Below are 55212 nucleotides of genomic sequence, written 5' to 3' on the forward strand. Positions count from 1 at the left end.
CCCTGGCGCAGCGACAGGCCCCGGTCGCCCAGGTAACCATTGATCACCGCCAGAATCCCAGCCGCCAACTCGTGCTTCTCCAGCAGGCGACGGAAGTTGAGGATGGTGGTTTCGTCCGGGATACGCTCCAAGCTCAGCCCGGCAAACTGGCGCAGGATCGTGGTCTCGTACAGCGCCTCCTCCATCGCTGGATCGCTGTAGCCGAACCAGTTTTGCATCAGATACACGCGCAGCATGGCCATCAACGGATAGGCCGGACGACCGCCTTCACCCTTCGGGTAGTGCGGCTCGATCAGGGCAACCAAGCCCTTCCACGGCACCACCTGATCCATCTCGATCAGGAACAGTTCCTTGCGGGTCTGCTTGCGCTTGCCGGCGTACTCGGCGTCGGCGAAGGTCATCTGTTTCATCGGGAAACTCGAGCAACGGGATCGGCGTATTTCACCAGAAACAGGAAGTCTTCTTCAGGATTTCCCTAAACGATTGAAATAGTATGAATGCCGATGCCTTCAACTCTTTAACAATCCAGTTTTCATTGCACAATAAATAGCTTCAGCACGCGATGAAACATTCAGCTTTCTTCGAATGCGAGAAAAATGAAAATTAACATTTGCCTCCGAGCACCCCAAAATCTTAGATATCTCCCAAGAGGTCTTCCCTTGAGCTCCCCAGTGCAGAATCTCCAACTCTCGCTTTGTAAGGCGTATACGAGCATCACATAAGCAACACTCGAAAAATCTCAAAGCCCCCCCAGAGCAAAATCACGAAGCATAGAAGCCGAGGAGAATGATTCCACCAAATTAGAGCGCGCCTTATCTAAAGAAAGGCACAGCACACCCACTTCGCCCCTGGCGCCACGAAGTGGAAGAACTATCCCCCATTCCAAGCCCACAACCTTTACTAGTTCAAAAAACTCGCGATCGTAACGAAGATACTCTTTCCGCCCCCACGAAGACATGGGAACGTTCGAATCACACACCAACTCAATCAACGAATCTACGCACTTATCCTTATCCTCATTCAGTCTTGACCACTCATCTTCGAAATTTACATATACCTTATTCCTTCCCCCGCCCGGCCTTTCAGCCTTTATCTTAAATATAAACTTCAAAAATCCCAACTCAACAGATATCCGATTCATCCTAACAAGCCATTCAGATTCACTTTCCGAGTCCGAAAGCTGCTTAAAGTCATCCATTGACAACACAGAAACCCCCTCGAAAGAAGAAAACCATTAGACGTCAAACTATCTACAGTCGACTACTCAACACCTTAACCATCCCTAACAAAAACAGTCTAAAGCTCCTATCAGAAGTTTCCTACTTAACCAAAAAACTTCACCTACAGCACTCAATGGCAACAGCTATCAAATCTAATAGTTATCATCGCAGGAGGGCAAAAAAAATTGATCACCCCCAAAAAAACAAATAAAAAACACCTGTCGACCAAAATCGACAAAACCAATAACTGAGGAAACAAAAATGATCAAGACAATTTATGAAAGCAAGCAACTGGCCAATTGGACTGCCATCTCTACGCCTACTAAAGGCTAAGTAATAGAACCTAGGAGGCCTCGCGCCTCCTAGATTCTCAAGCACTTCAAGAATGAACACTCATGAACATAAACCCAAACATCTTCATATATTTCGACAATCAAAATATAGTTCTCTGGGACTACCTTAACCACAGGCAGTTCCATATAGACATGGCGCATCTTGAAAAAATAATTGAATATCTCACCACACAAATAGACCCGGACGACTCAATACAAACCAACAACCTAATACAGAACGATGTAATTTCAAAGGAGCCATACTCCAAAAACAAATGGTCATGGGACATTCTCGCCAGAATATTCCACACAGGGACAAGCAATTTAAGCTTCGATATCACACCAAAGAACAGAAAAGAATGGGCGGATGTATATCTAAAAAGTTGCAAGCTGACCTTATCCAAGCCCTCCCCGAAGCTTAGATTCGAAGAGGAAGATCTTTCCAATCCAATTCACGTCCCCTATCCCTCCCAAGAAAGCATCGAACTACATGAAGCTTTCACTTCACGAAAGACTGTCAGAGAGTTCGAAGACAGGGGACTAGAAAAACTCAAGCTTGGAACAATCCTTTATTACGGACTTGGCTATCTCCGCGAACGAGAAGCCTCCTTAGATGAACACATACCGTCAGATATGCGACACAGAAGAAGTAGCCCGTCTGGAGGGGGGCTAAACAGCATAGAGGGATACTTGTACATCAGAAATGTGGATGGCATAGACCCCAGAATTTATTACTACAACCCTCTCAACCATACATTACACAAACTGGGTACCACCCCTCCTAGCCTAGGAGACTTAATGTCAGGCCAACATTTCATAGACAATATTGCATTTGGGGTATTTCTAACATGTAGATTTGATCGCATGTGGTGGAAGTACTATCACTCGCGAGCATACAGGGTTGCGCTGATGGAGGCGGGGCACATATCCCAGTCCTTGCAATTGCTCGCCACAAACGAGGGCCTTCAGACTTGGATTTCTGGTGCGTTTTCTGACGATCTTGTTTCCAAGGCAATAGATCTAAGAAATGAATTTGAAAACCCACTCCTTTTCGTAGGAGCCGGATATAGCCAAGGAAATACGTTCAGCAAAGAACTCGACGAACTACTAAACAACCATCAGGACAAAAGAAATGGACTTAAAGAGCAATACTGACACCCATCAAATTGAGAAATCCATTTCAGAATCGCTTCTAAACTGGGATAAGGCCTCATCGGTACGCACCAAACAGAACACTTACGACCTCAGCCATCCGGAGACCTATCTTAACGAAGAAAAATTCTGGTTCATTCCAAACGCGCTCCCTTGCATTCAGAAACCAGAATTCAAAGCTCTAGGAGAAAACGCAGGTAACACGCTGCTGGCGCGATATTTGGTGTTTTTCCTAGATTACACTTCCGCACTTGAAACAGAAATTGTTAATAGATCAATTAAAACAATTAGCACAGACTCGCTGAACCTCGATCTAAATGGCGACATTAAATTGACAGCACTGCGACTTTATGCAGATGAGGCATACCACGCTGTAATATCCACCGAGGTAGCCAATCAAGTCAGCAGCATCCATGGAATCCAGTCCAGAGCCGCCGCAAACGACAAAATACGTAGAGCGATAACTCTAACTGATGAGGCCTCTGAAAGTCATATGGAACTTGCATGGTTCCTTATGGGGTTCGTATCCGAGACTGTAATCACAAAAGAATATTTAGAATTCACAAAGAACACCATTTACAAACCTGTATTCCAAATGATGCGCGACCACTTGGAAGACGAATTCAAGCATGTATCTTTCTTTTCAAGAATGTTCTCATTAGTCTGGAGCAAGGCTGACGAAGCAGATAGAAAGTTTATACGCAACTTCACACCAAAAATCATAAAAGAGTTTTTCAAACCGCACGACTCCTGGCTTCACAAAAATCTCATAGATCTTGGAGTAAGCACAGTTACAGCATCTAGTATTTCAGACGACCTCAACAGCGAGAGAACACATATCGCCAGAACAAAAGCAGGATGCACAACAACTATTCTTGCGATGCGAAAGGCTGGATTTTTTAACGACCCTAGGAATTCCCTACACTTCATCAAGGAGGAAGTAATCGATGGATAACCCTAATCACACCCCCTTGACATACAGCCTTCAAAAATCAGCGTCAGTAGCTTTCCTTATCAGTATCGTCTTGCTTAGCGCATTCCCATTAGACGTAATACTTCCCTCCTTCCCATCGATAGCTAATAGTTTCAATGTAGCACCAGAAAATGCCATAACTACCATCACGGCTTTTGCATTGGGCTTCTCGTTATCTCAAATTTTCGCTGGACCTTTCTCGGACATCTACGGAAGAAAGATAGTACTTATTATAGGACTCGCAATTTCTTCAGTCTCCAGCATAGCTTGCACGCTCACTGAAGATTTTCACTTACTACTATTTTCAAGATTTATCCAGGGAATAGGCTGTGGCAGCTTCGTGCTTGCGCAAGCAATAGTTCAAGATACATTTTCAGACTCTGAGCGACTAAAGATAAGAACCTTATTGGTAACTGCAAGCGGCGTTTTCATCTCCTTATCCCCCTTGGCCGGCATATTCATACAGGAGCACTTAGACTGGAAAGGAAGCTTCTACATATTCTCGTGGCTGGCAATTTTAGTCTCCGCCTGCTCCGCGTTTATCTACATGAAAACGGTACCAGGAAAGACCCCTTGCAGCCCTTTAAAGCATTTCACCGAAGCTTATATAAAGATATTTTCAAACACAAAATTTACATCCTCCTGGCTAATTTCAGCACTTGCATTTTCCTGCCATTTTAGCTTTGTAGCCCTCTCTCCAATAATCTTCAATGAAGTCCTAACCGAGAACCCTATAAATTTTGGCTTTATACTCTTATTTTACGGATTCTCATATTTGGTCGCCGGCATTCTGGCCACACGGATATTCAAAAGGTCTTCCTTAGAAAAGCAGATAACATGTGGAATAACCTTGATTCTCCTATCTGGGATAACCATGGCAATTTCCCATACCGTATTTCCGGCCCTATCAATCACTCTCATCTGCATGATCACGTGCACTATAGGGACAACATTTGTCAGACCTGCTGCTGCATCTCGCGCAATGGACATTTTTCACGATCTTTCTGGAACCGCATCAGCCGCCGGGAGCACGTTAATGTTCATAACAGCCGGACTGATAAGTTTTTTGGTCTCTCAAACAAACTTTGACAAGGAATTCGCACTGTCGACAGCAATCATTTTGGCCGCGATCATTAGCACCTTGCTGAACATAAAAGCAAAGGAATAGAAATGATCTTAGACATAGAGAAGATGACAGCATTAGTATTTTCAGAGTACAAAAATATCGCAATAAAACTGCACGCCATTGAGCAGTCAGAAGCGCAAGACCAGTCAAAAGAGTCATCAGAGGCCAGCGCACTCTCGGCTTTCAATAGACTGTTGCCAGATGGCATAAACACGAAAGATCATTTTTTCTACTCAATAAAAATTCACACAACCAAATCAATCGCTGGTTACATATGGACATATCACCACGAGACAGCCACTGGAATGGAGGCTTATTTATACGACATATTGATATTAGAAGAATACAAGAGAATGGGAATCGGAAAGAAATCCCTTGGCCAAATATTAGAAAATCTCAAACTTGCAGGATTTCGCAGGGTAGTACTTCATGCCTTTTCAAGAAACCAAGCTGCGATAAACCTCTATCGAAGCCTTGGATTTAGGGAAACCAGTATCTACATGGCTAAGAATCTAAAATAAACGCCAACTTATCGCGTATTCCTGAACTTCAGTTTCAAAGGCGGTAGCGCCATGCGCCGGGTGTAGATCCATGCGCCCAGCACCAGCACACTTTCGCCTATGGAGAGCAGTCGCGTCGCAAGCGGGATTTCGGTTTCGAGTCCGCTGCCGAGCAGTATCAGATCCAGCCCAAGCAAGTCGGTCATGAAGAGCAGGCCGGCGAGATATACCATCGCCGTAAGCAGAAGCCACAGACCTTTCATCCGGCGTCTTGTCGGGGCGCGTTGCCCTTCGGGTGTTTCCATCACAGCCTCGCTTCCTTGCATGCGCGAATACCGGCCAATAGCCGCTTGCCACACCACGGCATTCCGCCGTAATGCTCGGGTTAGAATGCCGCCCCGTTTTCCGTGAACTCCCGCCATGAACCACGACGCCATCGCCACCCTCGAACAGCAACTGATCGCCGCCCTGGAGCATCTGCCGGACGAGATCCGTCGCATCTTCCATGGCCGTGGACGGCGGTGGGCGGGATTGGAGCAAGTGACGGTCGACTGGCTGCAGGGCGTGGTGCTGGTGTCGTTGTTCCGCGAGGTGGGTGAAGACGAACTCGCTGTGCTGCGGGCCATGTTGCTGCGCCTCACGGAATCGCCAGCGTGGCAGCGCAGTGGCGCTTGCACGCTGCTGTTGCAGCATCGCTACCTGCTGGAAAGCACGGTCGAGTTGCTCTGGGGCGAGGCGGTAGAAGAATGCGCGGTCAGCGAAGGCGGCCTGCGCTTCAAGCTGGACCTGGGGAAGAAGCAGAACAACGGTCTGTTCCTCGACATGCGCTACGGCCGCGACTGGGTTCGGGCCAATGCTCAGGGCAAGCGGGTGCTGAACCTCTTCGCTTACACCTGCGGCTTCTCGGTGGCGGGCATCGAGGGCGGTGCGGAGCATGTGGTGAACCTGGATATGGCCAGCTCGGCCTTGAGCCGGGGGCGGGACAATCACCGACTGAATGGCCATGACCTCAGCCGCGTGAGTTTCCTTGGTCATGAGCTGTTCAAGTCCTGGGGCAAGGTGAAGAAGCTCGGTCCCTATGACCTGGTGATCATCGACCCGCCGTCCTTCCAGAAAGGCAGCTTCGCCCTGACCCGCGACTACCAGAAGATCCTGCGCCGCCTGCCGGAGTTGCTGACCGAGAACGGGGTGGTGCTGGCTTGCGTGAATGATCCGGGGATTGGCCCGGAGTTCCTCATTCAGGGGATGGCGGCGGAAGCGCCGGAACTGCGGTTTGTGGAGCGGCTGGAGAATCCGCCGGAGTTCGAGGATATTGATGCGGATGCGGGGTTGAAGGCGTTGGTGTTTCAGCGGGGGTAATTGCTGGGGCCAAGCGGGGCTCCGCCTCCCTCTCCCCCGGCCCCCGCTCTGCGCCCCGGCCTGATCGCTTCGCGCTCCGGCGTTCATCGGCACCGGAAGCAATGCTTCCGAGAGCGTGCCTCTTCACCCCTGAAGAAGAGAGGGGTGACTCACGCCGGCATGGCCCTGCCCAAGACACACGCCCTGTAGGGTTGAATTCATTCGCGAAGCAGGACGCAGTCCTGCCATGACACGTGGCCCAATACCGAATGGGGGCTTCGCAGCCCTCACCCCAACCCTCTCCCGGAGGGAGAGGGGCTGTCCGTGCCACGGAACGTGCAACCTGTAGGGACGGCAGGCCGCAGGCCTGCCCACGTGAACAGGCGCTAGAACGGCACCGTCAGCTTCAGCCAATAGGCATCGCCTTCCGCGCGGTTGCGCACCTGCATCTCCTGCTCCCATTTGGCGGTGAGGAACCAGCCGTCCTTGTTGCTGTACATGATCGATGGGCCGATTGAGAAGGCACGGCCCTTGTTGTCGTCGATGCGCTCGCCGTCCTGGCGGTCGTCGGTGGTCTGGCGGTAGTAGTAGCCGCCCACGCCCAGTACCCAGCCGTTGCCCAGGCCCCAGCCAACGGCATAGTCGAAGTGGAATTCCTGGCCGGAGCGGTAGTCGGTGGCCGGGTTTTCCTGGTTGAAGTCATACATCAGCTTGATGCTGGCGTTGAGTCCGGCGGGGTCGACATAGGAGATCGCCCACACCGGTTCGACGGTCCAGTAGTTACGCCCGATGTTGGCAAGATCGCCACGGTCGTATTCGCCCGAGGGTGCGATGAAGTCGAGGGCGAAGATGCTGTGCAATTTGTCGCTGTGATGAAAGCCCAAGGCCGGGCCGAAGATGATGTCCCCCAGCCCTTTCTTGCTCTGGGACTGGCCGTTCACTTCAACCTTGAGGTCGACGAAGGGGAACAACGCGGCGAAGGCCAGGTTGCCGCCGAACAGCTGCTGCTCGCTCACCCAGATCAGGCGCGGCGCGATGACGTTGGCGCGCACGCGGAAGTCCACCGGCAGGCTGCGGCCATCGTTGCCGCGCAGGGTGTCGGCTTCGTAATGAGTGGAGAACACCTGCCCGTAAAAGCCCGGTGGCGGCATGGCGCCGGACATGTAGTTCTCGGCACCCACGGGGTAGGTGGAGCCGCCGCCTTCGGTGGCATAGGCGACATGGCCGAGGGTGGCGAGGATGCAGCAGGACAGGACACGCAGTTTGGCGCTCATCAGCAATACCTTGTTGTTTTTATGGGCGTGAGCCGCCGTCCGTACGCGCGGCACGGAGCGGCGGATGAAGCGGGTCAGATGCGCTTGAACAGGGCTGAGCGGGTGCTCTCGCCGGCACCATCGGCGGCGGTCAGGAAGCGCTCCATGAAGATGTCGCGTTCGAACAACCGCCCCTGCATCAGCGCCGTGATGGCAGCGTCGATCATCGGCGGCGGCCCGCAGAGGTAGGCCTTGTTGCCGGTGAAGCGACCGTCGAAGTGCTTCTTTGCCGCGTCATGCACGTAGCCGCGAAAGCCGGTCCACTCAGTGTCTTCCGCCGCCTGACTGAGAGACGGCACGTAGGTGAAGTTCTCGTGCTCTTCGGCCAGTCGCTCGAAGAGCTCACGGTTGTAGAGTTCGGCACGGGTGCGAGCGCCCTGGAACAGGGTCATGCGCCGCGTGTCCCCCTGCTCCAGCAGGTCGAGGATCATCGATTGCGGGCTGGACAGCCCCGAGCCGCCGGCGATGAAGATCAGGTCGCCGGCCTGGGAGCCGCGCACGAAGAACTGGCCATAGGGGCCGGAGAGTTCGAGCGCATCGCCCACCTTCAGGCCGTCATGGATGAAACCCGTCGCCTGACCGCCCTCGACAAGGCGCACGTGCAACTCCACCTCGTCGGCACGGCTCGGTGGGTTGGCCAGGGAGAAGGCACGGGTGCCTTCGATGCCGGGTATCTGCAGGTTGATGTACTGCCCGGCCTGGAAGTCCATCGGCCGATCCAGTTTCAGGCGCAGCCCCTTGATGGTGGGCGAGAGGTCGTCCAGGGCGACCACCGTCGCCTGGAAGTCCTGCACGGCGTGGCCGGCGAAATCCGGGTCGACATCGATGTCGGCCTCGATCACCAGGTCGCTCTGCGGGATGGCGCAGCAGGCCAGCACCTTGCCCTCGTCGCGCTCCATGTCCATGAGGGCGAAGGGCGAGGCGGCGCCGACGTCAACCTCCCCTTCCAGCACCTGCAGCTTGCAGGTGGCGCAGGTGCCGTGGCCGCAGGCGAAGGGTAGCCAGACGCCCTGGCGCAGCGCCGCCTGGAGGATGGTCTGGCCCTCCTCCACTTCGATCTGTTCGCCGGTGGGTTCGATGGTGACCTGGTAACTCATGGCGACCTCCTCAGTTGAAGCTGCCGTTGAGGCCATCCAGGCCAGGGGTGGAAAGGTGCAGCAGGCTCTTGTGGCCGATGCCGTTGCTGGCCAGCCCCGCCGTCAGGTCGGGCTGGAAGTCGGCATCGTCCAGGCGCCAGAGGGCCTTCTTGAAATCCACTTTCGCGGCATCGGGGTGCGGTGCGATGGCTGGCTTGACCACATTCTCGATGAAGTCACCGAAGGGCATTTCCGGTGGCAACGGCAGGGTGAATGGGGCGCAGAACATCAGGTGGCGTTCCCAGCAGAGGTACACCAGTTGCAGGCCGTTGAAGTTTTCCTGGCGGTCCAGGGATTGCGCCTCGTAGGCGCCGATGGCAGTCACGGGCATGACACTGTCCTTCTTGTAATGAGGTGGAAGGCGGGCGCGTGGCGCCCGCCACAGGAGTCAGCCGGCCCTGGAGAGGTCGGCGGGCTTGTCGCCCTGCCACTCGCGCCAGCGCTGGTGCTCGGGTGAGTCCTGGTAGTCGAAGTTGTCCTGGCCAAAGGCGATGTTGTAGTAGTCGCGCACGACCGCCTCGACGTCGGCGCCACCGCAGTTGCCCTGGAGAATCTGGTGCACAGGCAGCCAGGCCTGGACGTACTTGTCCGGCTCGTACTGGAAGATGTCGCAGCAGCCGTCGGAGCAGAAATGGAAGCGCTCGCCGCCATGTTCCGTACTGCGGTGGCTGAGGGTGGTGTCCGCGTCCGGCTCGGTGAAGCCCAGCGGGATCTGGCAGACCTGGCAGAGCATCGGCAAGGTGTTGTTGTAGAAGCGCTCGCCACGGGCCTGCATCTCGCGCCAGCGCTCGTAACGCGGGCGGTAGATACGGTCGAAGGTGTCCGGGTACTTGGCCGAGAGCCAGTCCAGTTCTTCGTCCGTGGGTATCCAGGTGTGGAAGTTGGTGGCCTGGCTGTACTGGTAAAAGATCGACCAGGCCTGGTGGCTGATGTGTTCCTTGCCGATGGTGGTCTGCTCGACGTACTTGGGCGGACGGATGCCGTAGCGCTCCAGGTCCTTGAACAGCGCGCCGCCGGCTTGCTCGTAGTACACCTCCCAGGCCTCGGCCCAGGACATGACTTTGTTCGGCAGCATGTAGTCCATCATCATCCCCACCAGCGTCAGCAGGCGGTAACCGCGCCAGAACCACTTGTCGATCCAGCGCTGGATGATCGGCACGTTGTCTTCGTGCTGCTCCAGCAGGAACTTGATCACCTCCAGGCCGAGCGTCATGTGCCGGGCCTCGTCGGACTGTGCCGAGAAGCCGAAGGTGACGGTGGCCATGTCGCCGTTGTAGGCGGCACCGGACATGAAGGGCACGAACAGCAGGTTGGTCAGCACGTACTCGAAGCTGAAGGAGATCGCCGTGAGGAACTCGAACGGCCCGGCGGTCCGCGCGTCTTCGAAGAAGGACTTGGGCACCGAGAGGAACCACACCCGGTCGTGCATGTGGGCGAAGTCATGCAGGCCGTTGAAGTGCTTGTTGTAGTGACTCATGGCGTGGATCTGGGTCTGCACATGGCGCAGCTCGTCGATCGCCTGCATCTGGCAGGCGACCCGTGCGCCGGCGCCGCCGAAGTGCCGGCCGACACGGGCAAACCCCTGGTAGGCCTGGTACTCCAGCGGTGTCACACCACTGAGGAAGAGTTTCAGCGCGTTGACGTAGCGCGCGTCGGAGAGGTTGGTGTGGCCGTTGTTCTGGGAGAAGGCATCGAAGATGGCGTAGAGCTTCTTCTCCTTCTCGGCCTGGTATTTCCAGTAGGCGTCCATGGTCAGGCGGAAGGGGTCCTCCCACTTGTCCCAATCTGTGATCTTGATGCCCTCGAAGCGCTCATAGGGGTAGATATCGTCCTTGCTCTGGTAGCTCGGCTCCCAGGCCAGGTCGCGGGTCAGGCAGCGGTACTTGTCTTTCTGGTTCAGGCGTTTGGCGGCCATGGTGGCTCTCCCGATTCTTGTCGTTATGCGCGGGTTCAGTTCCAGTGCAGGGCAAAGCGGTCTTCGTCTTCCTCGACGTTGCCGCCGAGGGTGATGACGTCGATGAGCATTTCCTGCACGTCCCATTCGCGACCGAGCTTTTCCTCGACTGTGGCGCGGTGGATTTCCAGGCGCCCTTCGGCCTGGATGCGGATCATGGCCGGCTGATGCTGGATCTCGGCGTGGGGGTTGTCCTGGACGATGGCTTCGACGATGTAGCGGGCGTTGTCGTTGTCCTGGAAGGCGATGTAGACGAGGGAAGTCATTGCGCGGCTCCTGCAAGGCCGAGTTTCTTCAGGCGGGCGGCGAACTCGCCGGCCACGGTGTCGAGGGCGGCGGCGCCGGGACCGATTTCGGCCAGCGGCGCCAGGGCTTCCAGGGCACGGGCCTGCCACTGGGTGACCCAGCCGTCGACGAGCTGACGGTTTTCAGCGTTTTCGCTAGCGACGGTTTTCACCAGGGCATCGACCCAGCGCTGGGTCTCAGCGAACCAGAGGCGCATGAACTCGGTGAGCATGCCCACCTGGCCGGCCCCCTGGGCGCAGAGTTGCTCGTCGAACTTGTGGAACATGAGCGGGTAGAGCAGGCCATCGCTGACCAGGTTCTGTGCCAGGGTCAGCTCGAACCAGTCGCGTACCACCAGCGTGTCTTCGACATAGCGGCGCAGACCCTGCCAGGCCGGATCTTCCAGCCACTGGCGCTTGGCCTCGGCGAGCAGGTCGGTGCCGCCGTCATCGAGCATCAGGCCGATGCGCGACAGGTACTGGGCAATGCCCAGGCGGTCCATGGCGTGGAACATGTGCAGCTGGGTCAGGCTGGTACCGAAGCCGTCGGCGGCGATACCGCTGTTGTTCATGTTCGCGCCCAGCTCGGCGTGGCGCAGGGGCAGCAGCAGGCGGGTGATCTGTTCGCGGCTGGCGGCATCCAGCCCGGCCAGCAGGTTGCGCTTCTCGCAGAAGGCGTAGTCGTGCTCGGCGTTCTCCTGCATCTTGGCGCGGGTCTGCACGTAGGCGCCGTAGTAGAACTGGCGCGGGTCGCTGACGCTGTACCAGTCGGCCATGCGCACGGCGGTGCGGGTGGGGTCGTTGAGCAACTTGTCCGGCTGCCAGAGCGGGCGGTAATGGAAGTTGGTGGCCGCCTCGATGTCGAAACTGGCTTCCTGGTAGCGGCTGGCAGGCTTGTCGCCGAAGCGTCGGCGGGTATGGCTGAAGGTCTGGCGGATCGGCTCGGCCGTTGCCGTCTTGATTTCGATGCTCATGCAGGGCGTCCTGTACTTGTTGTTGTGGGGAGTCGACGCGTCGCGGTCCGGCCGTCAGGCGGGCTGGCCACGACTTTCGCCGTAGCGCCACTTCTCCATGTCGGCATCGATGGCTTCGGCCATCGCCGCATCCATGTGTTGAACCCGGTTCTGCTCGCAGAAGCTGGCGAAGGCCGCGCGGGGCAGGACCAGTTCGACGAAGAGGTCCGGATAGCCGATGGCGAAATCGAACTCGACGAAGGTGGCGTCAGGCTCGCTGCGCACCCGGACGTAACGCGGCAGTTGATCGAAGCTGGTCTGTGGCTGGCTCATGCAAGTCGGCTCCATGGGCGGGTTGCCAGGGACAGAGCAACGCCTGTGCCAGCACTCGCATGGGCAGCCAATTCTCTTTTCAAGACGTTGTTTTAATTGGGCTTTCCGTCCCAATGAGGCAAAAGCAACGGGCGCTAAAGGTCGTTGTCAGGCCGGTGGCTTTTCACCATTTGCTCAACATTCGAGAACGCTTTGAGCAAATCGCCAATCAGCAGCGGCGATTGACTTTTCACCGGCTTTCAGGCCGCTTAGAAAAAAGAGAGCGGTCCTTCCTTGCGTCTTCCGGCCGCCCGGTCGAACCCTTGCAACCGTCTGCCTGAACGGTGGTTCGCCTACCTCCCCGTACAAGAACAATCTGGGGTGCAACACGATGAAAGTTGACTACAAGGCGTCGGAGCACAGCCCGACCCTGAAGGACCTGACCGATCAGGTCCACTTCCTCGGTAACGAGGGCAAGATCTGGCTCAACGAGCAGCGCATGCTTCTGCTCCAGGCCTCGGCCATGGGTTCTTTCCGTCGCGAATTGATCGAGATGCTCGGCGTCGAGCGCGCCAAGGGGCTGTTCCTGCGCCTGGGTTACCAGTCCGGCCTGAAGGATGCCGAACTGGCGCGCAAACTGCGTCCGGATGCCGACGCCGTGGAGATGTTTCTCACCGGTCCGCAGCTGCATTCGCTCAAGGGCATGGTCAAGGTCCATCCACTGGAGATGAACATCGACATCGAGAATGGCCAGTTCTACGCCGACCTCGAATGGCAGAACTCCTACGAGGTGGAAAACTGCCAGGCTGAAGGGCTGCACGCCGACCAGCCGGTGTGCTGGACCCTGCTCGGGTATGCCATCAGCTATTCGTCCTTCTTCCTCGGTCGCCAGGTGCTCTACAAGGAGGTCAGTTGCCGCGGCTGTGGCGACTCGCGCTGCCGCATCATCGGCAAACCCGTGGAGGAATGGGAGGACGCCGAGGAGTTCCTCCGTTACTTCCAGAGCGACCCCATCATCGACGAACTCCAGGCCCTGCAAGTGCAGGTGGCGAACATGCGCCAGCGCCTGCAGCACGACGCTGGACAGTTTTACGGCATTGGCCAGGCGCCGCTCTACCGCAAGGCCTGCACCCTGATCGACAAAGCCGCACCGGGCAAGGCCTCGGTGCTGCTACTGGGTGAGACCGGGGTGGGCAAGGAGGTCATGGCGCGCAGCCTGCACCTGCGCAGCGAGCGGGCTGGCGGGCCTTTCGTGGCACTGAACTGCGCGGCCATTCCACCGGACCTGATCGAAGCCGAGCTGTTCGGCGTGGAGCGCGGCGCCTACACCGGCGCCCAGCAGTCGCGCATGGGCCGCTTCGAGCGCGCCAACGGTGGCACGCTGTTCCTCGACGAAGTGGTGGAGCTCACGCCCCGCGCCCAGGCCAGCCTGCTGCGGGTGCTGCAGGAAGAAGAACTGGAGCGGGTCGGCGACTCGCAGACCCGCAAAGTGGACGTCCGAGTGGTGGCCGCCACCCATGAAGACCTTGCCCAGGCGGTAAAGGCGGGGCGCTTTCGCGCCGACCTTTACTACCGGCTCAACGTCTACCCGGTGTTCATCCCCTCGCTACGGGAACGCAGGGAAGACATTCCACTGCTGGTGGAGCATTTCCTGTCGCGCCTTCACGCCAGTTACGGCAAGACCACCCTCGGGCTTTCCGACCGCGCACTGGAAGCCTGCCTGCGCTACGACTGGCCGGGCAACATCCGCGAGCTGGAGAACCTGATCGAGCGTGGCGTGATCATTACCGACGCCAACCAGAGCATCAGCGCCGACGCGCTGTTCCCGCATCTCTCGCATGAGGCCGACAGCATCGGCCTGTCCAGTGAAGGCGAGCTGGTGGCCCGCACGGCCAGCGTCGAGCCCGACTGGGTGGAGCGCCTGATCGACAGCGGCCTCAGCCTGGATGCGGTGGAAGAAGCGCTGATGCAGGGGGCGATGAAGCGTACCCAGCAAAACGTCTCGGAAGCCGCACGCCTGCTGGGCATGACCCGCCCCGCCCTGGCCTACCGGTTGAAAAAGCTGCCAGCGGAAGATGCCGCCGGCCGGCACTGAGGCAACCACCCGGGCTTTTCCATGGCAAAGCCCGGGGCTTCCACTAGAGTTCCAGCATTGCCCGATGTTCGCTCCGCCCAAGGAGGGCTCCATGCGTCTGACCTGTGTTGCTGTCTCTCTGCTTCTGCTCGCCGGCTGCTCGTCCTATCGAACCGACCCGACGCAAATCACGCACGTACCCGCCGACCGTCTGCTGGCGTTTCAGGAGCCGGTGGAAGGCGGCGGCCAGATCGTGGTCAACCGCGACATGGGGGGGCTGGGTAGCGGCTGCTACATCGCCGTGCACGTGGACCGTCAGTTGGCGGCACGCATCGGCATCGGGGAGGTTGCGAGCTTCCAGGTGCCGCCGGGAGACCGCATCGTCGGTATCGGCATCGACGAGACGGACGACACCCTCTGCTCCATGGGCCGCCTGCGCCGCGAAAAGGCTGCGCATGTGGAGCCCGGCCAGAGCGAACAATTCCGTATCGTCAGTGATAACCGCGAAGGTTTTGCCCTGTTGGTGGACGATCCGAAGGCACAATGAAAGAGGCCGGAACCAGGTACTGCTGAGCCCGGTTCCGGCCTGACGCTAACGTGTGGTTCTTTGCCTTGTCGCCTTTCGCTGATACTGCCTGGAAAGGCCTGTGGAGTGGGCTTCCCTTCGCTTTACCGCCCCCGCCCCATACGAGTTGATGAAAGCATACTGCTACTGGCGAACGACGCGTTCCCATTCGGGCGGCGATTCGGCTCACTGGTCGGCATGCCATTGGGCTGTCTACCGTTCGCGGGGTCTTTGCGACCGTCCATTCCCGAAGGTAACCTGCGGGCTTTTGCGCGCCCGACCATGAGCCTCCATGACGTTTTCCTGCTGCTGCTCGCCGGCTTCGCCGCCGGGGGCATGAACGCCCTTGCTGGCGGCGGCACCTTCTTCTCCTTCCCCGCCCTGCTAGCCACCGGGCTGCCGCCGGTAACCGCCAACGCCACCAACGCGGTAGCCCTGTGGCCGGCCAGCCTGGCTGCCAGTTGGGCTGCACGCGATCAACTGCGTCCGTTGGGGCGCTACGTGGTCCCGCTGGTGCTGCTGTCCCTGCTGGGAGGCCTGGGCGGCGGTTTGCTGTTACTTGCGGGTGGCGACGAAACCTTTCGCCGCCTGATCCCCTGGCTGCTGCTTGCGGCCACCCTGCTGTTCGCGGCCAGTCCCTGGCTGAGCAAGCTGGTCAATCGCCAACAGCAAGCCGGTGGACTGCCGGCTCATGGACTGGGCAGCAACCTGAGCCATACGCTGGTCGCCATCTACGGCGGTTACTTCGGTGCCGGCATGGGCATCCTGCAACTGGCAGCCCTCTCCATCGAAGGCCATCCCCTGCTGCGGGCCAATGCCCTGAAGAACCTGCTGTCGAGCACCATCTACAGCGTGGCTGTGGTCACCTTCGTCGTAGCCGGCCGGGTGAGCTGGAGTGAACTGGCGGTGCTTCTCGCGGCAGCCAGCTGCGGCGGCTATGCAGGCGGTGCGCTGGCCAGGCGCTTGCCGAGTCGCTGGCTGCGGTGGCTGGTGATCGCGGTGGGGACGGGGATGACGGTCTACTACTTCGTCACGACCTGAGACCGGTAAAGATGGGTTGCCAATTGTTGTAGCGGCCCCGTCTGAAACCTTCCTTACACAGCGACCATCCGCCCCCTTCATTTGCCCACGGGTGGCGGCTCTGCTAGTGTCGCGACCGATTTGACCTCCGCGAGACAGCATCATGGCCCGCAAGAAAGCCTCCCCCGATTTCGAACAGTCCCTCGCCGATCTGCAGTCCCTGGTGGAACGCCTGGAGAGTGGTGAACTGTCGCTGGAGGACTCCCTCAGCGCCTTCGAGCAGGGCATCCGCCTGACCCGTGAGTGCCAGGCCGCGCTGAATCAGGCCGAGCAGAAAGTGCAGATCCTGCTGGAACGCGACGGCCAGCTGGAAGAGGCGCCCTTCGACGCGGACGAGCAGGCATGATTTCCAGCTACCAGGCGCGCTGCCAGCAACGGGTGGATGCGGCCCTCGACGCGTTGTTCATCGCACCGCTCGCGCCGCTTGAACGCCTCTACCAGGCCATGCGCTACAGCGTGGTGAACGGTGGCAAGCGGGTTCGCCCATTGCTGGTCTACGCCGCCTGTGAAGCCTTGGGCGGAGATGTGGCCCGTGCCGATGGCGCCGCCTGCGCCGTGGAGTTGATCCACGCCTATTCGCTGGTCCATGACGACCTGCCGGCCATGGACGATGACGACCTGCGTCGCGGCCAGCCCACCACCCATATCGCCTTCGACGAAGCCAGTGCCATCCTCGCCGGCGACGCCCTGCAGGCGCTGGCCTTCGAGGTGCTGGCCGATGCCCAGCGCAACCCCCACGATGCCGAAACCCGCCTGGCGATGATCGCCAGCCTTGGCCACGCAGCGGGCCCCGCCGGGATGGTCGGCGGCCAGGCCATCGACCTCGGCTCGGTGGGCATCAGGCTCGATCAGACCGCGCTGGAAACCATGCACCGGCACAAGACGGGCGCCCTGATCGAAGCCAGCGTGCGCCTCGGCGCCCTGGCCAGCGGTCGTGCCGACCCGGCCGCCCTGGCCGCACTGCGGATCTACGCCCGCGCCATCGGCCTGGCCTTCCAGGTGCAGGACGATATCCTGGACGTGGAGAGCGATACCGCAACCCTGGGCAAGACCCAGGGCAAGGACCAGGCCCACGACAAACCCACCTACCCCTCCCTGCTCGGCCTGGACGAAGCCAAGGCCTACGCGCTGAAACTGCGCGATCAGGCCCTGCTCGCCATCGCCAACCTCGGGGAATCGGCCGAACCGCTGCGCGCCCTGGCCCGCTATATCGTCGAACGGCGTAGCTGACCGCACCGGGCCTGTGCCGATTTCGTCACGCGCCCGGCAGAAATCCCTCAAGCCGCCAACACACCCGCAGCGCCACCCTTGCCAGGACTATTCCACAGCAGGGGCTGGCGTCCATGAAGAGCATCCGCGTCATCGATTCGCACACCGGCGGCGAACCCACCCGCCTGGTAATCGAGGGTTTCCCGAGCCTTGGCGAGGGCAGCATGGCCGAACGCCGACGCCTCCTCGCCGAGCGTTTCGACGCCTGGCGTGCCGCCGCCGTACTCGAGCCGCGCGGCAGTGACGTGCTGGTGGGCGCCCTGCTCTGCGAGCCGCAAGACCCGCAAGCCTGTGCCGGAGTCATCTTTTTCAACAACACCGGTTACCTCGGCATGTGTGGCCACGGGACCATCGGCCTGATTGCATCGCTGGCCCACCTGGGACGCATCCAGCCCGGCGTTCACCGCATCGAAACACCGGTCGGCACGGTGGAGGCGACGCTTCATGAGGATCGCTCGGTCAGCGTGCGCAACGTGCCGGCCTACCGCTACCGCAAGGACGTTCGCCTGGAGGTGCCGGGCCTCGGCCAGGTCGTCGGTGACATCGCCTGGGGCGGCAACTGGTTCTTCCTGATCGGCGATCACGGCCAGCGGGTAGCCGGCGACAACCTCGACGCCCTCACCGCCTACACCCGCGCGGTGAAGCAGGCCCTGGAGGACCAGGGAGTACGCGGCGAAGACGGTGGCGAAATCGACCATATCGAGCTGTTCGCCGAAGACGCCAATGCCGACAGCCGCAATTTCGTGCTCTGCCCCGGCGCAGCCTACGACCGCTCCCCATGCGGTACCGGCACCAGCGCCAAACTGGCCTGCCTGGCGGCGGACGGCAAGCTGGCCGCCGGCGAAGCCTGGTACCAGGCGAGCGTCATCGGCAGCCAGTTCGAGGGGCGCTTCGAGTGGCTGGAAGGCGGCCGGATCGTGCCGACCATTCGCGGCCGTGCCCATCTGAGCGCGGAAGCCACGCTGCTGCTGGAAGAGGACGATCCCTTCGCCTGGGGCATCCGCCTGTGACAGCGGATGCCATCGTCATAGGCGCCGGCATCATCGGCAGCGCCTGCGCCCATGAGCTGGCCCAACGCGGCCTGGAGGTGCTGGTCCTGGACAGCGGCCAGGGTGGCGCCACCGCTGCCGGCATGGGCCACCTGGTGGCCATGGACGACAGCCCGGCGGAACTGGCGCTGTGCAACTACTCCCTGGGCATCTGGCGGCAGTGGGCGCCTCAGCTCGACGACGCCTGCGCCTACCGCAACTGCGGCACGCTATGGCTGGCCGCCAACGAAGGGGAGATGCACGAAGCGGAACGCAAGGCCGCCACCCTCCACGCGCAGGGCATCGCCTGCGAGTTACTGGGCGCAAGCCGGCTCCAGGCGATAGAGCCGCTGCTGCAGCCAGGCCTCAAGGGTGCCTTGCGCGTCATCGGCGACGGCATTGTCTACGCACCGAACAGCGCCCAGTGGCTGCTCCGCCGGGGTGGCAGCGCCATCACCCGCGAGCGCGCCCGCGTCCGCGCCATCAATGGCACCCGGGTACAACTCGACGACGGTCGCCGCCTGGATGCCGGTGCGGTGATTCTGGCCAACGGCATCCAGGCGCCCGCGCTGTGCCCGGGCCTGCCAATAGAGCCAAAGAAGGGCCACCTGCTGATAACCGACCGCTACCCCGGCCAGATCCATCACCAACTGGTGGAGCTGGGATACGCCAGCAGCGCCCATGCCAGCAGCGGGACCTCAGTGGCCTTCAATGCGCAGCCGCGGCCGACCGGCCAGATTCTGCTGGGCTCGTCGCGCCAGTTCGACACGCTCGACCCACGAATCGAAGGCCCGGTCCTGGGCCGCATGCTGGCCCGAGCGCGGACGTACTTGCCCGGGTTGGGCGATCTCAACGCCATTCGCTGCTGGACCGGCTTTCGCGCCGCCACCCCGGATGGCCTTCCGATTATCGGCCAGCACCCCGACCAGCCTGGCCTCTGGCTCGCCGTCGGGCATGAAGGGCTGGGCGTCACCACCGCGCCAGGTACGGCACGGCTCCTGGCGGCCAAGCTGTTCGGGGAAAGCCTGCCGATTTCCGGCGCTGCCTACAGTCCAGGGCGCTTTTCCAGCGCCCACGCAACAGGAGCAGAAGGATGATCGAACTCAGCCTGGATGGCCGCGCCCTGATCGTGGCGGCGGGCACCACCGTGGCTGCCGCGCTCGCCCGATGCGGCGATGGCTGTAGCCGCACCTCGGTCAACGGCATGCGTCGCGCGCCCTTTTGCGGCATGGGCATCTGCCAGGAATGCCGGGTGACCATCGACGGCCGGCGCCGCCTGGCCTGCCAGACCCTGTGCCAGCCGGGCATGCAGGTGGAGACACAAGCATGAAGGTCGACCTGCTGATCATCGGCGCCGGCCCTGCCGGCATGGCCGCAGCCCTGGCAGCCGCCCCCAGTGGCGCGCGCATCGCGATCATCGATGACAACCCTGCCCCCGGCGGCCAGATATGGCGGGACGGACCCCAGGCGCATCTGCCCGAGAAGGCCCGCCGACTGCGCGAGGTACTGACGGAAGGACACGACATCCAGGTGTTCAGCGGCACCCGTGTGGTTGCCACGGCCGGCGCCGGGCGACTGTTGCTGGAAGATGCCGAGCGCGGATGGACGCTGGCCTACGACACACTCATTCTCTGCACCGGTGCTCGCGAACAGTTGCTGCCGTTTCCGGGCTGGACCCTCCCCGGCGTCACCGGTGCCGGTGGCCTGCAAGCGCTGATCAAGGGCGGCCTGCCGGTAGCGGGAGAGCGCATCGTCATTGCCGGCAGCGGGCCGCTGCTGCTGGCCAGTGCGGCGACCGCCCGTCGCGCGGGCGCCACGGTGCTACGCATAGCCGAGCAGGCATCACTGGCAGCCATGGCAGGGTTCTCCGCCCGACTGCTGCGCTGGCCGGGCAAGGTCATGCAAGCGGTCGGCCTGCTGGACGCGGGCTATCGGACGTCCAGCCATGTGCTCGCCGCCCTGGGGCGCGACCGCCTCGAGGCGGTGCGGCTGCAACAGGGCGAGAAGGTGGTGGAAGTCCCTTGCGATCGCCTCGCCTGCGGTTTCGGCCTGATCCCCAATACCCAACTTGGCGAGCTGCTCGGCTGCCGCCTGGAGCAACAGGCCATCGCCGTGGACGAGTGGCAGGCGTGCAGTCTGGAGCACCATTTCGCCGCCGGCGAATGCACCGGTTTCGGTGGCAGCGAACTGGCCCTGGTCGAAGGGGCCATCGCCGGTCACGCCGCCGTCGGCAGGCAAGACCTGGCCCGCGCACTCTGGCCCAGGCGGCGCCATTGGCAAGGCTTTGCCGACGCGCTGGCGCACAGCTTCACGCTCGCCCCGGCGCTCAAGACGCTGGCGCAGCCGGATACCCTGGTCTGCCGCTGCGAAGACGTGCCCTTCGCCGAACTGGCCAACTGCCGCGACTGGACCGACGCCAAGCTGCACAGCCGCTGCGGCATGGGTGCCTGCCAGGGCCGTGTGTGTGGCGCTGCCGGCCAGTTCCTGTTCGGCTGGACGCCACCCGCTCCGCGTCCGCCATTGACGCCAGCGCGAATCGAAACACTGGCCTGCCTGGAACATGAAGATGCCTGACCTTGTAGGATGGCGACATCGACGGAGGCACATCGCGTCATGAAGCTCGAACACCTTCCCACTGCCCGCAACCTACCCACGCTGCTCGACTGCATGGAGCAGATCGCCCCGCTGCTGGATGCCATGCCCGATGTGGTGTTCTTCATCAAGGACCCGCAGGCGCGCTATGTACTGGTCAACCAGACCCTGGCCCGACGCTGCGGCCTCAAGAGCAAGGAAGCCCTGCTCGGGCGCACGGCCGAAGATGTGTTTCCAACCCGCTTCGGGCCGCATTACACCGAACAGGACCGCCGCGTCCTGGAGCAGGGCGAGCCGCTCAGCGACCAGTTGGAACTGCACCTCTATCCCGGCCGGCAACCCGGCTGGTGCCTGACCCACAAGCTGGCCCTGCGCGACGCGCAACAACAGGTGATCGGCATGGCGGGTATTTCCTACGACCTGCAAGCCCCGCAATCCAGCCACCCCGCCTATCAGCGGCTGGCGGCGGTGGACGCTCACATTCGTGAGCATTACGCCGCCCCCCTCAGCCTGGAGCAGTTGACCGTCATTGCGGGGCTCTCGGTCGCCCAGCTCGAACGCCTGTGCAAGCGTATCTTCCAGCTCACCCCGCGCCAGATGATCCACAAAGCGCGCCTCAGCGCCGCCACCCAACTGCTCGCCAGCGACCTGCCCATCACTGAGATTGCCCTCAGCTGCGGTTACACCGACCACAGCGCTTTCAGCCGCCAGTTCAGGGCCCTCACCGGCCTGTCTCCCAGCCAGTACCGCGACACCTGCCGCGACTGATTCGCCCCCCCCTAGGTTCCTCTCGCCACCGGCATGGCCGCCCAGCGCGCCGTGCCGGTTCGTGCTCGTCCGCGAAAACCTCCGTTGTGCTGATTTCGTCATCGCCCCAACGGAAAACCATCAAGCGGCAAACGGCCTTCAAAGGCGACGCTTGAGCTGTCGAATCGACTTCAGGAGTCCAGCCGCAAAACGCCGTACCGGGAGAAAGCGACACCCTTTCCAACCACCCGTAGCACTTACATCCATGACTTTCGAGGCCCACGATGAAGAATAAAAAAGCCCTTGTCCTGACACTCAGCGCTGCACTTGGCTCGACCCTGGCGCTCAGTGCCCAGGCCGACAAACTCGACGACATCATCGAATCCGGAAAGCTGCGCTGTGCGGTCACGCTCGACTTTCCACCCATGGGTTTCCGCGACCAGAACAACGCCCCGGCAGGCTTCGACGTCGACTATTGCAGGGACCTCGCGAAAACCCTGGGCGTGGAAGCCGAAGTGGTCGAAACCCCCTTCCCCGACCGCATTCCCGCGCTGGTTTCCGGCCGCGCCGACGTCATCGTCGCCTCGACCTCCGACACCCTGGAACGGGCCAAGACCGTCGGCCTGACCATTCCCTACTTCGCCTTCCAGATGGTGGTGCTGACCCGTGAAAACGCCAGCATCAAGGGCTACGACGACCTCAAAGGACGCTCCGTTGGCGGGCCTGCAGGCACCTATGAAGCCATCGCCCTGGAGAAAGACGTCAAGCAGTGGGGTGACGCCAAGGGCGCCTTCCATGCCTACCAGTCCCTCGCCGACGCCGTGCTCGCCCTGAGCCAGGGCCAGATCGACGCCACCACCGTGACCTCCACCGTCGCCTCCTCGCTGATCAAGTCCGGCAAGTACCAGGGCCTGACCATCGCCGGCACCGCACCGTACGACATCGACTACGTCTCCCTGGGCGCCAAGCGCAGCGAGTACGGCCTGCTCAACTACCTCAACTTGTTCGTCAACCACCAGGTGCGGTCCGGCCGCTACCAGGAACTCTTCACCCAATGGGTCGGCGGCGATGCTCCGGTGCTGACCGCCAGCGGCGTTTACCGCTGACAGGTACCTGAAAAGCGCTAGGAACCGCCCGGGGGCCAAGCCTCCGGCGCGGTTCCAGAGAGGAGTTTCGGATGTTCGACTACACCTTCCACTGGCGATCCGCCTTCCTCGCCCTACCGGAAATGCTCGGTGGTGCGCTGGTCACCCTGGAGATCGCCGTCGTGTCGATGCTGCTCGGTACGGCGATCGCCATCGGCCTTGCCCTTGGCCAGCAGTCCGGCAACCGCACGGTCAAGGCGGTCGCCATGGCCTGGGTCTCCATTGCGCGCAACACCCCGGCGCTGTTCCAGGTTTACATGCTGTATTTCGGGCTGGGCGCCTTCGGCCTGCACATGGGGTCCTGGACGGCGTTGCTGGCGGGCATCACCTTCAACAACGCCGGCTACCTGGCCGAGACCTTCCGTGGCGGGCTCAACGCCGTGCCCCAGACGCAAATGCGTGCGGCCCGATCGCTGGGCATGGGCGCTTTCCAGGCCTATCGCCTGGTGGTGATTCCGCAGCTCTTGCGCGTGGTGTTCTACCCGCTGACCAACCAGATGGTCTGGGCGCTGCTGATGACCTCGCTGGGCGTGGTGGTGGGCATGACCAGCGACCTCACCGGAGTGACCCAGGCGCTGAACGTGAAGACCTTCCGCACCTTCGAGTACTTCGCCCTGGCGGCCGTCCTCTACTTCGTCCTCGCCAAGCTGATCGTCCTCGGGGCGCGGCTGATGGCCTGGCGCCTGTTCCGCTACTGAGGAGCCCGGCATGTATACCTCGAGCTTTACCTGGAACGACATGCAGTTCCTTCTCCAGGGTGCCTGGACGACCCTGACGCTGACCGCCTGGGCCATGCTCATCGGCACGCTGCTGGGCATCCTCTGTGGCCTGGTCCGTGCCCTGCTGCCGCGCGCCAGCCTGCCACTGGCCTGGGTGCTGGATGTGTTCCGCAGCGTGCCGCTGCTGATCCAGTTCGTCCTGTTCAATGCCTTCAAGACCATCATCGGGCTGGACTGGTCCGCCTTCACCGTGGCCTGCGTGGTGCTTGGCACTTACGCCACCGCCTACTGCGCGGAGATCGTCCGGGGCGGCGTCCTGGCGGTGCCGCAGTCCACCCGTCGCGCGGCCCGCTCACTGGGCATGAGCCATACCCAGGACCTGCTGCACATCGTTCTGCCCATGGCCACGCGCGTCGCCTTCCCCGGCTGGATCAACCTGACACTGGCAGTCATGAAGGACACCTCGCTGGTGCTCTGGATCGGCATCGTCGAGTTGCTGCGCGCCTCGCAGACCATCGTCACCCGGCTGCAGGAGCCGCTGTTCGTGCTCGGCATCGCCGGCCTCATCTACTTCGTCATGAGCCTGGTAATCGCCCGACTGGGCGCCCAGATGGAAAAAAGGTGGCAGGAAAATGATTGAGATCGACAACGTGCACAAATCCTTCGGCGCGCTCGATGTGGTCAAGGGTGTCAGCCTGACCGTGAACAAGGGCGAGGTGGTTTCGATCATCGGCGGCTCCGGTTCCGGCAAGTCGACCCTGCTGATGTGCATCAACGGCCTGGAGCCGATCCAGGGTGGGCAGATCCGTGTCGACGGCACGGAGGTCCACGCACCGGGCACCGACCTGAACAAGCTGCGGCAGAAGATCGGCATCGTTTTCCAGCAGTGGAACGCCTTCCCTCACCTGACCGTCCTGGAGAACGTGATGCTGGCCCCGCGCAAGGTGCTCGGGAAAAGCCGCGAGGAGGCCGAGGAAGTCGCCGTGCGCCAGCTCACCCACGTGGGCCTCGGCGACAAGCTCAAGGTCTTCCCCAACAAGCTCTCCGGCGGCCAGCAGCAGCGGATGGCGATTGCCCGCGCGTTGGCCATGTCGCCGGACTACATGCTGTTCGACGAGGCCACCTCGGCGCTGGACCCGCAACTGGTCGGCGAAGTGCTGGACACCATGCGCATGCTCGCCGCCGAAGGCATGACCATGGTGCTGGTGACCCACGAAATCCGTTTCGCCCGCGATGTATCGGACCGCGTGGCGTTCTTCCGCAACGGACGCATCCATGAGATCGGTCCACCGGAACAGGTGATCGGCGCACCGCAGCTTCCCGAAACCGCAGACTTCCTGAAATCGGTGAACTGATATGCGTACCTCGAAGCTCATTCATGTAGTCAGCTGCCACGCCGAAGGCGAAGTGGGCGACGTGATCGTTGGCGGTGTCGCGCCGCCACCGGGCGCAACCCTGTGGGAGCAGTCACGCTGGATCGCCAGCGATGGAACCCTGCGCAACTTCGTCCTCAACGAACCACGCGGCGGCGTGTTCCGCCACGTCAACCTGCTGGTGCCGGCCAAGGACCCACGGGCGCAGATGGCCTGGATCATCATGGAACCGGCGGACACTCCGCCCATGTCCGGCTCCAACTCGCTGTGCGTCTCCACCGTGTTGCTGGACAGCGGCATCCTGCCGATGACGGAACCGCAGACCCGATTGGTGCTGGAGGCCCCGGGCGGGCTGATCGAAGTCACCGCCGACTGCCGCGATGGCAAGGCCGAGCGGGTGACGGTACGCAACGTGCCCGCCTTCGCCGACAGGCTGGATGCCTGGATCGAAGTGGACGGCATCGGCTCGCTGCAGGTGGATACCGCCTATGGCGGCGACAGTTTCGTCATCGCCGATGCGAGGCGACTGGGCTTTTCCCTGACGGCCGACGAGGCCGCCGACCTGGCGGCCACCGGCTTGAAAATCACTCGCGCGGCGAATGAGCAGTTGGGCTTTGTCCACCCGCTCAACCCGGACTGGGACCACATCTCCTTCTGCCAGATCGCCGCGCCTGTCGATCGCCAGCAGGGCGTTGTGGGCGCAGCCAACGCCGTGGTGATCCGCCCGGGCAAGATCGACCGCTCGCCCTGTGGCACCGGTTGCTCGGCACGCATGGCGGTGCTCCACGCCAAGGGCCAGCTGGAACTGGGCGAAGCCTTCATCGGCCGCTCCATCATCGGCTCGCAATTCCATTGCCGGATCGAAGCGCTGACCGATGTCGCCGGCCGCGTGGCGATCATTCCCAGCATCAGCGGCCGCGCCTGGATCACTGGTACTCACCAACACATGCTCGACCCCGACGATCCCTGGCCAGGCGGCTATCGGCTGTCCGATACCTGGCCCACGGAGCCGGAGGGTAGTGCCATGAGCTGATAGCGCACCCGCCCCGACAACCCGAGCGAACCCGGTACGCCCACACAACCAGTCTCCTAGAGCGGGACTGCCGGGCAGGTTTCGCCCACTCATAGCCCCAAGATGGAGTTACCCCATGAGCAAGAGCGTCAACTGGAGCGGTGTTTTCCCCGCCGTCACCACCCAATTCAACAGCGATTTCTCGGTGAACCTGGAGGAAACCCACAAGGTCATTTCCAACCTGGTGCGCGACGGCGTATCCGGGCTGGTGGTGTGCGGCAGCGTCGGCGAAAACACCTCGCTGACCATCGAGGAGAAGATGGCCGTCACCGAGGTCGCCAAGGATGCCTCCGGCGGCCGCGTGCCGGTGATCTGCGGGATTGCCGAATTCACCAGCGCCGGGGCCTGCAAGGTCGCCCAAGCGGTGGAGCGGGTCGGCGTCGACGGCATCATGGTGATGCCGGCGCTGGTCTACTCCTCCAAGCCCCATGAAACCGCCGAGCACTTCCGTACCGTGGCCAAGAGCACCGACCTGCCGGTGATGGTCTACAACAACCCACCCATCTACAAGAACGACGTCACCCCGGACATCCTCATCTCCCTGGCCGACTGCGAGAACGTCGTCTGCTTCAAGGACAGCTCCGGCGACACCCGCCGCTTCATCGACGTACGCAATGAAGTGGGCGACCGCTTCATCCTCTTCGCCGGCCTGGATGACGTGGTGCTGGAAAGCATCGCGGTCGGGGCCCAGGGCTGGATCTCCGGCATGTCCAACGTGTTCCCCCAGGAAGGCGAAACCATCTTCCGCCTGGCCAAGGCCGGCCGCTTCGCCGAAGCCATGCCCATCTACGAATGGCTGATGCCGATCCTCCACCTCGACGCCCGCCCGGACCTGGTTCAGTGCATCAAGCTCTGCGAAGAGATCGCCGGCCGCGGCAGCGCGCTGACCCGACCGCCGCGCCTGGCCCTGCAGGGTGAGGACCGCCGCCACGTCGAGGCGATCATGGCCAAGGCGATGGCCAATCGGCCGCACCTGCCGGACGTCGGCCTCTAAGCCACCCGCTGGCGGCCCCTGCCAGGGCCGTCAGCCTGGTAGCCCGGATGCCATCCGGGAAAGCGATCCACAGGTAGAACCCGGATTTCATCCGGGCTACGGACCACCTCCGGGATACGAATGACCATGACATCGCAATCCGGCTTCAACTACATCGGCGGCACCCGCAGCGGCGCGGGCGAGGTGCTGTTGCACAGTGTCGACGCGACGACGGGCGAGGCGCTGCCCGGCGCCTTTCGCCAGGCCACCGCTGCCGAGGTGGACACCGCCGCACGCGCCGCTGAGTCGGCCTATCCGATTTACCGGCAGCTCTCGGCCCTGCGCCGCGCCGAGTTTCTCGACGCCATCGCCGCTGAGCTGGACGCGCTGGGCGAGGACTTCATTGCCACCGTCTGCCGTGAAACCGCGCTGCCGGCCGCTCGCATCCAGGGCGAGCGCGGCCGCACCAGTGGCCAGCTACGACTATTCGCCCAGGTACTGCTCCGGGGCGATTTCCACGGGGCACGCATCGATCGCGCGCAACCCCAGCGCCAGCCGCTGCCGCGTCCGGACCTGCGCCAGTGCCAGCTGGGTATCGGCCCTGTGGCGGTATTCGGCGCCAGCAACTTCCCATTGGCCTTCTCCACCGCCGGCGGCGATACCGCTGCGGCCCTCGCCGCCGGCTGCCCGGTGGTGTTCAAGGCTCATAGCGGCCACATGGCCACCTCCGAATGGGTGGCCGACGCCATCCTCCGCGCGGCAGCGAAGTCCGGCATGCCGGCCGGGGTATTCAACCTGATCTTCGGCGGCGGTGTGGGCGAGTGGCTGGTCAAGCATCCGGCAATCCAGGCGGTGGGCTTCACCGGCTCGCTGAAAGGCGGTCGTGCCCTCTGCGACCTGGCTGCCGCACGGCCGCAGCCGATTCCGGTGTTCGCCGAGATGAGCAGCATCAATCCGGTGATCCTGCTGCCCGAGGCGCTGAAGTGCCGGGGCGCGCAAGTGGCCGACGAGCTGGCAGCCTCGGTAGTGCTCGGCTGCGGGCAGTTCTGCACCAACCCCGGCTTGGTCATCGGGCTCCGCTCGCCGCAATTCAGCGCTTTCGTCGAAAGGCTCGCCGAGCGCATGGCCGACCTGGCACCGCAAACCATGCTCAACACCGGCACCCTGAAAAGCTATACGCAGGGCCTGGCTCGACTACACGCCCACTCCGGCATCCGCCACCTGGCGGGGCAGCCGCAGCAGGGTAATCAGGCCTGGCCGCAGCTGTTCCAGGCCGATGTCAGCCGGCTACTGGACGGCGACGAACTGCTGCAGGAAGAGATCTTCGGCCCGACTACCGTACTGGTGGAGGTGGCCGACTTGGCGCAACTGGAGCAGGCCCTCGCCGCACTGCAGGGCCAACTCACCGCCACCCTGATCGCCGAGCCGAGCGACCAGGAGACAGCCGCACGGCTGGTGCCGCTGCTGGAACGCAAGGCCGGGCGTCTGCTGCTCAACGGTTACCCAACCGGGGTGGAGGTCTGTGACGCCATGGTCCACGGCGGCCCCTACCCAGCCACTTCGGACGCCCGTGGAACCTCCGTCGGCAGCCTGGCGATCACCCGCTTCCTGCGCCCGGTGTGCTACCAGAACTATCCCGATGCGCTGTTGCCGGATGTACTCAAGAACGCCAACCCGCTGGGCATCGCCCGCCTGGTGGACGGCATGACCACGCGGGAGGCCCTGGGCTAAGGGTGTCGGCAAGCCCCAGGGAGTCCCGATTCGCCCCGGCTTCGGCCGGGGCTTTTTTTGCAGCATCGGGAAGGGGGAGACGCGACCGGGATACCGAGAGCAGCGCGTACCCCGGAGGTGATACCCGCCTCCGGGAACAGCGAAATCAGGCTAAGCCTCCAAGCGCCTGGATCTCCTCGTACAACGGCCGAGGGATGCTGACGCCTTCCACCGCGCTGCGCGCCCGTGCCTCGTAGCGGCGCTGCGACGGCAGGCGCGCGCCCTGCGCCAGGATGCCGTCGAATATCGCCTCGGCCCGCTGCAGGTGCAGCTCGGCTTCAGCGCCGAGCAAGCGCTGCGGATCGATGGCGATGATCAGTTCACCGCCATAGGGCGACGACCGGGTGCCCTCATCGAAGGCCAGGGATTCGGCGCTGGTGAGGTCGCCGATCATGGGGCCGGCGATCAGCTCGACCATGGCCGCCAGGGCCGATCCCTTGTGACCGCCAAAGGTCAGCATGGCGCCGTTCAGTGCGGTCAGCGGGTCGGTGGTGGGCTGGCCATCCTGATCGATGCCCCAGCCTGGCGGGATCGGCTTGCCGGCGCGGCGGTGCAGGTCGATCTCGCCACGGGCGGCGGCGCTGGTGGCGAAGTCGAAGATGAAAGGCGGCTTGCCCGGACGCGGCCAGCCGAAGGCGATGGGGTTGGTGCCGAACAGCGGACGGGTGCCGCCGGCCGGCGCAACCCAGGCATGGCTGGGCGTAAAGGCCAACGCAACCAGGCCCGCTTCGGTAAGGGGCTCGACTTCTGGCCAGAGGGCGGAAAAGTGAACGCAACGGTTGATAGCCAGAAGGGCAATGCCCTGGCTGCGAGCCTTCTCCACCAGCAATGGCATTCCCGCATGGAAGGCACACTGGGCGAAGGCGCCGTGGGCATCGACCCGCACTAAGGCCGGCGCGCTGTCGAAGACCTCGGGTTCGGCATCGGGGGAGACCTTGCCCGCGCGCAGTGTGCTGATGCAACCCGGCAGACGGTACACCCCGTGGGAGGTGCAGCCGTCCCGCTCGCCGGCAACGATGGTGGCTGACACCGCCTGCACATGGGCTTCGCTGAAGCCGTGCCGGCGCAGTACCGTATCCACCAGTTGGCGGACTTCTTCCAGGGTCATTCGGATCATGGGGACATCTCCTCTATAGCGAATCGCTACAGTGGCCTGTATGCCCCACGCCCGCTTGGCGCTATTCCCCCGTTCCGATGCTTAATTCAGCACAGCGCACCTCAAGCGGCGTTACCGGCCAATGACTCGGGGACCGGCTCACGCTGAACGGCCAGGAGGCCGAGACGTATGAGCAGCCACGGCATCGCCGCCGCCACGAACAGGCCCATGACCAGCCCGCGCAGCCCTTGCCAGAGTTGCGGGTCCAGCGGCCACGCTGCGCCTGCCAGCTTCAGCACCTTCTGCAACAGGATGAACATCCCCGCACCAATGACGGCGGCCAGCAGGCGGCGCCAGGTCGCGACCTCGGCGGAAAACACCAGTTGGCGATAGCCGAACAGCACGCCGAGCATCAGCCCCGCCAGCAGGGGTACGTAGCTCGGTGCCACGCCCGGCCAGGTCAGCCAGGCTGCCAGGAACGCCAACAGGATCAACCCCAGATGCCAGAGTCCGTGGGCCTCGCGCCACCAGCTCCAGTGCCGCACCTGGGCGAATAGCAGCAGCGTGGCGATGCCCAGCAGCGAGCCGCCCACCACGTCTTCCACATCGTGGGCGCCGAGGTAGAGACGGCTGAAGATGATCCCCGTGACCACTACGCCGCTGACTACCCAGGCCCAGGCGCGGCGCAGCTCGAAGGCCAGCCAGAACCAGATGACCACGGCTATCTGCGCATGCCCGCTGGGCAGGCCGAAGGTGTCGCCGACCTCGTGGTCCATGCGCAGGGCGATGTCCGGGCGCGGGTCCTGCCAGTAGTCCTTGAGCCAGGCATTGAGCAGCGCCGTAACGGCCACCAGCACCAGCAGGCGCAGGAATACGCCACGGTTCCAGGCCCAGTACCCCAGCGGCAGGAAGAAGAGGATGAACTTCTCGTAGCCCAACAGGGTGAAGAAGCGCATCACCGGCGTTACTAGATCGCTGCGCAGGGGCAGCACCCAGTCCAGGCTGTGCAGCAGCTCGTTCATGGACGGTCCTTGTGGAAGAGATGAGGGCGCCACAGATACTGCAGCGTGCGGGGCGGCGACAAGGGCCGATTCGGACAATCCATGTCACCGGATCATCAACGGCCCTGAGTGGCGGGTATTCGTCACGACACAGTTGGCTGTGGCGAACGACCCACGCTGCCTAATATCTCTGGATCCCACGCCCAGGACCCTCGCCGTGAACACTGCCATCCAGTCCCTGCTGATCGCCAACCGTGGCGAGATTGCCATCCGCATCGCCCGCGCCGCCGCCGAACTGGGGATTCGCAGCGTCGCGGTGTACGCCGAGGACGACGACCTGTCCCTGCACCGGCGCAAGGCCGACCTCGCGGTCCCCCTGAAGGGCCGAGGTGCCGCGGCCTATCTGGACGCTGCGCAACTGGTCGAGATCGCTCGCCAGCACGGCTGCGACGCGGTGCATCCCGGTTACGGATTTCTCAGCGAGAACGCCGACTTCGCGCGGCGGTGCGAGGCGGCTGGCGTTCGCTTCGTCGGCCCTTCAGCCGAGGCCTTGGCGCTGTTCGGTGACAAGGCCCGCGCCCGTGAACTGGCGGCCCGCTGCGGCCTGCCGCTGGCAGCGGGCAGCAACCAGGCCACCACCCTCGAGGAAGCCCGAGCCCTGCTGGAAAGTGGCCCCATCATGCTCAAGGCACTGGCCGGTGGGGGCGGGCGCGGCATGCGTGCGGTACGCGACGTGGTCGAACTGGAGCAGGCCTTCGAGCGCTGCCAGTCCGAGGCCCGCACAGCATTCGGCAACGGCGAGCTGTACGTCGAGCGGTTGATCGAGAACGCCCGCCACATCGAGGTCCAGGTACTGGGCGACGGCGAGCGGGTGAGCCACCTCTGGGAACGCGATTGCAGCCTGCAGCGGCGCCACCAAAAAGTGATCGAGATCGCCCCGGCACCCGACCTGAACGCAAACCTGCGCCAGCGCATCCTGGACGCTGCGCTGACCCTGGCAGCCGCCGTTGCCTATCGCGGCATCGGCACCTTCGAGTTTCTGGTGGACGGCGAACGCGGCGACTTCGTGTTCATGGAAGCCAACCCGCGCGTGCAAGTGGAGCATTGCATCACCGAAGCGGTCACCGGCATCGATCTCGTCCAGACGCAACTGCGCCTCGCCGCCGGCGCCCGCCTGGCCGACCTGGGCCTGGCGGAGCCCGTGCCTGCGCGCGGATTCGCCGTGCAGTTGCGGATCAACCTGGAAAGCATGCAGAGCGACGGCAGCGCCCGCCCCGCCGGCGGCCTGATCAGCGCCTACGAACCGCCCAGTGGTCCGGGTATTCGCGTCGACGGCTACGGCTATGCCGGCTACCCCACCAGTCCGAGCTACGACTCGCTGCTGGCCAAGCTGATCGTCCAGGGTGATGACCTTCCCATGGCCCTGCGCCGCGCCTATCGCGCGCTCTGCGAGTTCCGCCTGGAAGGCGTGGCGAGCAACATCCACTTCCTGCAGAACCTGCTGCGCCGCCCGGAACTGGCAGGTGGCGTGGACACCCGCTTCATCGAGCGAGAGATTGGCCAACTCCTGACGCCGCAGCAGGAAGCCCACCCTCACCTGTTCATCAGCGCTGCGAGTAACGCAGGCGGCAACCCTGGCGACCAGATCGAGGCACCGGCCGGGTGCGTGCCGCTGAATGCCCCCAGCCAGGGCGTGCTGGTCAGCCTGGACGTGCAGGTCGGCGATGCTGTCGCCGCCGGCCAGCCGGTGGCCGTGCTGGAAGCGATGAAAATGGAGTTCGTGGTCAAGGCGACCCAAGGCGGTATCGTCCGCGCGTTGGCTGTGACGCCCGGTGGCAGCCTGTTCGAAGGCGCGCCGCTGCTATTCCTGGAACCGGCCGAGGTGAACGGCGACACCGCACAATCGGAAGAAAGCCATGACCTCGAGCATATCCGCGCCGACCTCGCCGAGGTGCTCGAACGCCACGCCATCACCCGCGATGAGCGCCGCCCGCAGGCAGTGGCCAAGCGCCGCAAGACCGGCCAGCGCACCACCCGCGAGAACCTCGATGCGCTGCTGGATGACGGCAGCTTCATCGAATACGGCGCCTTGGCCCTGGCCGCCCAGCGCCGGCGTCGTTCGCTGGAAGAGCTGATCGAGCAGAGCCCGGCCGATGGACTGGTGGCCGGCATCGGCACCGTAAATGCCGGGCAGTTCGGCAGCGACGCAGCACGCTGCATGACCATCGCCTACGACTACACCGTGTTCGCCGGCACCCAGGGGGTGATGAACCACAAGAAGACCGACCGCATGCTGGGGCTCGCAGAGCAGTGGCGACTGCCGCTGGTGCTCTTTGCCGAGGGGGGCGGTGGGCGACCGGGCGACTCGGATTTCGTCGGCGTGGCCGGGCTGGACTGTCACACCTTTGTCGGCATGGCGAGGCTGTCCGGGCTGGTGCCGCTGGTGGGGGTGGTTTCCGGTCGTTGCTTCGCCGGCAACGCCGCGCTGCTCGGCTGCTGCGACGTGATCATCGCGACGAAGAACGCCAGTATCGGCATGGCCGGTCCGGCGATGATCGAAGGCGGCGGCCTGGGCAGTTTCGCCCCGGAGGAGGTCGGCCCCACTAGCGTCCAGGGCCCCAACGGCGTGATCGACGTGCTGGTGGACGATGAAACCGAGGCGGTGCGGGTGGCGCAGAAATACCTGTCCTACTTCCAGGGCGGCCTCGCCGATTGGCAGTGCGCCGACCAGCGCCTGCTGCGTCACGCCATCCCGGAGAACCGCCTGCGGGTTTACGACATCCGCGCGCTGATCGAAACCATTGCCGACCAGGACTCGGTGCTGGAGCTGCGCCGTCAGTTCGCACCGGGGCTGATCACCGCTTTCATTCGCATCGAAGGCAAGGCCTTCGGCCTGCTGGCCAACAACCCCATGCACCTGGGCGGCGCCATCGACGCCCAGGCCGGCGACAAGGCTGCGCGTTTCATGCAGCTCTGCGATGCCTTCGACATCCCCATGCTCTCGCTCTGCGATACCCCCGGTTTCATGGTGGGGCCGGAGTCGGAAAAGCAGGCCACGGTGCGCCATGTCTCGCGGATGTTCGTCGCCGCAGCCAGCCTCGCGGTTCCCTTCTTCACCGTGGTGCTGCGCAAGGGCTACGGCCTGGGCGCCCAGGCCATGGCGGCGGGCAGCTTCCATTCGCCGCTGTTCACCATCGCCTGGCCCAGCGGCGAATTCGGCGCCATGGGCCTGGAGGGCGCGGTGCGCCTGGGCTATGCCAAGGAGCTGGCTGCCGTGGACGACCCAGCCGAGCGACAGAAGCTATTCGACAAAATGGTGGCCAAGGCCTACCAGAACGGTAAGGCGATCAACATGGCGAGCTTCCTCGAGATCGACGCCGTGATCGATCCAGAAGAAACCCGCGCCTGGTTGCTACGAGGCCTGACCGCTGCGGGTCGACCGGCCAGGCGCGACGGCAAGAAACGTCCCTTCGTCGATACCTGGTAAGCCACCGGAGCCTGTCATGCCCCCTCTCGAACACCGCCTGCTGCAGGTCAACGGCATCACCCTGAGCCTCTACATGGCCGGCCCGAGCGATGGCCGTCCCGTCTGGCTGCTGCATGGGTTTCCCGAGTGCTGGTACTCCTGGCGCCAGCAGATCGGACCGCTGGTCGCATCCGGCTACCGCGTCCTGGTGCCGGAAATGCGCGGCTACGGTCAGAGCAGCGCCCCCGAGGCCGTCGAGGACTATGCCTTGCTGACCCTCTGCGCCGACATCCAGGCCGCCATGGACAGCCTTGGGCAGGAAGACGCCTGCGTGGTCGGCCATGACTGGGGCGCCCCCGTGGCCTGGCACCTGGCCCTGCTTGAGCCGCAGCGCATTCGTGCCGTGGGCGCGCTTTCGGTGCCCTTCGGCGGTCGCCCGAAGCGGCCGGCCATCGAAATCATGCGCGAGGCCAACGCCGGGCGCTTCAACTACATCCTCTACTTCCAGGAACCGGGGGTGGCCGAAGCCGAACTGGACGCCGACCTGGACCGCAGCCTGCGCCTGCTGCTCAGTGACCTGGGCGACGCCCTGCTGCGCGACAAACCCGCCGATGCCCGCCTGCTGGACGGCCTCGACGCGTCACCGGCGCTGCCCGGCTGGTGCGACGCCGACGAGTTCGCCTTCTACCAGCGCACCCTGGCCGAACACGGCTTCCGTGGGCCACTGAACTGGTACCGCAACTTCACCCGCAACTGGCAGCAGACCGAGCACCTCGCAGGCCGGCAGGTCGAGCAACCCACGCTGTTCATGGTCGGCGACCATGACCCGGTGGCCCGGCTGGAGGCCTATACGCTCAAGCGCATGGCCGATCTGGTGCCACGCCTGGAACAGCATCGGTTGCCCGATTGCGGCCACTGGCTGCAGAACGAGCGACCGGCCGCGGTGAATGAGCGGTTGCTGGATTTCCTGGCGCGGCATTACCCGGCGTAATCAATCACACAAGGTGCTACGAACTGACTGACAGCACGTTTGGGCACTGACGAGTGCATCAGGTAAACTTGCCCATCTTTTTTACCTATAACGATTCGCCTGATGCCCACGACGTTCCACGAGATCCCCCGCGAACGCCCCGTCACGCCCCTGCTCGACCGCGCGGCGACGCCGGATCAACTGCGCCGGCTTGGCGAGGCGGAGCTGGAAACCCTGGCCGACGAACTGCGCCAGTACCTGCTCTATACCGTCGGCAAGACCGGCGGTCACTTCGGTGCCGGCCTGGGTGTGGTGGAGCTGACCATCGCCCTGCACTACGTCTACGACACACCCGACGACCGGCTGGTCTGGGACGTGGGCCACCAGGCTTATCCGCACAAGATCCTCACCGGGCGCCGCGAGCAGATGGGCACCCTGCGCCAGAAGGACGGTATCGCCGCCTTCCCGCGGCGCGTGGAAAGCGAGTACGACACCTTCGGCGTCGGTCACTCCAGCACCTCCATCAGCGCCGCCCTGGGCATGGCCATCGCCGCCCGCATGCAGGGTTCAAACCGCAAGTCGATCGCCGTGATAGGCGACGGCGCGCTGACCGCCGGCATGGCCTTCGAGGCGCTCAACCACGCGTCGGACGTGCAGGCCGACATGCTGGTGATCCTCAACGACAACGACATGTCGATCTCGCACAATGTCGGCGGCCTGTCGAACTACCTGGCGAAGATCCTCTCCAGCCGCACCTACGCCAGCATGCGCGAAGGCAGCAAGAAGGTGCTTTCGCGCCTGCCCGGCGCCTGGGAAATCGCGCGTCGCACCGAGGAATATGCCAAGGGCATGCTGGTTCCCGGCACGCTGTTCGAGGAGCTGGGCTGGAATTACATCGGCCCCATCGACGGCCACGACCTGCCCACCCTGGTCGCCACCCTGCGCAACATGCGCGACCTCAAGGGCCCGCAGTTCCTCCATGTGGTGACCAAGAAGGGCAAGGGTTTCGCCCCGGCGGAAGTCGATCCCATCGGCTACCACGCGATCACCAAACTGGAGCCGATCAAGGCCCCGGCCGCGCCGAAGAAACCGTCCGGCCCGAAATACTCCAGCGTGTTCGGCCAGTGGCTGTGCGACATGGCCGGGCAGGACCCGCGCCTAGTGGGCATCACCCCGGCGATGAAGGAAGGCTCCGACCTGGTGGCCTTCAGCGAGCGCTTCCCGGATCGTTACTTCGACGTGGCCATCGCCGAGCAGCACGCTGTGACCCTGGCGGCCGGCATGGCCTGCGACGGCGCCAAGCCGGTGGTGGCCATCTATTCCACCTTCCTCCAGCGCGGCTACGACCAACTGATCCACGACGTGGCCGTGCAGAACCTCGACGTGCTGTTCGCCATCGACCGCGCCGGCCTGGTGGGCGAAGACGGCCCGACCCACGCCGGCAGCTTCGATCTCTCCTACCTGCGCTGCATCCCCGGCATGCTGGTGATGACCCCTAGCGACGAGAACGAGCTGCGCCTGTTGCTGACTACCGGCTACCACTTCGAAGGCCCGGCCGCCGTGCGCTACCCGCGCGGCAGCGGTCCGAACGCCGCGATCGACCCGACCCTGGCGCCGGTGGAAATCGGCAAGGGCGTGGTACGTCGCACGGGTTCGAAAGTGGCGATGCTGGTATTCGGCGTGCAACTGGCCGAAGCCCTGCAAGTGGCGGAGAACCTGGACGCCACCGTGGTCGACATGCGCTTCGTCAAACCCCTGGACGAGGCGCTGGTCCGCGAGCTGGCCGGCAGCCATGAGCTGCTGGTGACCATCGAAGAAAACAGCGTGATGGGTGGTGCTGGCGCCGCCGTCAGCGAGTTCCTCGCCCGCGAGAACCTGGTCAAGCCCGTGCTGCACCTGGGCCTGCCGGATTACTACGTCGAACACGCCAAGCCGGCGGAAATGCTCGCCGAGTGCGGGCTGGACGCGGCGGGTATCGAGGCATCGGTGCGCAAGCGGCTGGCGCTGCTGGGCGTCTGAGCCCCCACTGCATGGGTTTCGCTTCGTTCTACCCATCCTACAAAGGCAGCCACCCAATGGCGCACCCGTAGGATGGGTTGAGGTACGAAACCCATCATCTCCCTCTGTATCTACCTTGCAGTCTCCAGCAGGCGGCAAAGCTTCTCGGTCGCACCCAGCATCTGGAAACTCGGCCGCTCCAGCCCCCGGTCCGGCACTGGCCAGACTTGCTTGCTCTTCACCGCCGCCAATTGCGGCCAGGACGCCCAGGCGCTGGCCTGGCCCGGCTCGCTCACCAGGATCACCGTCGGATTGCGCTGCAGCACGGCCTCGACGCCCACCTGTGGCGCCGGCAGCGGGAGGTCGGCGAAGACGTTCCGCGCACCGCAGACCTTCAGGGCATCGCTGACGATCTGCTTGCCGCCGAGGGTGTAGAGCGGCGTGTCCCACACCTGGTAGAAGACCCTCAGCGGGGCCTCACGGTGATAGCGCTGGCGCAATTCCGCCAGGCCTGTTTCGAAGCGCGCGGCCAACTGGCGGCCCTGGTCGGCCCGACCGATTCGCTCGCCGATCTCGATGAACGAGTGCGCCAATTGCTCCAGATTCCGGGGCTCTACGACCAACTGGGGAATCGAGAGCCTTTTCAGCTGTTCGCGCCCAGCGGCGCCGACGCTGTCGGGCCACAGCAACACCAGGTCAGGCTTGAGGCTGAGCAGGCTTTCCGCCTGCAGTTGGCCGTATCGGCCCACCGATGGCAGACCCGCAAGGGCCGCTGGACGATCACCGCCGTCGAGCACGCCCACCAGCAGGTCGCCGGCGCCGAGGTCGAGCATGGTTTCCGTGAGGGAAGGCGCCAGGCTGACCACCCGCAGCTGTGCCGTGGCGGGTAGGGCCAGGCACAACAGCAGGAAGGTGAGCAGTCGGCGCATCAGCCGAGCTGGCGGGGAATTCGGTAGAGGTAGAGCAGCACCAGGCTGCTCAGGGCGAGGAGGATCAGCGCCACTGCATTGAGGCCGACCAGCACCGCCAGGGCGGCGATCCAGGCTGGCAAGCCGGCGGCAAGGAACGCCTTGCCACGACGGCGAGCCAGCTCTTGCCAGGCGCCCGGCTCTTCGGCACGGCCAAGAGCAGCTTCGGTCGCAACCAGCGCGCGTTTGTACGCGGAAAACAGCGGCAGGCTGAGGAACATGGACGCTAGCGCTGCAATGAACAGCGGCATCTGCAGCACCGGCAGCACCGGTTCGCCGTCACCGAACAGGTAACTCATGATGAGCAGCGGCACCAGGGTGTAGCCCAGCTGGCGCCACCAGGCCAGGGCCAGCCGGCGACGGACGTCCTTGCGGGTCACGACTCGGCTTCCGCCTGATGCAGGTTGCCGAGCATGTGCCCGAGCTTGCCGGCCTTGGTAGCCAGGTACTTGCGGTTGTGCTTGTTCAGCCCGGTCTGCAGCGGTACGCGCTCGGCCACGTTGAGGCCGTAGCTCTCCAGCGCCTTGACCTTGCGTGGGTTGTTGGTCATCAGCTTGATGGCGCAGACGCCCAGGTGCTCCAGCATCGGCTGGCACATCGCATAATCCCGCTGATCGGCACCGAAGCCCAGGCGTTCGTTGGCCTCAACGGTATCAGCGCCGCCGTCTTGCAGTTCATAGGCGCGGATCTTGTTCAGCAGGCCGATGCCACGACCTTCCTGACGCAGGTACAGCAGCACGCCGCAGCCGGCTTCGGCGATGGCACTCAGGGCCGCTTCGAGCTGGAAGCCGCAATCGCAACGCAAGCTGAACAGGGCGTCACCGGTGAGGCACTCGGAATGCAGGCGGCCCAGGACGGGTTCGCCGCTGGCCACATCGCCCAAGGTCAGAGCAACGTGTTCCTTACCACTGGCCTCATCGAGAAAGCCGTGCATGGTGAACACGCCGAAAGGAGTGGGCAGTTGGGAGGCGGCGACAAAAACGACAGACACCGGAGAACTCCTGGAAATTGGCAAGGCCGGCATTGTAACAGCAGCACTAACCGGCAGGTCAGATTGAATAGTTGGGGATAAGTATCGAATGGCTCGAAGGAAGCGCCCTTAGAATTTCGACTCCAGCAGAAGAACGCCCTGCTCTTCGCGCCAGCGCACGCGGTTGAGGAAACTCATGCCCAGCAGCACTTCCACCGGCGCCTCGCCCTCGATCACCGCACCTTCCACGCCCAGCACTTCGAGGCTGCCGACCTTGATGCTGTCGAACTTCACCCGCCAGGCATTGACCGTACCGCCGGCGGTGCTGGCCTTCATCGGCAGCCCCTTCACCCGGTAGTCGATACCCAGGCGACGGGCCTGGCTCTCGTTCATGGCGACGCTGGTGGCGCCAGTGTCCACCAGGAACTGCACCGGATGACCCTCGATGGAGCCCGCCACCTGATAATGCCCATTGTTGCCACGGGCGACGCTCAGCTGGGCCTTTTGCGGCGCGGCCGGAGTGCCGGGCGCGGCGGAGCTGCCGGCCTGGTTGTATTCGCGGGAAAGGCCGTAGCTGCGCTCGACGCCGTCGACGCGCAGCACAGCTCCCTTGCTGTCGGCACTGATTACCTGAACGCCACCCGGGCCCGTTTGCCCCACTTTCACCAGCTTGCGCTGGCCGTCGACGTTGAGTACCGCTGCTCCGGGGAAGAGGCCGACCACTTGCACCTGGGTAGCGGCCGCGAGTAGCGGAGCGAACGCCAGCAGGAAGGCGACGAATCGCAAGTCAGGGCGCGACATGGGGTTTCTCCAGTTCCTTGTCGAAGGAGTAAGGCTGCTTCCAGCGTTTGAACAACGGTTTCAGCTCGCCGCTGGCGACCAGGGCGCTCATGCGTCGGTCGAAGACATCCGCCAGATGACGGCCGCGCGCTGTGTTGGCGAAGCCCAGGTAGAGCGGCAGGCGCACCAGCGGGGTAATCCGAAAGCGGCCGCGGTCGGTAGCGCTTTCCAGCACATCGTCCACCTCGGTGCGGGCATCGATGTAGAAGTCCACATGACCCTGTTCAAGCATCGAGAGGATGCCGCTGCGCCGCTGGATCTCCTTGAAGTGCTTCAGGTTCGGCAGGTAGTCCTGGTAGTCGTAGCCACGAATCCAGGCCAGGCGGTACTGCCCGAGGGTGGCCAAGGTGGGGACCGGAGTGGATTTCAGCGAGAGCGCGCTGACCTGGTCGGCGTCGTAGTGCCAGCGCGGGTACCAGGCGTCCTTGACCTCGTTGCGGTAGGAACCGACCCAGGCATCCGCCTCGCCGCGCTGCACCAGGCCGATGGAGCGGGTATAGGGCATGGAGCGGATCTTCAGTTGGATGCCTTCGGGTTCATAGACCCGGCGCAGGATGTCCCAGCCGAGCCCGGTGCCGTTGGCCTCGGTGTGCTCGGGCCAGACTTCGCTGGCGAGATGGATTTCGTTGGCCGGGAACGGCTCGGCCCAGGCTGCGGGCAGCAACAGGCAACCGATCAGGACCTTCAGTATCCAACTCCGCATCACACTGCCCTCCACCCACCCATCCCCGCCGCAGGTCCTACCAAGACTAGGCCAGACCCCAGATGATGAGCTGCATCGCCAGCCAGGCGAAGACCCCGGCCAGCACATCGTCGAGCATGATCCCCACGCCACCGTGGACATGGCGGTCGATCCAGCGGATTGGCCAGGGTTTGAGGATGTCCATCACACGGAACACCAGGAAACCCAGCAGTAACCATTGCCAGCCCTCGGGCACCAGCCAGAGGGTGACCCACATGCCGACCATCTCGTCCCAGACGATGCCTTCATGGTCATGCACGCGCAGATCGTGGGCCACCTTGCCGCACAGCCAGAAGCCGAACAGCATGGTCAGCCCCAGCATCAGCCAGTAACCCCAGTCCGGCAGCATCTGCCAGAGCGGAATGAAGGGTAGCGCTACCAGCGACCCCCAGGTGCCCGGGGCCTTGGGCAAGGTACCCGAGCCAAAGCCGAAGGCGATGAAATGCCAGGGGTTGCTCCATACCGAATGAGGGATGGGTTGCGGCGTGGCCGATTCGCGATCAGTCACCTTGACTCCCGAAATGTTGATAACCCAGTGCCGGCGGCTTTACTTCGACGCCGGCGGCGTCCAGCAGGTGCACGCCCTGCCCGGCGTCCACCCGGCCGATCACGGCCACGTCCGGCCAGTCCGCCTGGACGGCGTCCAGCTCGCTGGCAGGCAGGGTAAAGGCCAGGCGGTAATCATCGCCACCGGCTAGCGCACAGTTGAGGGCGAATTCCCTGGAAAAGAGTCCTTCCAGGGCCGAAGACAGCGGTAGCCGCGAAGCTTCGATCAGCAGCGCTACGCCCGAGGCGGTAGCGATATGACCGCAATCGGCAAGCAGACCGTCGGAGATATCCAGCGCCGCCGTGGCCCGGCCGCGCAGCGCCTGGCCCAGGGCCAGTTGCGGTTGCGGCGCCCAGTAGCGCTGCAGCAGGTAGTCCGCCTGCACGCCGCTGTCCTGCCGCTCGCCCAGCACCAGCGGTAGAGCGCCTGCACCATCGCCCAGGCTGCCCCCCACGCACAGCAGGTCGCCGGGACGCGCACCGGCGCGGGTCAGGGCCAAGCCAGCGGGCAGACGACCGAACACGGTCAGGGTCAGGCTCAGCGGACCACGGGTGGTATCGCCGCCCACCAGGCCGATCCCGCAGCCGCTCGCCATGGCGCATAGACCACGGGCGAACCCCTCCAGCCAGTCGGCTCGGGCGTCGGGCAGGGTCAGGGCGAGGGTGAACGCGACGGGCGTGGCGCCCATGGCCGCCAGGTCGCTGGCGGAAACCGCCAAGGCGCGCTGGCCAAGAAGGAAGGGGTCGGCGCCTTGCGGGAAATGCACGCCGGCCACCAGGGTATCGGTGGAAATCGCCAGCTGCTCACCAGGCGGCAGTTGCAGCAGCGCACAGTCGTCGCCGATGCCAAGGGCAATACCTTCGCCTCCGGCCGCGCAAGCGGCAGAGGCGAAGAAACGGCGGATCAGCTCGAACTCACCCACGCGACGGCTGCAATCAGCGCTTGCCGCCGCGGACTTCGGCGGCGCGCAGGCGCGGCGCCAGCTTGTCCAGCACGCCGTTGACGAACTTGTGCCCGTCGGTGGCGCCGAACACCTTGGCCAGCTCGATACCTTCGTTGATCACCACGCGGTACGGCACATCCACGCGGTTCATCAGCTCGTAGGTGGACAGGCGCAGGATCGCCAGCTCAACCGGGTCCACTTCCTCGAGGGCACGGTCCAGGCAGGGCAGGAAGGCCGCATCGATCTCGGTCTTCTGGCGCGGTACGCCGTGGAGAATCTCGTGGAAATAGGCGCCGTCTACCGTGCTGAAATCGTTGTCGACGCGGAACTGCGCCTCGATTTCGTTGAGCGGCTGACCCGCGATGTGCCAGGAGTAGAGCGCCTGCATCGCCAGGCTGCGGGCCTGGCGACGGGCTGCGATCTTGCCTTTCGGTGCCTTGGGCGCCGAACCGTCTGCGTTGCTCACTTGGCCTCCAGGGCAGCCAGCAGGCTGACCATTTCCAGGGCGGACAGAGCGGCTTCAGCACCCTTGTTGCCGGCCTTGGTGCCGGAGCGTTCGATAGCCTGCTCGATGGAGTCGACGGTCAGCACGCCGAAGGCGACCGGCACGCCGAATTCCATGGAAACCTGGGCCAGGCCCTTGGTGCATTCGCCGGCGACGTATTCGAAGTGCGGGGTGCCGCCACGAATGACCGCGCCGAGGGCGATGATGGCGGAGTACTCGCCTTGCTGGGCGACCTTCTGGGCCACCAGCGGGATCTCGAATGCACCGGGCGCGCGAATGAGGGTGATGTCGTCTTCGCTGACGCCATGGCGTACCAGCGCGTCTACGGCGCCGCTCACCAGGCTTTCCACGACGAAGCTGTTGAAACGGCCGACCACCAGGGCATAGCGGCCTTTGGGGGCGATGAAGGTACCTTCGATGGTCTTCAGGGACATGGGCGAGTTCTCGTCAATTAAAGAGCGAGGGCCCCGGCCTTGATGGCCAGAGCCCTACGGGTCATTCAGCGGGCAGGTATTCTACAACTTCCAGGTCGAAGCCGGATATCGCGTTGAACTTCATCGGCGAGCTCATCAGGCGCATCTTGCGCACCCCGAGGTCGCGGAGAATCTGCGAGCCGGCACCCACGGTGCTGTAGGTGGTCGGGTTGGTGACCTTGGTTTCGGCGCCCATTTGGCGCTCGAGGTGGGCCAGCAACTGCGGACCGGTGAGCGGGGTGCCGAGCAGCAGCACGACGCCGCTGCCAGCGGCAGCCACTTCCTTCATCGCGGCGCGCAGGCTCCAGCGGCCCGCCTGGTTGACCATGAACAGATCGCGCAGCGGGTCCATGTTGTGCACCCGCACCAGGGTCGGCTCTTCCGGGCAGATCTTGCCCAGGGTCAGGGCCATGTGCACGTCGCCTTCCACGGAGTCGCGGTAGGTCACCAGGTTGAAATGGCCCAGCTCGCTGTCCAGCGGCTGCTCGGCGATGCGCTCGACGGTGCGCTCGTGGATCAGGCGGTAGTGAATGAGGTCAGCGATGGTGCCGATCTTGATACCGTGCTCGGCGGCGAAGGCCTCGAGTTCGGGGCGACGGGACATGGTGCCGTCGTCGTTCATGATTTCGCAGATCACGCCGCTCGGCTCGAAGCCAGCCATGCGCGACAGGTCACAGGCCGCTTCGGTGTGGCCGGCACGCGCCAGCACGCCGCCCGGCTGGGCCATGAGCGGGAAGATGTGACCGGGGCTGACGATGTCGTCGGCCTTGGCACCCTTGGCGGCCGCCACCTGCACGGTGCGCGCACGGTCGGCGGCGGAGATGCCGGTGGTGACACCTTCGGCGGCCTCGATGGAGACGGTGAACTTGGTGCCGAAGCCGGAACCGTTGCGCGGCGCCATCAGCGGCAGCTTCAGCAGCTCGCAGCGCTCACGGGTCATCGGCATGCAGATCAGGCCACGGGCGAAGCGGGCCATGAAGTTGATGTGTTCGGCCTGCACGCACTCGGAGGCCATGATCAGGTCGCCTTCGTTCTCGCGATCCTCGTCATCCATGAGGATGACCATCTTGCCCTGGCGGATGTCTTCGATCAGTTCGTCGATGCTGTTGAGAGCCATGGGCCCTCCTTATGAATTCAGTGTTTGAGGTAGCCGTGTTCGGCGAGGAAGCTTTCGGTCAGGCCGGAGGACTGGGGCTCGGCGGCCTTGTCGCCCAGCAGCAGGCGTTCCAGGTAGCGGGCCAGCAGGTCGACCTCCAGGTTGACGCGGCGCCCCGGTCGGTAGTCGACCATGATGGTCTCGGCCAGGGTGTGCGGGACGATGGTCAGCTCGAACTCCGCGCCGTTCACCGAATTCACCGTCAGGCTGGTGCCGTCGACGGTGATCGAACCCTTGAGGGCAATGTATTTGGCCAGGTCGCGCGGTGCGCGGATGCGGAATTGCACGGCGCGGGCGTTGTCTTCCCGCGCCACGACTTCGCCGATACCGTCGACATGGCCGCTGACCAGGTGGCCACCGAGGCGGCTGGTGGGGGTCAGGGCCTTCTCCAGGTTGACCGGGCTGCCGGGTTTCAGGTCGTCGAAGGCGGTGCGGGCCAGGGTCTCGCGGCTGACATCGGCCCAGAAGCCGTTGCCCGGCAGTTCCACGGCGGTGAGGCAGACACCGTTGACCGCGATACTGTCACCGAGCTTCACGTCACCGAGATCCAGCTTGCCGGTTTCCACCAGGACGCGGACGTCGCCGCCCTTGGGCGTGATCGCACGGACGGTGCCGATGGCTTCGATTATGCCGGTGAACATGGGACCTCCAGAACTTGCAGCAGGCCGGTGAAAACCGGCGAAAGACGCATTATAGGCGCCCGCCCCTCACCCGCGTGCGGACGATCCGCCGGCGCCGGAAGGATATGGGCTGTTGCATGTGACATCGATGGAACTCCTGTTTCGTGAAAAACAGGGCGTATCGGATCGAAAGGGATCTGGCGGGCGCAGGCACGAACGTACCCCAGCCCAGGCAGGCTATCCCGTTCTCTCTTCATCCGGACTATTACCGTCGGCCCCGGAATCACACCGGGTCTGCTGACCCTGCCAGTGGCAGGCGCTCGCGGGCTATGCACATTCAGCGCAATTACCGCCGGTGGGGACTTGCACCCCGCCCTGAGAACGTTTCAGCCAGTCAATGAAACTGGCTGGCAGGCGTTTTATCACAGTCGTGGCGAACTTGCATCGGCTGTCGTGGGCATGCTGGCGCGTGCGAAATCAGGCAGCGGGACGGGGAACCGCGATGACTCGCCAGTCGTCACCCACGGCGCGCATTTCGACGATCTTCAGCTCTTGGGCTTCGGCCATCCGCGCCAACGGCCAGTCCAGCAACGGGCGGGCGCTGGAGCCGAGGAACTTGGCGGCGATGAAAATCTGGTACTCATCCACCAGCCCGGCACGGGCAAAGGCCCCAGCCAAGCGCGGACCGGCCTCTACCAGGACTTCGTTGACGCCACGGTCGGCCAGCTCTTGCAGCAACCGGCGCAGGTCGACATGGCCATCGGCGCCGGGCATGGCCAGCAGTTCGTGGCCAGGACTGACTTCGCGGACATCGCCGGCGGTGGCCACCAGCGCCGGACCCGCCTGGAAAAAGGGCGCCGACAGCGGCACCCGCAAACGTCCGTCCACCAGCACCCGCAGCGGCGGGCGACTGACGGCCAGGGCAGTGAGTTCAGGGTCGAGGCCCAACTCTTCGGCACGCACGGTAAGACGCGCGGCGTCGGTGAGCACGGTATCGGCTCCGGTCAGCACCACACTGGCGCTGGCGCGCAGGCGCTGCACGGCCGAACGGGCTTCCGGGCCGGTGATCCACTGGCTTTCGCCGCTGGCCATGGCGGTGCGGCCGTCCAGGCTCATGGCGAGCTTCACCCGCACGAACGGCAGGCCCTGTTCCATGCGCTTGATGAAGCCGGTGTTCAATGCCCGCGCTTCGGCCTCAAGCACGCCACTGCTGACCGCAATGCCGGCATCCGCCAGGCGTTTCAAGCCACGGCCGGCGACCTGGGGATTGGGGTCCTGCATGGCCGCCACCACGCGCCCCACTCCGGCAGCTACCAGCGCATCGGCGCAGGGCGGCGTGCGGCCGTGGTGACTGCAGGGTTCGAGGGTGACATAGGCGGTCGCGCCGCGGGCCAGCTCACCGGCCTGGCGCAAGGCGTGGACTTCGGCGTGGGGTTCGCCGGCACGGACGTGCCAGCCTTCGCCGACGATCTGGCCATCGCGAACGATGACGCAGCCGACGCGCGGATTGGGGTGGGTGGAGTAGATACCTTTGCGCGCCAGCTCCAGGGCGCGGGCCATATAGGCCTGATCGTTACCGGCCATCACTCTTTCGACGGCTCGCGGGCCAGGCGCTCGATTTCCTCGCGGAACTCGTTGAGGTCCTGGAAGCGGCGATAGACCGAGGCGAAGCGGATATAGGCAACTTCGTCGAGTTTCTGCAGTTCAAGCATCACCAGCTCACCCAGCACCCGCGACTTCACCTCGCGTTCGCCGGTGGCGCGCAGTTTGTGCTTGATATGGGCGATGGCTGCCTCAAGACGCTCTACGCTTACTGGACGCTTTTCCAGCGCGCGCTGCATGCCAGCTCGCAGCTTGTCTTCGTCGAAAGGCTGGCGGCTGCCGTCCTGTTTGATCAGGCGGGGCATCACCAGTTCGGCAGTCTCGAAGGTAGTGAAACGCTCCTCACAGTTCAGGCACTCGCGGCGACGGCGCACCTGGTCGCCCTCGGCTACCAGCCGTGAATCAATGACCTTGGTGTCGTGTGCGCCGCAAAAGGGACAGTGCATGGCGTTCGTGGGGGCATCGGTAGAAAAGGGGGTCCATGGTAGCGCATCCCCGGGGCAAGACAAGCCGACGGCTTTGCGATATAAGGCCCGCGCATTCAGATCAGGAAGCCCAGATGCGTCCACTCCTTCCCTTGCTCCTGGCCACCCTGCTAGCGGCATGTGCCAGTGAAAAACCCGCCCCGGAACTGCCCACCCCGGCGCCGCAGCCCAAGGTGGAGGCCACGCCTGCCCACATGCGCGAACTCAGCGGTGTGTTACAGGCGCCGCCCGCCGGCAGCGAGGTGGAACTGGCGCTGATGTCGATCGATTCCCGCGACCGCCCGCAACGCCTGCTCGGCAGCCTGGTGTTGAATGGCAATGGCGGCCCCCTGCCCTTCCGCCTGCTGTTCAACCCGGGGTCCTTTCCCCGCGGTGAGCGCGTGGAGCTGCGCGGCCGCGTCAGCCTGTCCGGACAGTTGATCCTCAAGATGCAGCCGCGCCTCATCCTGCAGCCTGAAAGCCAATCCCTCGGCCCTCTGCAGATGGTGCCGGTACCATGAACGCCCCGGAATCGCTACAGCAGGCGCTGACCCAACTGCTGGGCGACGCCAGCCTCAGTGCGGAAACCCTGCCCGGCACCGATCTCAAGCTCTGGCTCATCGACGCCAACAACATGGACCGCGCCTTCAGCCCCGAAGAGACCCGGCGCATCCTCGAAGAACCGCCTTACTGGTGCTTCTGCTGGGCCAGCGGCCTGGCCCTGGCACGCTGGCTGGCCGAGAAGCCCGAGTGGGTAGCCGGCAAGCGCGTGCTGGACTTCGGCGCAGGCTCCGGCGTTGCCGCCATTGCCGCCGCCAAGGCCGGCGCCGCCGAAGTGGTCGCCTGCGACCTCGACCCACTGGCCCTGGAAGCCTGTCGCGCCAACGCCTCCCTTAACGGAGTAGAGCTGAGCTACTCGGCGGATTTCTTTCAGGAAGAAGACCGCTTCGACCTGATCATCGTCGCCGACGTGCTCTACGACCGCGCCAACCTGCCCCTGCTCGACCACTTCCTCACGCGCGGCCGCCAGGCTCTGGTGGCCGACTCACGGGTCCGCGACTTCCAGCACCCGCTCTACACGCGCCTCGCCATTCTGGACGCCTGCACCTGGCCGGACCTGGCCGAGCCGGCGGAATTCCGCAATGTGAGCCTGTATCACGCGATTCGGTAAGGCAGAGCACCTTGGCGGGGGAGACGTCGTGGGGGCGAATTCATTCGCCAAGGAGCGCACAGCGCTCCCTCGTATCGCTCCGGCTGGGTATGAGATCGTCCCGACCTGGCTCGGAGTCGGGGCACCCCTGCGGGGTGCTTGGCGAATAAATTCGCCCCCACAGGTGAAGCAGGCCGTGCCATCTGCAAGCTCCGAGCTCGTGCAGGCATATTCATCCCCCGCCGCCGGCCTTATGATTCGCCCATCCTTTCGCGCTTTCGAGAGCCCAGATGAGCGACATTCCCTACATCTTCGATACCACCGGCGCCGACTTCGACCAGGCGGTGATCCAGAACTCCTTCCACAAGCCCGTGCTGGTGGATTTCTGGGCCGACTGGTGCGCCCCCTGCAAAGCGCTGATGCCGCTTCTCGCGCAGATCGCCGAGTCTTACCAGGGCGAACTGCTGCTGGCCAAGGTCAATTGCGATATCGAGCAGGACATCGTCATGCGCTTCGGCATCCGCAGCCTGCCGACCGTGGTGCTGTTCAAGGACGGCCAGCCGGTGGACGGCTTCGCCGGCGCGCAGCCGGAATCAGCCATCCGCGCCATGCTCGAACCCCACGTACAGATGCCGGCTACGCCCCAGGGCAATCTGCTGGACGCCGCCCAGGCCGCGTTCAATGAAGGCCGCATCAGCGAAGCCGAGAACCTGCTGAAGCAGTTGCTGACCGACGACAACACCAACGCCGCCGGCCTGATCCTCTATGCCCGCTGCCTCGCCGAGCGCGGCGAACTGGGCGAAGCGGAAACCGTGCTCAACGCGGTGAAGAGCGACGAGCACAAGCAGGCCCTCGCCGGCGCCCGTGCCCAGCTGACCTTCCTCCGCCAGGCCGCCTACCTGCCGGAAGTGGCCGACCTGAAATCACGCCTGGCACAGGATGCCGGCGACGACGAGGCGGTCTACCAATTGGCGATCCAGCAACTCTCCCGCCAGCAGTACGAGCCGGCGCTGGACAGCCTGCTCAAGCTCTTCGTGCGCAACCGCAGCTATTGCGAAGGTTTGCCCCACAAGACCTTGCTGCAGGTGTTCGACCTGCTGGGCAACGACCACCCGCTGGTCACTACCTACCGCCGCAAGCTCTACAACGCGATTTACTGATCAAGCATCCGTAGGTTGGCGCAGAGCGCAGCGAAGCCCAACGAGCAGAGTTCGACTCTGCTCGCTGCGCTTCGTGAAACTCGGCCCAACCTGCAAGGGCAGCTCGGCGCATCGACTGCTCACCCCTTCCAGATATAAAGGGGTGCATCCTTCCCTGCTTCCATATCTACCTGGTCACAGTGGCGCAGGCGCACCAGCAGGCGCTTGCCCGCCGCCACGCCGCCGGCCAGCGCTTCCAGTTCCGCCAACAGGCGCGGCCCCTCCATCTGCCCGGCCTCGCGCAGAAGTTGCTGGGCGGTATCCCAAAGGGCGTCATTGTGCTGGCCGCTCGAAGCCTTCGCCGCCATCGGAGCCTGGGCCATCACGTCGGGCGACAGGCGGCTGGCCAACTGGTCCCAGTCTTTGGCATCCATTTCCACCGTCAGGTCCACCGGCCAGTTGCCGATCTGTCCGCGTATGCGCAGCATGTCCAACTCCTCCAGAAACGAATACGCAATGCTCCCACGGCGCTGGCGGGCTGCCTACATTTGTTATAACGTAACGAGAAATTTCCCATCCCGGAGACCCTCCATGCGCCGCCTGCTGCTTGCCCTGCCCTTTGCCTTGCTGCCCCTGGCCGTCGCCCAGGCCCAGCCCCATGAACACGAGCATGACCACGAGCAAGGCAGCCTCAGCGCCCACGAGCACGGCGTGGCGCAATTGAACGCCGCGCTGGACGGCAAGACTCTGGAGCTGGAGCTGGAAAGCCCTGCGATGAACCTGGTCGGCTTCGAGCACGCAGCCAAGAGCGACGCGGACAAGGCCAAGGTCGCCGCCGCCCGTGCCGAACTGGACAAGCCCCTGGAGCTCTTCGCCCTCCCCGCAGCGGCCGGTTGCAAGGTCGCATCCAAGGAACTGGAAAGCCCGCTGTTCGGTGATGATCACGATCACGACGACCACGCCAAGGGCCATGACCAGGAACACAGCGAAATCCACGCCCACTATCGGTTCGACTGCGCAAGCCCCGAGCAGTTGAAGTCGCTCGACCTGGCAGAGCTGTTCAAGCGCTTCCCCGCGACCGAGAAAATTCAGGTACAACTGATCGGCCCGAACGGCCAGCAAGGCGCGGAACTCTCCAGGTCCAGCACCAGCCTGAGCTTCTAACTTCTCCTGAACCGACCGGGGCAACCCGGTCGTTTTCCCATGAGCCAGACACTGATCGAACTCCAGGGGCTGGGCTTTGCCTGGCCCGGCCACCCGGAACTGCTGGATATTCCCGAGTTCCGCCTGCAACGGGGTGAAAGCCTCTTCCTCAAGGGCCCCAGCGGCAGCGGCAAGACCACCTTGCTCGGCCTGCTCGGTGGCGTGCAGAAGCCCGGCCGCGGCAGCATCCGCTTGCTCGGCCAGGATTTGGCGAAGCTTTCCGCGAGCGCCCGCGACCACTTTCGCGTGGACCACACCGGCTATATCTTCCAGCAGTTCAACCTGTTGCCCTTCCTCTCGGTGCGGGAGAACGTCGAACTGCCCTGCCGCTTCTCGCGCCTGCGCGCCGAGCGTGCCCGTCAGCGCCACGGCAGCGTCGATTCAGCCGCCGCCACCCTGCTGCGTCACCTCGGTCTAAAGGAGGAGTTGCTGCAACGCCGCGCCGACGCCCTCTCCATCGGCCAGCAACAACGCGTAGCCGCCGCCCGTGCCCTGATCGGCCAACCGGAACTGGTGATCGCCGACGAACCCACCTCGGCCCTGGACGCGGACGCCCGCGAAGCTTTTCTCAAGCTGCTGTTCGCCGAATGCGCTGGAGCGGGCGCCAGCCTGTTGTTTGTCAGCCATGACCAGAGCCTGGCGCCGCTGTTCGATCGCAGCCTGTCGCTGGCGGACCTGAACCACGCCGCGCGCATCGAGGAGAACTGAGATGTATCTGCTGCGCCTGGCCCTGGCCAGTCTCGCCAACCGTCGTTTCACGGCACTGCTGACGGTCTTCGCCATCGCCCTTTCGGTCTGCCTGTTGCTGGCCGTGGAGCGCGTGCGCACTGAAGCCCGCGCCAGCTTTGCCAGCACCATCAGCGGCACCGACCTGATCGTCGGTGCCCGCTCCGGCTCGGTGAACCTGCTGCTCTATTCCGTGTTCCGCATCGGCAACGCCACCAACAACATCCGCTGGGACAGTTTCGAAGCCATCAGCCAGGACAAACGGGTGAAGTGGGCCATCCCCATCTCCCTCGGCGACTCCCACCGCGGCTACCGGGTGATGGGTACCAGCGCCGCCTACTTCGAGCATTACCAATATGGGCGTGGCCGGCCGCTTCAGTTGGCCGAGGGCAAGCCCTTCGCCGATATGTTCGACGTGGTGCTCGGCGCCGAGGTGGCCGACGCCCTGCGTTACAAACTGGGAGACAAGTTGGTACTCGCCCATGGCGTCAGCACCGTCAGCCTGGTGCAACATGACGACAAGCCCTTCACCGTGGTTGGCATCCTTGCCCGCACCGGCACTCCGGTTGATCGCACCCTGCACATTTCCCTGGCGGGCATGGAAGCGCTGCATGTGGACTGGCAAAACGGCGTACCCGCGCGCGGCGCCGGCAAGGTCAACGCCAATCAGGCGCGAGCCATGGACCTGCAGCCCAAGGCCATCACCGCCTTCATGCTTGGCCTGAACAGCAAGATCGCCACCTTCGCCCTGCAACGACAGATCAACGAATACCGTGGCGAGCCGCTGCTGGCGATCCTGCCCGGCGTGGCCCTGCAGGAGCTCTGGAGCCTGATGGGTACAGCGGAGAAGGCGCTCTTCGTCGTCTCGCTGTTCGTCGTGCTCACCGGCCTGATCGGCATGCTCACCGCCATCCTCACCAGCCTCAACGAGCGCCGCCGGGAAATGGCCATCCTGCGCTCGGTGGGTGCGCGGCCCTGGCACATCGGCAGCCTGCTGGTGCTGGAAGCCTTCTCCCTGGCCATGGCCGGCGCGGTACTGGGCGTGGGCCTGCTTTATCTCGGCATCGGCCTCAGCCAAGGCTACGTGCAGGCCAACTATGGCCTCTACCTTCCACTCGCTCTTCCAAACCCCTATGAGTGGACGCTGCTCGGCGCTATTCTGGCCGCCGCCCTGTTGATGGGCGTGGTGCCAGCCTGGCGTGCCTATCGGCAGTCGCTGGCCGACGGTCTGTCCATTCGCCTGTGAGAGTTCCATGACGCGCATCCTGCTGGCCCTGTTGCTGACCCTTTCTTCCCCGCTCTGGGCCGGCGAGGCGCGCGAACTCACCTGGGCCGAGATGATCCCCGAAGGCGCTCCGCCGCCCGCGCCGCCAGCGCCCATCCACGATCTCTCGCAACTGTCCGATGCCCTCAGCGCCGAGGCCGGCCCTGCCGCCAGCCAGCAATCGCCGGCGGCCCCGGTGGTCAAGGAGCTGGACGGTCAGGACGTGAAGCTGCCGGGCTACATCGTGCCGCTGGATGTGACCGAGGAAGGCCGCGTCACCGAGTTCCTCCTGGTGCCTTACTTCGGCGCCTGCATCCATGTGCCGCCGCCGCCGTCGAACCAGATCGTCCATGTGACGAGCGAACTCGGTGTGCTGATGGACGCGCTTTACCAGCCCTTCTGGATCGAAGGCCCGTTGCAAGTGAAGGCCAGCAGCAGCGAGCTGGCCGAAGCCGGCTACCAGATGGATGCGAGCAAGATCTACCCGTACGAATCCCCCAGCAACTGACCTCCAATGCATGAAGGCCCGGTCAAGCCGGGCCTTTTCGTATCGACCCTCGGTGACATTGCTCTGGATCAAGATACGAAGCTTGCTAATTACTGAAACTGGCTCCAGCCAAACACACTTAGAACCAACTGGAGCCTTCCATGCGCAAGCATCTTCTCACCGCCTCCCTGCTCGCCCTCGCCATCGCGTCGCCCCTGGCCCAGGCCCACAAGGCCGGCGATGTGATCATTCGCGCCGGCGCCGCCACCGTAAGCCCGAACGAAGACAGCTCCGCCCTGTCGATCGCCGGGGGCAAGGTCGGTGGCACCAAAGCCACCCTGGACAGCGACACCCAACTGGGCCTGACCGGCACCTACATGCTCACCGACCATGTCGGCCTGGAACTGCTTGCTGCTACCCCGTTCCAGCATGAAGTAGGCGTGAAGGGCCTTGGTGCGCTGGATGGCAAGCTGGCCGACATCAAGCAGCTGCCGCCGACCCTGAGCCTCCAGTACTACCCGATGGCCCCTGGCTCCGCCTTCCAGCCCTATGTCGGCGCCGGTATCAACTACACCCTGTTCTTCGACGAAAGCCTGACCGGCCAGCGCAAGGGCCAGGGCTTCAGCAACCTGGACCTGGACGACTCCTGGGGCCTGGCTGCACAGGTCGGCATGGACTACATGCTGACTGACAACATCCTGCTGAACGCCGCCGTCTGGTACATCGATATCGACACCCAGGCCACAACCGACCTGGCCGGTGTGGGCAAGGTCAAAGTCGACGTGGACGTCGACCCGTGGGTCTACATGGTGGGTGTCGGCTACAAGTTCTAAGCCACTCCCCTGGCAACCGCCCAGTAAAAAGGCGCCTTCGGGCGCCTTTCATGTGTTGGCGAAGTACAGGGACAGGTGGGATCAGCGCCCCAACAGCCGCGCTACGCCCAGCTTGAGCGGGGTGGGTTGCGGGAAGTCATAGCGCAACAGCAGGCGGGCAGTGTTGGCCCGCGAATGACGGATATCCCCGGCGCGCGATTCGGCGTGGGTCACCGGCGGCAAGCCACCCAGTACGTCGCCGATAGCGGCCAGCAGTTGCTTGAGACTGGTGGCCTGATTGAGACCCACGTTTACCGGCCCGACTTCAAGCCACTCCGCTTCCAGGGCCTGCACCAGCACCTGCACCAGATCGCCGACATAGACAAAGTCGCGGGTCTGCTCGCCATCGCCGAACACGGTGATCGGCAGCCCGGCCAGCGCGCGCTCGGTGAAGATGCTGATCACCCCGGAATAGGGTGAGGATGGGTCCTGGCGCGGACCGAAGATATTGAAGAAGCGGAATACCGCCGGTTCCAGCCCGTGCTGGCGGCGATAGAAATCCAGGTACTGCTCGCTGGCCAACTTGTCCACCGCGTAGGGTGTCAACGGCGCCTTGGGCGTGTCCTCATCAATCGCAGTGCCTTCGCCGTTCTGGCCATAGACCGCTGCGCTGGACGCGAAGATCACCCGCTTGACGCCGTGCTCGCGCATGGCCTCGCAGACATTCAGGGTGCCAATGAAATTGCTCTGGTGGGTCGCCACCGGATCGTCCACCGAGGCCTGCACCGACGCCACCGCCGCCAGATGCGCCACTGCCTTGCAGCCAGCCATGGCGCGAGTCAACAGGGCCGCGTCGGCCACATCGCCCTCGATCAGCTCCAGCTTTGGGTTGTCCAGTGCCAGGTTGGAACGTCTGCCGGTGGAGAGGTTGTCCAGCACGCGCACGGCATGGCCCTTGGCGAGCAGCGCATCGGCCAGGTGCGAGCCGATGAATCCGGCGCCGCCGGTGATGAGGATGGGGGAATCAGCCATGGCGGTAGTAGCGGTCCAGCAGGGTCGGCAGCGCAGCA

61 protein-coding genes and 1 riboswitch (1 of these 62 only partly in view) are annotated in these 55212 nt (G+C 63.6%); of the genes, 33 read left to right on the forward strand and 28 right to left on the reverse strand.

The annotated features are described in order from the left end of the window. Positions 1-410 (reverse strand): IS5/IS1182 family transposase (locus tag G559_RS0115790; protein WP_036997480.1); only part of this gene is annotated, 410 nt, incomplete at its 3' end. A 99-nt stretch (positions 411-509) separates the two neighbouring features. Continuing rightward, on the reverse strand, positions 510-743 hold the full coding sequence (locus G559_RS29925) for a response regulator transcription factor (protein WP_081668093.1): 234 nt from the start codon (positions 741-743) through the stop codon (positions 510-512). Positions 744-1615: 872 nt separating this feature from the next. Here G559_RS29925 and G559_RS29930 point away from each other — a divergent pair. Genes G559_RS29930 through G559_RS29635 form a run of 4 tightly spaced genes read left to right on the forward strand, consistent with a single transcriptional unit; the run spans position 1616 to position 5324 of the window. Continuing rightward, a complete protein-coding gene (locus G559_RS29930) occupies positions 1616-2707 on the forward strand; it encodes a SagB family peptide dehydrogenase (protein WP_081668094.1) in 1092 nt (363 codons plus the stop codon). After that, on the forward strand, positions 2685-3659 hold the full coding sequence (locus tag G559_RS0115795; RefSeq protein WP_028629166.1) for a diiron oxygenase: 975 nt from the start codon (positions 2685-2687) through the stop codon (positions 3657-3659). The genes G559_RS29930 and G559_RS0115795 overlap by 23 nt, the downstream gene beginning before the upstream one ends. Continuing rightward, entirely contained in the window at positions 3652-4845 is a 1194-nt protein-coding gene (locus G559_RS29935) for an MFS transporter (RefSeq protein WP_081668095.1), read from the forward strand. Before G559_RS0115795 ends, G559_RS29935 begins: the two co-directional genes overlap by 8 nt. 2 nt (positions 4846-4847) lie before the next feature. Then, complete coding sequence (locus G559_RS29635; protein WP_051246701.1) at positions 4848-5324, forward strand: GNAT family N-acetyltransferase; 477 nt, start codon at positions 4848-4850, stop codon at positions 5322-5324. 8 nt (positions 5325-5332) lie between these two features. Here the strand turns inward: G559_RS29635 and G559_RS0115810 are convergent, their stop codons facing one another. Continuing rightward, on the reverse strand, positions 5333-5608 hold the full coding sequence (locus G559_RS0115810; RefSeq protein WP_155945728.1) for a hypothetical protein: 276 nt from the start codon (positions 5606-5608) through the stop codon (positions 5333-5335). A 115-nt stretch (positions 5609-5723) separates the two neighbouring features. On the opposite strand from G559_RS0115810, the gene G559_RS0115815 reads away from it, so the two are divergent. Continuing rightward, positions 5724-6662 carry a class I SAM-dependent methyltransferase gene (locus G559_RS0115815; protein ID WP_028629168.1) on the forward strand — a complete coding sequence of 313 codons (939 nt, stop codon included), beginning with the start codon at positions 5724-5726 and terminating at the stop codon, positions 6660-6662. 365 nt (positions 6663-7027) lie between these two features. Here G559_RS0115815 and G559_RS0115820 read toward each other — a convergent pair whose 3' ends face one another. The 7 genes from G559_RS0115820 to G559_RS0115850 form a co-directional block, all read right to left on the reverse strand. Further along, positions 7028-7915, reverse strand: coding sequence for a SphA family protein (locus G559_RS0115820; RefSeq protein ID WP_028629169.1), 888 nt, complete (start codon positions 7913-7915; stop codon positions 7028-7030). A gap of 74 nt (positions 7916-7989) precedes the next feature. Further along, positions 7990-9051 (reverse strand): NADH:ubiquinone reductase (Na(+)-transporting) subunit F, encoded by a 1062-nt coding sequence (locus G559_RS0115825; protein ID WP_028629170.1) that lies wholly within the window; start codon positions 9049-9051, stop codon positions 7990-7992. A 10-nt stretch (positions 9052-9061) separates the two neighbouring features. Beyond that, complete coding sequence (locus G559_RS0115830; protein WP_028629171.1) at positions 9062-9421, reverse strand: phenol hydroxylase subunit P4; 360 nt, start codon at positions 9419-9421, stop codon at positions 9062-9064. A gap of 57 nt (positions 9422-9478) precedes the next feature. Continuing rightward, the gene (locus tag G559_RS0115835) at positions 9479-11005 is read right to left on the reverse strand and encodes an aromatic/alkene/methane monooxygenase hydroxylase/oxygenase subunit alpha (protein ID WP_028629172.1); all 1527 of its coding nucleotides are present in this window, start codon (positions 11003-11005) and stop codon (positions 9479-9481) included. 35 nt (positions 11006-11040) lie between these two features. Continuing rightward, positions 11041-11310: an MmoB/DmpM family protein gene (locus tag G559_RS0115840; protein ID WP_028629173.1), complete on the reverse strand. Its 270-nt coding sequence runs from the start codon at positions 11308-11310 to the stop codon at positions 11041-11043. Further along, positions 11307-12302 (reverse strand): aromatic/alkene monooxygenase hydroxylase subunit beta, encoded by a 996-nt coding sequence (locus G559_RS0115845; RefSeq protein ID WP_028629174.1) that lies wholly within the window; start codon positions 12300-12302, stop codon positions 11307-11309. Before G559_RS0115845 ends, G559_RS0115840 begins: the two co-directional genes overlap by 4 nt. Before the next feature lie 54 nt (positions 12303-12356). After that, positions 12357-12614 carry a phenol hydroxylase subunit gene (locus G559_RS0115850; RefSeq protein ID WP_028629175.1) on the reverse strand — a complete coding sequence of 86 codons (258 nt, stop codon included), beginning with the start codon at positions 12612-12614 and terminating at the stop codon, positions 12357-12359. A 370-nt stretch (positions 12615-12984) separates the two neighbouring features. Between G559_RS0115850 and G559_RS0115855 the strand changes: the two genes are divergently transcribed. The 17 genes from G559_RS0115855 (at position 12985) to G559_RS0115935 (ending at position 28961) form a co-directional block, all read left to right on the forward strand. Beyond that, a complete protein-coding gene (locus G559_RS0115855; protein ID WP_028629176.1) occupies positions 12985-14688 on the forward strand; it encodes a sigma-54-dependent Fis family transcriptional regulator in 1704 nt (567 codons plus the stop codon). A 91-nt stretch (positions 14689-14779) separates the two neighbouring features. Continuing rightward, positions 14780-15214: a 3-isopropylmalate dehydratase gene (locus tag G559_RS0115860; protein ID WP_028629177.1), complete on the forward strand. Its 435-nt coding sequence runs from the start codon at positions 14780-14782 to the stop codon at positions 15212-15214. Positions 15215-15514: 300 nt separating this feature from the next. After that, the gene (locus G559_RS0115865; protein ID WP_028629178.1) at positions 15515-16273 is read left to right on the forward strand and encodes a sulfite exporter TauE/SafE family protein; all 759 of its coding nucleotides are present in this window, start codon (positions 15515-15517) and stop codon (positions 16271-16273) included. 142 nt (positions 16274-16415) lie between these two features. Beyond that, positions 16416-16658: an exodeoxyribonuclease VII small subunit gene (locus G559_RS0115870; RefSeq protein ID WP_028629179.1), complete on the forward strand. Its 243-nt coding sequence runs from the start codon at positions 16416-16418 to the stop codon at positions 16656-16658. Next, complete coding sequence (gene ispA, locus G559_RS0115875) at positions 16655-17542, forward strand: (2E,6E)-farnesyl diphosphate synthase (RefSeq protein ID WP_028629180.1); 888 nt, start codon at positions 16655-16657, stop codon at positions 17540-17542. The genes G559_RS0115870 and ispA overlap by 4 nt, the downstream gene beginning before the upstream one ends. A gap of 113 nt (positions 17543-17655) precedes the next feature. Beyond that, complete coding sequence (locus G559_RS0115880; protein WP_028629181.1) at positions 17656-18591, forward strand: 4-hydroxyproline epimerase; 936 nt, start codon at positions 17656-17658, stop codon at positions 18589-18591. After that, a complete protein-coding gene (locus tag G559_RS0115885; RefSeq protein ID WP_028629182.1) occupies positions 18588-19706 on the forward strand; it encodes an NAD(P)/FAD-dependent oxidoreductase in 1119 nt (372 codons plus the stop codon). The genes G559_RS0115880 and G559_RS0115885 overlap by 4 nt, the downstream gene beginning before the upstream one ends. Then, positions 19703-19939, forward strand: a complete 237-nt coding sequence (locus G559_RS0115890; protein WP_028629183.1) for a 2Fe-2S iron-sulfur cluster-binding protein — start codon at positions 19703-19705, stop codon at positions 19937-19939. The genes G559_RS0115885 and G559_RS0115890 overlap by 4 nt, the downstream gene beginning before the upstream one ends. After that, a complete protein-coding gene (locus G559_RS0115895) occupies positions 19936-21183 on the forward strand; it encodes an NAD(P)/FAD-dependent oxidoreductase (RefSeq protein ID WP_028629184.1) in 1248 nt (415 codons plus the stop codon). Before G559_RS0115890 ends, G559_RS0115895 begins: the two co-directional genes overlap by 4 nt. A gap of 93 nt (positions 21184-21276) precedes the next feature. Next, on the forward strand, positions 21277-21969 hold the full coding sequence (locus tag G559_RS0115900) for an AraC family transcriptional regulator (RefSeq protein WP_394296417.1): 693 nt from the start codon (positions 21277-21279) through the stop codon (positions 21967-21969). 263 nt (positions 21970-22232) lie between these two features. After that, positions 22233-23054: an ABC transporter substrate-binding protein gene (locus G559_RS0115905; protein ID WP_028629186.1), complete on the forward strand. Its 822-nt coding sequence runs from the start codon at positions 22233-22235 to the stop codon at positions 23052-23054. A gap of 71 nt (positions 23055-23125) precedes the next feature. Next, positions 23126-23791, forward strand: coding sequence for an amino acid ABC transporter permease (locus G559_RS0115910; protein WP_028629187.1), 666 nt, complete (start codon positions 23126-23128; stop codon positions 23789-23791). Between the two features lie 10 nt (positions 23792-23801). Beyond that, positions 23802-24452, forward strand: coding sequence for an amino acid ABC transporter permease (locus tag G559_RS0115915; RefSeq protein ID WP_028629188.1), 651 nt, complete (start codon positions 23802-23804; stop codon positions 24450-24452). Next, complete coding sequence (locus G559_RS0115920; RefSeq protein WP_028629189.1) at positions 24445-25167, forward strand: amino acid ABC transporter ATP-binding protein; 723 nt, start codon at positions 24445-24447, stop codon at positions 25165-25167. The genes G559_RS0115915 and G559_RS0115920 overlap by 8 nt, the downstream gene beginning before the upstream one ends. Position 25168: 1 nt before the next feature. Next, positions 25169-26218: a trans-3-hydroxy-L-proline dehydratase gene (locus G559_RS0115925; RefSeq protein ID WP_028629190.1), complete on the forward strand. Its 1050-nt coding sequence runs from the start codon at positions 25169-25171 to the stop codon at positions 26216-26218. A 115-nt stretch (positions 26219-26333) separates the two neighbouring features. Next, positions 26334-27251, forward strand: coding sequence for a dihydrodipicolinate synthase family protein (locus G559_RS0115930; RefSeq protein ID WP_028629191.1), 918 nt, complete (start codon positions 26334-26336; stop codon positions 27249-27251). Positions 27252-27377: 126 nt separating this feature from the next. After that, positions 27378-28961 carry an aldehyde dehydrogenase (NADP(+)) gene (locus G559_RS0115935; protein ID WP_028629192.1) on the forward strand — a complete coding sequence of 528 codons (1584 nt, stop codon included), beginning with the start codon at positions 27378-27380 and terminating at the stop codon, positions 28959-28961. A 145-nt stretch (positions 28962-29106) separates the two neighbouring features. Here G559_RS0115935 and G559_RS0115940 read toward each other — a convergent pair whose 3' ends face one another. Together G559_RS0115940 and G559_RS29640 are read right to left on the reverse strand one after the other, a co-directional pair. Continuing rightward, the gene (locus G559_RS0115940) at positions 29107-30117 is read right to left on the reverse strand and encodes an Ldh family oxidoreductase (protein ID WP_028629193.1); all 1011 of its coding nucleotides are present in this window, start codon (positions 30115-30117) and stop codon (positions 29107-29109) included. A 101-nt stretch (positions 30118-30218) separates the two neighbouring features. Beyond that, on the reverse strand, positions 30219-31118 hold the full coding sequence (locus G559_RS29640) for a phosphatase PAP2 family protein (RefSeq protein WP_051246706.1): 900 nt from the start codon (positions 31116-31118) through the stop codon (positions 30219-30221). 196 nt (positions 31119-31314) lie between these two features. Between G559_RS29640 and G559_RS0115950 the strand changes: the two genes are divergently transcribed. From G559_RS0115950 to dxs, 3 genes are all read left to right on the forward strand, one after another. Beyond that, positions 31315-34584 (forward strand): acetyl-CoA carboxylase family protein, encoded by a 3270-nt coding sequence (locus tag G559_RS0115950; protein WP_028629194.1) that lies wholly within the window; start codon positions 31315-31317, stop codon positions 34582-34584. 16 nt (positions 34585-34600) lie between these two features. Further along, on the forward strand, positions 34601-35554 hold the full coding sequence (locus tag G559_RS0115955; RefSeq protein WP_028629195.1) for an alpha/beta fold hydrolase: 954 nt from the start codon (positions 34601-34603) through the stop codon (positions 35552-35554). 102 nt (positions 35555-35656) lie between these two features. Continuing rightward, positions 35657-37552: a 1-deoxy-D-xylulose-5-phosphate synthase gene (gene dxs, locus G559_RS0115960; RefSeq protein ID WP_028629196.1), complete on the forward strand. Its 1896-nt coding sequence runs from the start codon at positions 35657-35659 to the stop codon at positions 37550-37552. A gap of 110 nt (positions 37553-37662) precedes the next feature. Here dxs and G559_RS0115965 read toward each other — a convergent pair whose 3' ends face one another. The 13 genes from G559_RS0115965 to nrdR form a co-directional block, all read right to left on the reverse strand. Further along, positions 37663-38460, reverse strand: a complete 798-nt coding sequence (locus G559_RS0115965; protein WP_028629197.1) for a cobalamin-binding protein — start codon at positions 38458-38460, stop codon at positions 37663-37665. Then, a complete protein-coding gene (locus G559_RS0115970) occupies positions 38460-38879 on the reverse strand; it encodes a hypothetical protein (protein WP_028629198.1) in 420 nt (139 codons plus the stop codon). Before G559_RS0115970 ends, G559_RS0115965 begins: the two co-directional genes overlap by 1 nt. Further along, positions 38876-39490, reverse strand: a complete 615-nt coding sequence (gene ribA / locus G559_RS0115975) for a GTP cyclohydrolase II (RefSeq protein WP_028629199.1) — start codon at positions 39488-39490, stop codon at positions 38876-38878. Before ribA ends, G559_RS0115970 begins: the two co-directional genes overlap by 4 nt. A 108-nt stretch (positions 39491-39598) precedes the next feature. Then, positions 39599-40270, reverse strand: coding sequence for a retropepsin-like aspartic protease family protein (locus tag G559_RS0115980; RefSeq protein ID WP_028629200.1), 672 nt, complete (start codon positions 40268-40270; stop codon positions 39599-39601). Continuing rightward, the gene (locus G559_RS0115985; RefSeq protein ID WP_028629201.1) at positions 40257-41012 is read right to left on the reverse strand and encodes a substrate-binding periplasmic protein; all 756 of its coding nucleotides are present in this window, start codon (positions 41010-41012) and stop codon (positions 40257-40259) included. Before G559_RS0115985 ends, G559_RS0115980 begins: the two co-directional genes overlap by 14 nt. A gap of 46 nt (positions 41013-41058) precedes the next feature. Next, positions 41059-41559 (reverse strand): phosphatidylglycerophosphatase A family protein, encoded by a 501-nt coding sequence (locus G559_RS0115990; RefSeq protein ID WP_028629202.1) that lies wholly within the window; start codon positions 41557-41559, stop codon positions 41059-41061. Beyond that, on the reverse strand, positions 41552-42520 hold the full coding sequence (gene thiL, locus G559_RS0115995) for a thiamine-phosphate kinase (protein WP_028629203.1): 969 nt from the start codon (positions 42518-42520) through the stop codon (positions 41552-41554). The genes G559_RS0115990 and thiL overlap by 8 nt, the downstream gene beginning before the upstream one ends. A 13-nt stretch (positions 42521-42533) precedes the next feature. After that, entirely contained in the window at positions 42534-43007 is a 474-nt protein-coding gene (nusB, locus tag G559_RS0116000) for a transcription antitermination factor NusB (protein ID WP_028629204.1), read from the reverse strand. After that, positions 43004-43480: a 6,7-dimethyl-8-ribityllumazine synthase gene (gene ribH, locus G559_RS0116005; protein WP_028629205.1), complete on the reverse strand. Its 477-nt coding sequence runs from the start codon at positions 43478-43480 to the stop codon at positions 43004-43006. Before ribH ends, nusB begins: the two co-directional genes overlap by 4 nt. A 61-nt stretch (positions 43481-43541) precedes the next feature. Then, positions 43542-44636 carry a bifunctional 3,4-dihydroxy-2-butanone-4-phosphate synthase/GTP cyclohydrolase II gene (ribBA, locus tag G559_RS0116010; protein WP_028629206.1) on the reverse strand — a complete coding sequence of 365 codons (1095 nt, stop codon included), beginning with the start codon at positions 44634-44636 and terminating at the stop codon, positions 43542-43544. Positions 44637-44653: 17 nt separating this feature from the next. Then, entirely contained in the window at positions 44654-45316 is a 663-nt protein-coding gene (locus G559_RS0116015; RefSeq protein ID WP_028629207.1) for a riboflavin synthase, read from the reverse strand. Between the two features lie 219 nt (positions 45317-45535). Then, a riboswitch (FMN riboswitch) is annotated at positions 45536-45682 on the reverse strand. A gap of 90 nt (positions 45683-45772) precedes the next feature. Beyond that, positions 45773-46879 (reverse strand): bifunctional diaminohydroxyphosphoribosylaminopyrimidine deaminase/5-amino-6-(5-phosphoribosylamino)uracil reductase RibD, encoded by a 1107-nt coding sequence (gene ribD / locus G559_RS0116020; RefSeq protein ID WP_028629208.1) that lies wholly within the window; start codon positions 46877-46879, stop codon positions 45773-45775. Next, the gene (gene nrdR / locus G559_RS0116025) at positions 46879-47343 is read right to left on the reverse strand and encodes a transcriptional regulator NrdR (protein ID WP_028629209.1); all 465 of its coding nucleotides are present in this window, start codon (positions 47341-47343) and stop codon (positions 46879-46881) included. Before nrdR ends, ribD begins: the two co-directional genes overlap by 1 nt. Before the next feature lie 113 nt (positions 47344-47456). Between nrdR and G559_RS0116030 the strand changes: the two genes are divergently transcribed. From G559_RS0116030 to trxA, 3 genes are all read left to right on the forward strand, one after another. Continuing rightward, positions 47457-47882 (forward strand): YbaY family lipoprotein, encoded by a 426-nt coding sequence (locus tag G559_RS0116030; RefSeq protein ID WP_028629210.1) that lies wholly within the window; start codon positions 47457-47459, stop codon positions 47880-47882. Next, on the forward strand, positions 47879-48532 hold the full coding sequence (locus G559_RS0116035) for a class I SAM-dependent methyltransferase (protein WP_028629211.1): 654 nt from the start codon (positions 47879-47881) through the stop codon (positions 48530-48532). Before G559_RS0116030 ends, G559_RS0116035 begins: the two co-directional genes overlap by 4 nt. A 269-nt stretch (positions 48533-48801) precedes the next feature. Next, a complete protein-coding gene (gene trxA / locus G559_RS0116040; protein ID WP_028629212.1) occupies positions 48802-49671 on the forward strand; it encodes a thioredoxin in 870 nt (289 codons plus the stop codon). Positions 49672-49790: 119 nt separating this feature from the next. Here trxA and G559_RS0116045 read toward each other — a convergent pair whose 3' ends face one another. After that, on the reverse strand, positions 49791-50138 hold the full coding sequence (locus G559_RS0116045) for a hypothetical protein (protein ID WP_028629213.1): 348 nt from the start codon (positions 50136-50138) through the stop codon (positions 49791-49793). A gap of 103 nt (positions 50139-50241) precedes the next feature. Between G559_RS0116045 and G559_RS0116050 the strand changes: the two genes are divergently transcribed. The 5 genes from G559_RS0116050 to G559_RS0116070 all read left to right on the forward strand — a co-directional run bounded on the left by G559_RS0116050 (position 50242) and on the right by G559_RS0116070 (position 54163). Beyond that, complete coding sequence (locus G559_RS0116050) at positions 50242-50814, forward strand: DUF2796 domain-containing protein (protein WP_028629214.1); 573 nt, start codon at positions 50242-50244, stop codon at positions 50812-50814. A 39-nt stretch (positions 50815-50853) separates the two neighbouring features. Continuing rightward, the gene (locus G559_RS0116055) at positions 50854-51561 is read left to right on the forward strand and encodes an ABC transporter ATP-binding protein (RefSeq protein WP_028629215.1); all 708 of its coding nucleotides are present in this window, start codon (positions 50854-50856) and stop codon (positions 51559-51561) included. A gap of 1 nt (position 51562) precedes the next feature. Further along, complete coding sequence (locus G559_RS0116060; RefSeq protein ID WP_028629216.1) at positions 51563-52825, forward strand: ABC transporter permease; 1263 nt, start codon at positions 51563-51565, stop codon at positions 52823-52825. Between the two features lie 7 nt (positions 52826-52832). Next, positions 52833-53351: a DUF3299 domain-containing protein gene (locus G559_RS0116065; RefSeq protein WP_028629217.1), complete on the forward strand. Its 519-nt coding sequence runs from the start codon at positions 52833-52835 to the stop codon at positions 53349-53351. 140 nt (positions 53352-53491) lie between these two features. Continuing rightward, positions 53492-54163, forward strand: coding sequence for an OmpW/AlkL family protein (locus G559_RS0116070; protein WP_028629218.1), 672 nt, complete (start codon positions 53492-53494; stop codon positions 54161-54163). An 81-nt stretch (positions 54164-54244) separates the two neighbouring features. On the opposite strand, the gene G559_RS0116075 is transcribed toward G559_RS0116070, so the two are convergent. Beyond that, the gene (locus G559_RS0116075; protein WP_028629219.1) at positions 54245-55174 is read right to left on the reverse strand and encodes an NAD-dependent epimerase/dehydratase family protein; all 930 of its coding nucleotides are present in this window, start codon (positions 55172-55174) and stop codon (positions 54245-54247) included. Then, positions 55167-55212 carry the 3' end of a sugar nucleotide-binding protein gene (locus G559_RS0116080; RefSeq protein ID WP_028629220.1) on the reverse strand. It continues 839 nt past the right edge of the window, so the window shows 46 of its 885 coding nt (coding positions 840-885); the start codon falls outside the window, past its right edge; it ends in the stop codon at positions 55167-55169. Before G559_RS0116080 ends, G559_RS0116075 begins: the two co-directional genes overlap by 8 nt.

It is taken from the genome of Metapseudomonas resinovorans DSM 21078, from assembly GCF_000423545.1.
GTDB classification, from domain to species: Bacteria; Pseudomonadota; Gammaproteobacteria; order Pseudomonadales; family Pseudomonadaceae; genus Metapseudomonas; species Metapseudomonas resinovorans.

Bases quoted from the DNA above. Each gene is read 5' to 3' on its own strand.
- G559_RS29930 (WP_081668094.1), top strand. From the start codon at position 1,616: ATGAACATAAACCCAAACATCTTCATATATTTCGACAATCAAAATATA.
- G559_RS0115795 (WP_028629166.1), top strand. From the start codon at position 2,685: ATGGACTTAAAGAGCAATACTGACACCCATCAAATTGAGAAATCCATT.
- G559_RS29935 (WP_081668095.1), top strand. From the start codon at position 3,652: ATGGATAACCCTAATCACACCCCCTTGACATACAGCCTTCAAAAATCA.
- G559_RS29635 (WP_051246701.1), top strand. From the start codon at position 4,848: ATGATCTTAGACATAGAGAAGATGACAGCATTAGTATTTTCAGAGTAC.
- G559_RS0115810 (WP_155945728.1), bottom strand. From the start codon at position 5,608: ATGGAAACACCCGAAGGGCAACGCGCCCCGACAAGACGCCGGATGAAA.
- G559_RS0115815 (WP_028629168.1), top strand. From the start codon at position 5,724: ATGAACCACGACGCCATCGCCACCCTCGAACAGCAACTGATCGCCGCC.
- G559_RS0115820 (WP_028629169.1), bottom strand. From the start codon at position 7,915: ATGAGCGCCAAACTGCGTGTCCTGTCCTGCTGCATCCTCGCCACCCTC.
- G559_RS0115825 (WP_028629170.1), bottom strand. From the start codon at position 9,051: ATGAGTTACCAGGTCACCATCGAACCCACCGGCGAACAGATCGAAGTG.
- G559_RS0115830 (WP_028629171.1), bottom strand. From the start codon at position 9,421: ATGCCCGTGACTGCCATCGGCGCCTACGAGGCGCAATCCCTGGACCGC.
- G559_RS0115835 (WP_028629172.1), bottom strand. From the start codon at position 11,005: ATGGCCGCCAAACGCCTGAACCAGAAAGACAAGTACCGCTGCCTGACC.
- G559_RS0115840 (WP_028629173.1), bottom strand. From the start codon at position 11,310: ATGACTTCCCTCGTCTACATCGCCTTCCAGGACAACGACAACGCCCGC.
- G559_RS0115845 (WP_028629174.1), bottom strand. From the start codon at position 12,302: ATGAGCATCGAAATCAAGACGGCAACGGCCGAGCCGATCCGCCAGACC.
- G559_RS0115850 (WP_028629175.1), bottom strand. From the start codon at position 12,614: ATGAGCCAGCCACAGACCAGCTTCGATCAACTGCCGCGTTACGTCCGG.
- G559_RS0115855 (WP_028629176.1), top strand. From the start codon at position 12,985: ATGAAAGTTGACTACAAGGCGTCGGAGCACAGCCCGACCCTGAAGGAC.
- G559_RS0115860 (WP_028629177.1), top strand. From the start codon at position 14,780: ATGCGTCTGACCTGTGTTGCTGTCTCTCTGCTTCTGCTCGCCGGCTGC.
- G559_RS0115865 (WP_028629178.1), top strand. From the start codon at position 15,515: ATGAGCCTCCATGACGTTTTCCTGCTGCTGCTCGCCGGCTTCGCCGCC.
- G559_RS0115870 (WP_028629179.1), top strand. From the start codon at position 16,416: ATGGCCCGCAAGAAAGCCTCCCCCGATTTCGAACAGTCCCTCGCCGAT.
- ispA (WP_028629180.1), top strand. From the start codon at position 16,655: ATGATTTCCAGCTACCAGGCGCGCTGCCAGCAACGGGTGGATGCGGCC.
- G559_RS0115880 (WP_028629181.1), top strand. From the start codon at position 17,656: ATGAAGAGCATCCGCGTCATCGATTCGCACACCGGCGGCGAACCCACC.
- G559_RS0115890 (WP_028629183.1), top strand. From the start codon at position 19,703: ATGATCGAACTCAGCCTGGATGGCCGCGCCCTGATCGTGGCGGCGGGC.
- G559_RS0115895 (WP_028629184.1), top strand. From the start codon at position 19,936: ATGAAGGTCGACCTGCTGATCATCGGCGCCGGCCCTGCCGGCATGGCC.
- G559_RS0115900 (WP_394296417.1), top strand. From the start codon at position 21,277: ATGGAGCAGATCGCCCCGCTGCTGGATGCCATGCCCGATGTGGTGTTC.
- G559_RS0115905 (WP_028629186.1), top strand. From the start codon at position 22,233: ATGAAGAATAAAAAAGCCCTTGTCCTGACACTCAGCGCTGCACTTGGC.
- G559_RS0115910 (WP_028629187.1), top strand. From the start codon at position 23,126: ATGTTCGACTACACCTTCCACTGGCGATCCGCCTTCCTCGCCCTACCG.
- G559_RS0115915 (WP_028629188.1), top strand. From the start codon at position 23,802: ATGTATACCTCGAGCTTTACCTGGAACGACATGCAGTTCCTTCTCCAG.
- G559_RS0115920 (WP_028629189.1), top strand. From the start codon at position 24,445: ATGATTGAGATCGACAACGTGCACAAATCCTTCGGCGCGCTCGATGTG.
- G559_RS0115925 (WP_028629190.1), top strand. From the start codon at position 25,169: ATGCGTACCTCGAAGCTCATTCATGTAGTCAGCTGCCACGCCGAAGGC.
- G559_RS0115930 (WP_028629191.1), top strand. From the start codon at position 26,334: ATGAGCAAGAGCGTCAACTGGAGCGGTGTTTTCCCCGCCGTCACCACC.
- G559_RS0115935 (WP_028629192.1), top strand. From the start codon at position 27,378: ATGACATCGCAATCCGGCTTCAACTACATCGGCGGCACCCGCAGCGGC.
- G559_RS0115940 (WP_028629193.1), bottom strand. From the start codon at position 30,117: ATGATCCGAATGACCCTGGAAGAAGTCCGCCAACTGGTGGATACGGTA.
- G559_RS29640 (WP_051246706.1), bottom strand. From the start codon at position 31,118: ATGAACGAGCTGCTGCACAGCCTGGACTGGGTGCTGCCCCTGCGCAGC.
- G559_RS0115955 (WP_028629195.1), top strand. From the start codon at position 34,601: ATGCCCCCTCTCGAACACCGCCTGCTGCAGGTCAACGGCATCACCCTG.
- dxs (WP_028629196.1), top strand. From the start codon at position 35,657: ATGCCCACGACGTTCCACGAGATCCCCCGCGAACGCCCCGTCACGCCC.
- G559_RS0115965 (WP_028629197.1), bottom strand. From the start codon at position 38,460: ATGCGCCGACTGCTCACCTTCCTGCTGTTGTGCCTGGCCCTACCCGCC.
- G559_RS0115980 (WP_028629200.1), bottom strand. From the start codon at position 40,270: ATGTCGCGCCCTGACTTGCGATTCGTCGCCTTCCTGCTGGCGTTCGCT.
- G559_RS0115985 (WP_028629201.1), bottom strand. From the start codon at position 41,012: ATGCGGAGTTGGATACTGAAGGTCCTGATCGGTTGCCTGTTGCTGCCC.
- ribH (WP_028629205.1), bottom strand. From the start codon at position 43,480: ATGTCCCTGAAGACCATCGAAGGTACCTTCATCGCCCCCAAAGGCCGC.
- ribBA (WP_028629206.1), bottom strand. From the start codon at position 44,636: ATGGCTCTCAACAGCATCGACGAACTGATCGAAGACATCCGCCAGGGC.
- G559_RS0116015 (WP_028629207.1), bottom strand. From the start codon at position 45,316: ATGTTCACCGGCATAATCGAAGCCATCGGCACCGTCCGTGCGATCACG.
- ribD (WP_028629208.1), bottom strand. From the start codon at position 46,879: ATGGCCGGTAACGATCAGGCCTATATGGCCCGCGCCCTGGAGCTGGCG.
- nrdR (WP_028629209.1), bottom strand. From the start codon at position 47,343: ATGCACTGTCCCTTTTGCGGCGCACACGACACCAAGGTCATTGATTCA.
- G559_RS0116030 (WP_028629210.1), top strand. From the start codon at position 47,457: ATGCGTCCACTCCTTCCCTTGCTCCTGGCCACCCTGCTAGCGGCATGT.
- G559_RS0116035 (WP_028629211.1), top strand. From the start codon at position 47,879: ATGAACGCCCCGGAATCGCTACAGCAGGCGCTGACCCAACTGCTGGGC.
- trxA (WP_028629212.1), top strand. From the start codon at position 48,802: ATGAGCGACATTCCCTACATCTTCGATACCACCGGCGCCGACTTCGAC.
- G559_RS0116045 (WP_028629213.1), bottom strand. From the start codon at position 50,138: ATGCTGCGCATACGCGGACAGATCGGCAACTGGCCGGTGGACCTGACG.
- G559_RS0116050 (WP_028629214.1), top strand. From the start codon at position 50,242: ATGCGCCGCCTGCTGCTTGCCCTGCCCTTTGCCTTGCTGCCCCTGGCC.
- G559_RS0116055 (WP_028629215.1), top strand. From the start codon at position 50,854: ATGAGCCAGACACTGATCGAACTCCAGGGGCTGGGCTTTGCCTGGCCC.
- G559_RS0116060 (WP_028629216.1), top strand. From the start codon at position 51,563: ATGTATCTGCTGCGCCTGGCCCTGGCCAGTCTCGCCAACCGTCGTTTC.
- G559_RS0116065 (WP_028629217.1), top strand. From the start codon at position 52,833: ATGACGCGCATCCTGCTGGCCCTGTTGCTGACCCTTTCTTCCCCGCTC.
- G559_RS0116070 (WP_028629218.1), top strand. From the start codon at position 53,492: ATGCGCAAGCATCTTCTCACCGCCTCCCTGCTCGCCCTCGCCATCGCG.
- G559_RS0116075 (WP_028629219.1), bottom strand. From the start codon at position 55,174: ATGGCTGATTCCCCCATCCTCATCACCGGCGGCGCCGGATTCATCGGC.